We start from the raw sequence: 57,671 nt of genomic DNA, 5'->3' as shown, positions 1-57,671 counted from the left end.
GGCTTAAGGCAATCGCGGATTTCGACATCTCCGTCGCGGCTTATCCGGAAAAGCATCCGCAAAGCCCCGATTTCGCCACCGACATCGAGATGCTGAAACGCAAGGTCGACAATGGTGCGACGCGCGCCATCACCCAGTTCTTCTTCGACAATGATCTCTACGAGCGCTATGTCGAGCGCGTCCGCCGCGCCGGCATCTACATCCCCATCGTGCCGGGTATCCAGCCGGTTCACAGTTTCAGGCAGGTCGCGAACTTTTCCGCGAGGGCGGGCGCGCATGTGCCTGGCTGGCTGGCGGAGCGGTTCGAGGGCCTTGACCGGGACCCGCAGACGCATGCGCTGGTGGCCTCGGCGGTGGCGGCCGAACAGGTCATGGATCTGGTCGAGCGCGGTGTCGGCGATTTCCACTTCTACACCATGAACCGGGCCGATCTGGTCTTCGCCATTTGCCACATGATAGGCATTCGCTCGCATGATGCGGAGGCGGCGGGTTCGGCCGCGGCTTAGAGCATGATTCCGAAAAGTGGAATCCGGTTTTCGGAAAAGATCATGCTCGAACCATGAGAGCCTCGAAGAAGCGCCCAAGATACAAAAAGGCCGGGTAAAAACCCGGCCTTTTCAATGGTTTGGACTATGTGGTGCTGGTTCTTCCCCGTCTTGGCGGGTCAGGGAAGAAAGCCCATAATAAGGGCTCCGATGAAGGCGAACGCAGCACAGATCATCAATGCGTTGATAGGCCTCGTAAGTCCCATGACATAGCCTCCTCTTAAAGAGCTATGCCTGAGAGTCTAGGTTCATTTGTGCCACAGGCAAGCGGAAAATGTGCTGCATTGCGACGTAATTGCTAGATTTGCGACCCCACTTTTGCCGTTAGGCTTTGAAACTCCTAGGCAAAATCCAGCTTCAGACCTGTGAATAAATTATGGCGGCGGTGTGTCGTTACCATGTCATGGCAGCGCTACCGCTGCGAAAGTCGAATTCGACTTTCGCGATGCGGGGGCAATTAAGTGGTTAGAGCGTCCTTTGCGCGTCCAGTGGACGCGCGGCGCTCTAACGTCGACCAAGCAGCCGTCCGTCGATCGTGATGAGACCGAGCGCGATCAGCAACACGCCGCCGATTTCGAACAACTCTAGACGTTCGCCAAGGAACAGAAAACCGAGCAGCATGGCGCTGGCCGGCACGATGAGCGTGACCAGCGAGGCGTTGGTGGCGCCGGCCGAGGCGACGAGGTTGAAATAGAGGATGTAGGCGAAGGCGGTGGACAGAAGCGCCAGCGCCAGCACCGCCGCCCAGACCGGCGGCGAGGCCGAGAACAGGCCCGATGGACCGTAGGTGAAGAGCACGATCGGGATCATGATGATGGTCGACGCCGTCAACTGTCCGGTGGCGATGACCGGCGAGGGCACACCCTTGAAACGGCGGGCGACCATCAGCGCAATGCCGTAGGACAGCGAGGCGCCGATCAGCGCGAATTTGGCCCAGACCGGGCCGCCGAGCCCGGCGAGCAGGCCGGGGCCGATCATGACAGCCGTGCCGGCGATGCCGAGCGCAATGCCGGCCAGCTTGTTCCAGGAGAGTTTTTCGTCCGATGTCAGCGCGTTGGCGAGAATCAGCGTCCAGAACGGCGTCGTTGCGTTGAGCACCGAGGCGACGCCTGCGCCAAGCTCTGTCTGGCCGGCGAAGATCAGCGAGAAGGGCACGACGTTGTTGGTGAGCGCCAGCAGGAAGAAAAGGCCGGCATGCGGAAGAGCGAGGCGGAAGGACGGGCCACGCAGGCCGAGATAGATCTGCAGTGCAATCGCCGCGATGGCGACGCGAAACAGCACCAGCACCAGCGGGTGAAGTTCCGCCACCGCGATGCGGGCAAAGAAGAACGAGCCGCCCCAGATCGCACCGAGTAGCAGGAGCTGTCCCCAGTCCTTGAGCACCATCGGCCCGCGTGGTGCTGATGTCGCGGCTATTGCCATGTGAGTCGCCCTCCCAGACGGCCTGAATGCCAGTCAGTCAGGCAGAAGCCATATCGGGTTCGGCGACAAGGGCCACCCGAAACCTGATCGCTGGCAAACGTTGCTGGCAAAGACCTAGCGCCGCTGCGTCAGCGCCACGAGACACAGAATTGTTTTCATTAGCCGCTAGCATGGATTAATTGTGCGCAGCTCAGGTCAAGGATTCGTCCATGCAGCGATTCGAGAATGCCCGCGAGGCGGCACTGGCGCTTCGCCCGGACGATCCGGTCTATTGCTTCCGCCCGCAGGTGCTGATGGCGGATGCCAGGCAGTTCATGGGCATGTTCCCCGGCAAGACCGCTTATGCGGTCAAGACCAATGGCGAGCAGATCGTGCTGAAGACCCTGGTCGAGGCCGGCGTCAACGCTTTCGACGTCGCTTCGCCGGGCGAGTTCGCCGCCGTACGCGCGGTCTCTACCGATGCCGAGATGCTCTACATGCACCCGGTCAAGGCGCAGTCGGACATCAAGCTGGCGCTGGAGAAATACGCCATCCGCGTCATTTCGCTCGACCATGAGGACGAGATCACCAAGCTGACACGGGTGGTGCGGGCTCTCGACATCGATCCGGGCTCGATCAGCGTGTTCGTGCGCATCCAGACGAAAGGATCGGCCGCCTACGAACTGTCGAAGAAGTTCGGCGCAGGGCCGGCCTATGCCGTCGAACTGGCCGAGCGGCTGAACCGCACCGGCTACAAGGTTGGCCTGTGTTTCCATGTCGGCAGCCAGATCGAGGATCCCGACACCTATGAGCGGGCGCTGGCCTCCGCCGACTGGGTGCGCAACCGGCTGACCTTCGATATTGCCGGGCTCGATGTCGGCGGCGGTTTCCCCGCCGAATACGGCCACGACCCCAATCGCAAGCAGATCGAGATGCCGTCGCTCGGCCAGATCATGTCGCGGCTGTCGGGCGATCTGAAAGAATATCAGTTCGACCAGATGCCGCTGGTGGCCGAGCCCGGCCGGGTGATCGTGGCGCGCTGCCTGTCGCTGATCGTGCGGGTGCTGCTGCGCAAGGGCAAGCGGCTCTACATCAATGACGGCATCTGGGCGTCGCTGTCGGATTCATGGACCGGCAAGATCACGTTGCCGGCGCGTTTCATTCCCGATCCGGCGATCCGCTCGCGCAATGGCGAGGAGAAGAACATCGTGCCGTTCAAGGTCTGCGGTGCGACCTGCGATTCCGTCGACATCCTGTCGCGGCCGTTCTGGCTGCCGGAAACCGTCGACACCGGCGACTGGATCGAGATCGGCCATATCGGCGCCTACTCGCTGTCGCTGAGGACCCGCTTCAACGGCTTCTACCCCGACACCTTCGTCGAGGTGACGACACCCTTCGACGAGGGCGACGCGCCGCAGGGCTTTGCGAGCTTGGAGACGATGGCGGATTGAGGGGAATAGGTCAGTAAGGCAATAGGAGTGGCGGCAGTCACTGCTTCGGGCTAGTTTTTCCTACTGCCCTACTGCCCTACTGCCCTACTGCCCTACTGCCCTACTACCCTACAATTTCCCCAACAGCTCCGGTGTCGGCCAGCCGTCCACCGCCAAACCTAACCGCATCTGTTCCTTGCGGATAGCCTCGCGGGTGTTGGTGCCGAGGATGCCATCGACGGTGCCGACATCGTAGCCCCTGGCTTCCAGCTTGGTCTGCAGCGCCTTCATCTGTTCGTTGTTGAGACCGGTCTCGGGAGTGCGCGGGTCGAACTGTTTTGCGCCCGCCAACCGGGCGGCGAGGTTGGCCGCGGTCAGCGCATAAGTGAACGACTGGTTCCACTCGAGATAGACGTCGAAATTGTCATAGGCGAGGAAGGCGGGGCCCTTGCGGCCCATCGGCAACGCAAGGCCGGCCTTGAGACCGTTGTCGATCAGCGGCGTGCCGTCGGGGTTGGTGACACCCCATTGCGCCCATTGCGACAGCGGCAGCTTGTTGGTGCGGCCGGTCTGGTCCCACGGTATGTCTTCGGGCACGCGGACTTCCTGGATCCAGGGTTCGTCACGTTTCCAGCCACGCGACAGCACCTTGTTGGCAGTGGTCATGATCACATCCGGCACGCTGCCGCGCAGATCGACCTTGCCGTCGCCGTCGCCGTCGACGCCGCGCGCCAGGTAGTCGGACGGCAGGATCTGCGTCTGGCCGATCTCGCCAGCCCAGGCCCCCCTGACCTCGGCCGGCACCACGCCGCGATCGATCAGTTGCAGAAGCGGTATCAACTGAGGCCGGAACAGTTGCGGGCGGCGGCAATCATGGGAAAGCGTCACCAGGGCGCTCAGCGTGTGGAAATCGCCCTGCACGGCGCCGAAGTCGGTCTCCAGCGCCCAGAAGGCGGCGATGATCGGTGCCTGGACGCCGAACTGCTGGTCGGCGCGGGCGAAGACATCGGCGTATTTCTTCAGGTTTGCCGCACCTTGCTTCAGCCGGTAGGCCGAGATCATGCGGTTGGAGAATTCGATGAAGGTCTGCGTGAAGACGCCCTGGGCGCGGTCACGTGCCAGAACCTTGTCGTCTATGGTGGCATCCTCCAGCGCGTCGAGACCGACGGGGCCGACGCCAGCCGCCTTGGCTTCCACTGCCACGCTTTGCTTCCAGGCTTCGAAGTCGCCGCCGCATTCCTGCGCCATCGCCGGCAAGGCCGTGGCGCACAGGAACAGCGCCGCGAGGGCTTGAGAACGCAGTCGCATCAGCTTCCTTTCGACATTCAGAATTCCAGGGCGTCCTTGCGCGTCCATCGGGGCGCAGAGCTCTGGAGTGCCGGCGGTTGCAGACTTTACCGCTGGCTGTGTCGAAAAGCAGGCGGCAAGCCTGGTGTCAACGGGTGTTCTGCCGCAGCCTCTTGTTGAAGGCGGTTCGCTGCCGTTGACCCGGTGTCAACGGTTCTTCTGTCCTAGCCTCTTGTTGCAGCCGACTTCGGTGCCGTTGAACCCGGTGTCAGCGGGTGTTCTGCCGCAGCCATTTGTTCCAGGCGGCTTCGCTACCATTGAAGACGTTGATGTCGGACTTGCCGGTCATGCCCGGAACGATGCCGGTTCCGGTGTACTGCCAGAAGGTGAAAGGGTGGCTGCCATATTTCTCGCGCGGATGGCCGGCGACGGAGCGCAGCCAGTAGGGGTAGCCGCGGAAACTCGACAGTTCGTTGTCGTCGAAGAAGTCGACCGAGGTGTAGATGATCGGCTTCTTGCCGTAGTGCCGTTCGACGATTTCAAGGAAGGTTGTCATCTCCGCGCGCACCGTGGCGGCGTCGGGACGCAGCCTGCAGGTCGGCGATTGCGGGTTCCATTCCATGTCGAGAACCGGCGGCATTGCCGAGCGATCGACCGGGACGTTGCGGATGAACCAGCGCGCCTGCACCGCAGCCGGGGTGCAGAAATAGTAGAAATGGTAGGCGGCTCGCGGAATGCCGTTCGCCTTCGTGCGGGCCCAATGCTCGTTGAAATACTCGTCGAAACGGTCGCCGCCCTCGGTCGCCTTGATGAAGGCGAAGGAGATGCCGCTGGCCCTGGCCGCCGGCCAATCGACCGAGGTCTGGTATTTGGAGACATCGGTGCCGTGAACGGCATAGTTCCAGGGCGCTCCGCTTTCCCACTCATGCGGTTTGGAATCAGCGAAGCGCGGCGCGCGCACGGCAACCGTCGGGCTGCTTGACGCGGATGGCGACAGCGGCGAGAGATCGTCCACGGTCGAGCAGGCGCCAAGCAGCGTCAGCATGATGAGGCCCGCAAAACGACGCATCGCAAATCCCGAGCCGGATTCAGCCGGTCACTGATGGGTCCGTGCACTGATGGCCGCCGCCTGGTCGAGCCCCCTCCAAGCGATCGCCCCACAGCATCGCTCAGCATATCCTGTGATCGCCGATCATGGTTGATAATCAGTTGACGGCGCTCGACAAGCACCATGATTTGCGGAAGCAATGGCGGCAAATCGATGACATAAGGCTCAGGCGAGAGCCTGGGAGGAAACAGATGCGGTTTGTGGTCAAGATCGTCAAATGGCTGCTTGGCCTGATCGTGTTGGCGATCGCCGCGCTTTTTGCCTGGCTTTACATCGCGCCGCCGGAATTGATCCGGGTCGGCTCCGGCTATTCGGCCAAGATCGTCTGTTCGAACGTCTTCATCGCCGGTCGCGACGCCAATGAGGTGCTCGCCGTCGACGTGCAGGCGCCCGGGCACCCGCTACTGCGGTTGATGCGGGTCTCGGTTGACAAGAACAGGGGAACGGTCTCGGCGGGCCTGCTTGGCTTCCTCGGCAAGAGCGTCGCCGTTGCCCGCGACGGGCTCGGCTGTGCATCGGTTCCGGACGGCGATGTCGGCAAGGTACGGCGGACGGCGATCCATGCCGAGCCATCGGCGGTCGGCCCGGATGCGCTGTGGCCTGAGGGCGAACGGGTCGAGGCATCACAGGATCCGGTGATTGCCAAGTTGCTGGACGATGCGGCGCTGAACGGCACCGGCATGCGCGCGGTGGTGGTGGTCAAGAATGGCCGCGTCGTCGCCGAGCGCTATGGCGACGGCTTTTCCGCCAAGACGCCGCTGCTCGGCTGGTCGATGACCAAGACGGTGAACGCCGCCATCGTCGGTACGCTGGTCAAGGACGGCAAGATGGCCATCACCAACAAGGGGCTGTTCGCGCCGTGGAAGGCGGATGGCCGCGCCGCGATCAGCCTTGCCGACATGATGGCGATGTCGAGCGGGTTGGAGTTCAACGAGGATTATGGCGACGTCGCCGACGTCACGCGCATGCTCTACCTCAAACCCGACATGGCGGGCTTTGCCGAATCCAAGCCGCTAGCGGCCGAGGTGGGCAAGGTGTTTTCCTATTCGAGCGGCACGGCGGTGATGCTGTCACGCCTCTGGCAGGACGCGATCGGCGACAAGGCCAAGGCACTGACGTGGCCGCGCGCCGCCCTGTTCGAGCCGCTGGGCATGCACAGCGCGGTGCTTGAGACCGACGAGCAGGGCACCTTCGTCGGCTCGTCCTATCTTTACGCAACCGCGCATGACTGGGCGCGCTTCGGTCAGTTCCTGTTGCAAGGCGGGGTGTGGAACGGCAACCAGATCCTACCGGCCGGCTTCGTCGACTGGATGCGGGAGCCGGCACCGGCCTCAAAAGTCTACGGCAAGGGCCAGTTGTGGATCGAGGCCCCGGGCGATGAGGAAACCCCCGGCGCCGGCGTCGCCGCGGGCCTGCCCAAGGACACCTACTGGATGGAGGGACATGACGGGCAGACGGTCGCCATCATTCCCTCGGAGCAACTGGTGGTGGTGCGGCTGGGGCTAACGCCGGCCAAGCTCGGCTACCGGCCGCAGACGATGGTGGGAGCGCTGGTGACGGCGCTGAAATAGAACCTTTCAATTCGCATACAGGCTATCTCTCGCCCATTCGAAGGGTGCAGTCTCGGTGTCGGTACAGGAGGCAATGCATCATGATCGTGGGTTTTATCGGGCTTGGGACAATGGGGCGCAATGCTGCGCTCAATATCAGGCGCGCCGGTTTTGAGATGGTCGTTTACGATATCCGTCCGCAGTCGATGGATGCGCTGACGGCGGTTGGCGCACTACCCGCCACTAGCCCCGCCGACGTGCTGGAGCGCAGCGACGTCGTGGTAACGATGGTGTTTGGGCCTCGAGAGATCGAGCAGGTGGTGCGTGGCGAAAATGGGTTCCTGACCATTTCGTGTGCAGGCAAATACTGGGTGGACATGACCACCAGCAGCCCGAAGCTGATGCGTGCCTTGGCCGCCGAATTTCAGGCCAAGGGAGGCGGTCCGGTCGACGCACCGGTTACCGGATCGGTGGATGCCGCAATCCGCGGCGACATGACGATGTTCGTCGGCGGTACCGATGCCGATGTCGAGGCGGTGCGGCCGGTTATCGAAGCCATGGGCGAACTGCGGCGTGTCGGGCCGTATGGTAACGGCTACGTGGCAAAGCTGGTCAACAACCAGCTTTGGAAAATCCATGCCGCTGCCATCGGGGAGGCAATGGTGACCGCCAAGCTGGCAGGACTGGAACCGGAGGTCTGGTGGCGGGTCATGAAAGGCGGTGCGGCCGACAGTTTTGTGCTCCAGCATGATGTGCCGTCGATCTTCGCCGGCCACTACGATCCATCGTTTCCGATCGCGCTCTGCCTCAAAGACCTTGGCCTGATCGAGGAGTTGATGACCGAGACCGGCACGCGCAATGAACTCACCCGTGCGACCCATGACCGGTTCAAACTGGCCGGCGAGCGCTACGGTCTCAGCGCCGGGGAAATGACCGTCTGCAAAGTCATTGAGGATGACGCCAACGTCGCGTTACGTGTGGCGGGAGACTGGCTGGCGCCGTGGGATGTCGTGCACGCGGCGGACAGCAAAGCCGGTGTTCGATGACCGTTTACCTTTGCCTGCCGATCACTGCCAGCCAGGCATAACCGCGATAAAGCGTGCGGAAACGGAAGCTTGCGCCGGTTCGCCGAGATTCCGATTCCAGGACCTCGCGCAGCGATTCACGCGGCGCGACGTGGAACTTTTTGAGCCAGCCGCGCAGCAGCGCGCGGAACCAGCGCGGCAAGCCTTCCTGCTGGCCGAAATCGACAATATGCAGCGAACCATTCGGCGACAGCGCGGCAAGCGCTGCCGATACAGTTTTTTCCCAACCGGGGATCATCGACAGCGAATAGGACACGAAGACGCGATCGAAGCCGTTGCGTCCGAACAGCGCCTTGGCATCGAATGCCGTGGCGTCGCCCTGGGTGAGCGTGACACGATCGACTAGGCCTTCGCGGGCAATCGCAGTGCTGGCCGTCTCCAGCATTTCGGTGGAAATATCAAGGCCGTAGAAGCGGGCGTCTGGATAGCGGCGCGCAGCCAGGATGATGTTGCGGCCGGTGCCGCAGCCGAGTTCAAGCACGCTACCACCGACAGGCACGTCGAGCCCTGATATCAGCCGGTCGCGACCGAGCAGGTAGTATTTGCGGGTCAGGTCGTAGATGTGGCGCTGCCAGCGGTAGACGCCGTCCATCAGTTCGGCGTGGTTGGCCTTGAATTCGGGGCTGGCCGGCAGCTCGGTGGTGCTCATGCCGCGCGCTTCACATAGAGGTGGAAGCCGCCATAGATGGCCGAGCGGTCGCGGGCCGAAAACTCCCGTGAAGCCTCGTCCTGATAGTCCCACTGGTCGAGCAGCGAGCTGGAGACGCGGCCCGGCAACAGGCTGGGCTCGGCGGCGGTGCGGAAGATGACGCGGGCGCCGGCGGGCGCCGTACGGGTGATTTCCGCCCACAATGCGTTGAGCTGGTCATCGGTCATCCAGTCCTGCGCATCGAGCAGGACGAAACGGTCGACCGCGCCGGCGTCCTTGCCGGCGAGGAATTCGATCAGATTGGCGTGGTGGATGGCGACGCGGTCGACATTGCCGCGGATGGTCTCGTAATGCTGTTTTTCGAGATAGGCGGGCAGGGCGGCCTCGCCGGGATTCGGATAGCGCCGGGCGAAGGCCTGCCAGGCGAAATAGTTGTTTTCCAACGGAAAATCGCAAGCAAGCTTTTCCAGCCGGGCTTTCAGCACACTGGCCATGGTGCCGTCACCGGAGGTGATCAGCGAATCGTATTGCGCCGGCGGAATGCCGAGGCCGAACAGCGAAGCCTTGCGCGATGTCGCCCATTTCAGCAGCTTCTTGTCGAAGACCGGCGCCAGCTCCTCATAGAAGAAGCGGCGCTGCTCGCCGACGTTGCGAGCCTGCATGATGCCGGCAGGGTCGACGCCGAAGAACTTTGCCGTGCGATGGCCCATGGCGATGAACAGGCCAAGCAGGCCGGTCTGGTAGAAATTGCTGTCGAAGACGGCGATGCGCCGGCGACCCCGCCAGTTGCGCCGCTCCCAATAGTGGCGGCTGACCGGATCGAGATGCGGCGCGATGAAACGGTCGTAGGCTGCCGAATTGTGGCTGGTGTCGGCGGCGCCGAAGAAGCGGAACAGATCGCCCTGCGAAGGCAGGTGGCGCACGGCCTCCAGCTTCATGCGGTTCAGCGCGATGTGCGCGGCGTTGAGGTCGACGGCGTCGACCCGTGCCGGCGAACGGGTGAGGTAGGCCAGGATGTTGCAGCCGCCCGAGGCGATGGTGACGACGCGGTGGCCCTGGCCAAGCTGCATCGCCTCCATGTCGACGTCGGGGTCTTCCCAGATCTGTGGATAGACGAGGCCGGAAAACAGGAAGGCGAACAGCCGCTCGGAAATGCCGGCCTTCGACAGCGGGCGGTTCTGGTAGACGGCCTTTCCAACTTCCTTGCCGCGGCGAAAAACCAGATCTGCGGAGACGTCCGTCATGGCAAGATGATTCCCCATTTGCTTTGCCGCAAGCGGGTAGCGCAGGGTCATGACAGGCCGGTGACAGCCTGTTGACGCCTCCTTACAGCTTGCCAAATCCGCCCGGCGTCGGTGTCGTCAGGATGACGGCGTCTCCGGCCTGCAACACGGTCTGGTCGCAGGCTTTCAGCATGTCGATCGTGCCGTCCTTGCGGCGGACCTTGGTTGAACCGACCTCGCCATCGCCGCCGCCGTCCAGCCCTTGCGGCGGCCGGTTGCGGTGCGAGGACAGGATCGCGCATTCCATCTTTTCGAGGAAGCGGATGGTGCGTTTGGTGCCGTCGCCGGCGCTCCATTTGCCCTTGCCGCCGGAACCTTCCCGAATGTGGAAATCCTCGAGCATTACGGGAAAGCGCAGCTCCAGCACTTCGGGATCGGTGAGGCGCGAATTGGTCATGTGGGTGTGGACGCCTGAGGTGCCGGCAAAGCCGCGGCCGGAGTTCATCTGGCCGGCCGGCGAGCCGGAGCAGATCGTCTCGTAATATTGGTATGTCTTGTTGCCGAAGGTCAGGTTGTTCATCGTGCCTTGCGCGTTGGCCATGGCGCCCATGGCGCCGAACAGCGCGTTGGTGACATGCTGCGAGGTCTCGACATTGCCGGCAACGACCGCGGCGGGGTAGGCGGGTTTCAGCATCGAGCCGTCGGGAATGATGATGTTGATGGGCCGCAGACACCCGGCATTCATCGGGATCATGTCCTCGACCATGACGCGGAAGGCATAGAGCACGGCGGCGCGGGCGACGGGTTCGGGCGCGTTGAAATTGTTCTTCATGACCGGCGAGGTGCCGGTGAAGTCGACGGTTGCCTTGCGCTTTTGCCGGTCGACCGTGATCTTCACCTTGATGACCTGGCCGGTGTCGGTCGGGTATTCGTACTGCGAACTGTCGGGTAGCCGCTCCAGCACGCGGCGCACGCTTTCGGCGGCATTGTCCTGGACATGGCCCATATAGGCCTCGACGACATCGAGGCCGAAATGCGTGACCATCTTGCGCAGTTCCGCGACGCCCTTCTCGTTGGCGGCGATCTGCGCCTTGAGGTCGGCGATGTTCTGGTGCGGATTGCGGGCCGGGTAGCGGTGGTCAGTGAGCAGCGTTTCCAGCTCCTTCTCGCGGAAGCGGCCACGATCGACGATGCGGAAATTGTCGAACAGAACACCTTCCTCGTCGACCGTGGTGGCAAGCGGCGTCATCGAGCCGGGTGCCGTCCCACCGATATCGGCATGATGGCCGCGCGAGGCGGCCCAGAAGAGGATGTGCTGCTTGATATCGTCGAAAACCGGCGTCACCACTGTGATGTCGGGCAGATGCGTGCCGCCATTGTAGGGCGCGTTGAGAGCAAAGACGTCGGCGGGATGGATGTCGCCGGAATTCAGCCGGATGATGGTTTCGACCGAACGATCCATTGAGCCCAGATGCACCGGCATATGCGGCGCATTGGCGACCAGTGCGCCGGTGCGGTCGAAGACGGCACAGGAAAAATCCAGCCTTTCCTTGATGTTGACCGAATAGGCGGTGTTCTGCAGCGTCACGCCCATCTGTTCGGCGATCGACATGAACAAATTGTTGAAAACCTCCAGCATGACCGGGTCGGCCTCGGTGCCGAGCGCTGCCTGCCGGCGCTTTTTCTCGACGCGGCGCAGGAGCACATGGTTCCTGGCGGTGATTTCGGCCAGCCAGCCCGGCTCGATGGCAATTGTCTGGTTCGGCTCGATAATCAAGGCAGGCCCCGCAATCCTGTTTCCCTGCTTTAGCGCCTCGCGGCGGAAGATGCCTGAAGCGCGCCACTCTCCCTCAGTGAAGATTTCGCGGGTCTGCGAAGGACTTACGGCAAGGTCTTCGGTTTGCGATTCGGTTTCGTCGCGGCCTGCGCCGCCGGTGTCGGTGCCTTCGACGCCGACGGTCTCGACGATCATCGGCTTGTCGTCATAGACGAAACCGAACTGCGCCTTGTGGGCGATTTCGAAATCGCGCTTGGCCTGGAAAATCGAGTCTGCCTCGAAATTCACCGGAAGTGTCGTGTCGGTGCCATCATAGCGAATATGCAGCACCGGCTTCGCGGCAACCGTATTCTCGGCGATGCCTTGCGCTGAGAGTTCGGCGACAACAGCTTTTCTCAAGATGGCAATGAGGTTGCCGATCTCCGTTCTGGACTCTTCGGCAAGCGGCTTGAGCAGCGCCTGCTGGCGCGAGGCAAAGACCGAGGACAGGCCGATGCCATAGGCCGACAGCAGGCCGGAGAAGGGATGGATCAGCACCGCCTCCATACCGAGCGCGTCGGCGACCAGGCAGGCGTGCTGGCCGCCGGCGCCACCGAAGCAGTTCAAGAGATATTCGGTGACGTCATAGCCGCGCTGGACGGAGATCTTCTTGATGGCGTTGGCCATGTTCTCAACGGCAATGGTGACGAAGCCTTCGGCGACGGCTTCGGGTGAGCGGCCATCGCCGATTTCGGCGGCCAGTGCGGCAAATTTTACCCGCACCGTCTCGACATCGAGCGGCTGGTCCTGGCCGGGTCCGAAAATGGCCGGGAAGAAATCGGGCTGCAGCTTGCCCAGCATGACATTGGCGTCGGTGACGGCGAGCGGGCCGCCGCGCCGGTAGGCGGCAGGGCCGGGATTGGCGCCTGCGGAATCCGGCCCGGCACGGAAGCGGCCGGCCTCGTAATGCAGGATCGAGCCGCCGCCGGCGGCGACGGTGTGGATACGCATCATCGGCGCGCGGATGCGCACGCCGGCGACTTCGGTGTCGAAGGCGCGCTCATACTCGCCGTCATAATGGGCGACGTCGGTGGAGGTGCCGCCCATGTCGAAGCCGATGACCTTGCCGAAGCCGGCAAGCTTCGCCGTCTCGACCATACCGACAACACCGCCGGCCGGCCCTGACAGCAGCGCGTCCTTGCCCTGGAACATGTCGGCGGCGGTGAGGCCGCCCGACGACATCATGAACATGAGATGAGGTTGGTGCAGCCCCTCGGCGGCAGTGCTGACGCCGCTTCCAACAATCCCCAACTCTCCCGCCACCCTCTGCACATATCGCGACAGGATCGGCGACAGATAGGCGTCGACCACCGTGGTGTCACCGCGGCCGACCAGTTTGATCAGCGGCGAGACCTCATGGCTGACCGAGACCTGGCCGAAACCAAGTTTGCGGCAGACCTTTGCCACCGCCTTCTCGTGGTCGGGGTATTTCCAGGAATGCATGAAGACGATGGCCACGGCGTCGATGCCATCGGCCCTGGCCTGTTCGATCGCCGGCCGGCAGGCGGCGATGTCGAGCAATTGTTCGACGCAGCCGTCTGCGCGCACGCGCTCGTTGATTTCGATGACGCGCTCGTAGAGCTGCTCGGGAAGGATGATCTCCTTGGCGAAGATGTCCGGGCGCGCCTGGTAGGCGATCTTCAGCGCATCGCGAAAGCCCTTGGTGATGAGCAAAAGCACGCGGTCACCCTTGCGCTCCAGCAGCGCATTGGTGGCGACCGTGGTGCCCATCTTGATGTCGCCGATCAGGCCGGGTGGGATCGCGTCGCCAGCGGACAGGCCGAGCAGGTCGCGAATGCCCTGGATGGCGGCATCGGTATAGGCTTCGGGATTTTCGGAGAGAAGCTTGCGGGGATGCAGCCCGCCCTGCGGGTCGCGGCCGATGACATCGGTGAACGTGCCGCCGCGGTCGATCCAGAAATCCCACTTCGTGGTCATGCGGCATGCTCCCGGCATTTTGTCGATGCAATCTGTTAGTTCGCAATGGCTTGGCCGGCAACGGCCATGCGCATGATGTTACATGCGGACACGCAACGTTACGAAACTCATGGCTATCTAATGCATTTCCTCTTCGAGCGTTCACTGGAACGTGAGCGTCTGTTGAAGGAGAGATGATATGAAAAAGCTCATTCTTGCGTCCGTTTCCGCACTGGCCTTGCTTGGCGTTGCCGCCTGCAGTGACAGCGGCACGGATAACACCACCACCCAGAGCACCAACCCGCCGGCCGCCGAACAGCCGATGAAGCCGGCTACCCCGGAAGCCACGCCGCCGGCCGCGACGCCTCCGGCAACGGATAACTCGACCACAAAGAGCATCACACCCGAGAAGCCTGCCGAGCCGGCTCCGGCAACACCAGCTCCTGCGCCCGCGCAGTAGTCAGTAACGCAGCACTTCGTGTGATGAATGAGAAAGGCCGGCTCACGTCGGCCTTTCTCATGCTGTCCGCGCATTGGCCGCAGCAGGCCTGCGGCACTGTCCCGGCTTGATAGCAAGGGGCGGTGGCTCTAAGAAGCAGGCCATGTCGATTTGGGATCGCCTCGGCGAATTCATCACCCGCGTTTCATCTTCAGCCTCATCGGGTGTCGCCGATGTCGTCGAGGCCGTGCGCACGGTTTTCTCCGGCGATGCGGATTTGCGCCGGCGTGTCGCCTTCTCGGTGGCGATGATCGCGCTGTCGGCCAAGATGGCCAAGGCCGATGGCATCGTCACCCAGGATGAGGTGCGCGCCTTCCAGGAAATCTTCGACGTGCCGCCCAAGGAGACACGCAATGTGGCGCGGCTGTTCGATCTCGCCCAGCGCGACGTGGCCGGTTTCGAGACCTATGCCGAGCGGATGGCACAGATGTGCGGTTCCGGGCATTCCAACTGCGTGATGCTGGAAGACATACTCGACGGCCTGTTCCACATCGCCAAGGCCGACGGGTTGGTGCATGAGCACGAAGGGCTCTTCCTGCACCGCATCGCCGAGATTTTCCGCATCGACGAGGCCCATTACGAGAGCATCATGGCGCGGCACGTCAATCTCGGCGCCGGGGATCCCTATGTCGTGCTGGGCATCGAGCGCGGCAAGCCGTTCGAAGAGGTCAAGAAGCGCTATCGCAAGCTGGTTTCCGACAATCATCCGGATCGGCTGATCGCGCGCGGCCTGCCGCAGGAATTCATCAAGATCGCGACGACCAGGGTGGCGGCGATCAATGCCGCCTATGAGATGATCGAGCGGGGCCTGCGCCACGCATGAGCGGCTTCCTGCCCGACGAGCCACGTGCCGAGGTCAGGGTATCGCCGAATTTTGGTCCGCGGCGCGACACACTCAAGCCTGATATGATCGTGCTGCACTACACCGGCATGGCGACCGGCGCCGGAGCCGAAGCGTGGCTGTGCGATCCGGCGAGCGAGGTCTCGTCGCATTATCTCGTCCATGAGAACGGCCACATCGTGCAGATGGTCAGGGAAAGCGACCGCGCCTGGCACGCCGGCAAGAGTTCGTGGTTCGGACGCGCCGACATCAATTCCTGTTCGGTCGGCATCGAGATCGTCAATCCGGGACATTCGCTGGGCTATCCCGGATTCCCCAGGCGGCAGATCGATGCGGTGATCGGGCTGTGCAGGGGGATCGCCGGGCGGCATTCGATAGCCGCCGAGCGGGTGCTGGCGCACTCCGACGTGGCGCCGGGGCGCAAGGTCGATCCGGGCGAGAAGTTTCCGTGGCGGACGCTGTTCGATGCCGGTGTCGGCCATCTCGTGGCTGCCGCACCCGTAAGACAGGGGGCCACGCTGACGGCCGGTGACACCGGCGGCGATGTCGAGGCGTTGCAATCGATGCTGGCGCTCTACGGCTATGGCGTCGAGATATCGGGCATTTTCGACCGGCAGACGGAGATCGTCGTCGAGGCCTTTCAGCGGCATTTCCGGCCGCGCAGGGTGGATGGTGTTGCCGACGGCTCCACGCTGCGGACGCTGCAAAGGCTGCTTGCTTCCATAAGATCCTGACCTCCGGGAGGCCTCTCCCAAGCAATCCTTTCCAATCCTTAAATTACAGGCTGTCACTCAATGTGACTTGCCTGGCCTTGTTTGGCACCAATTCGAACGTCAAACGGCTGACGTGCAGATGTCGAACCCCCAGCCCCCGGGTTGTTCCGATATTGATTAGGCGTTGCTGCGTGAACATCTTCGCGCAGCCCAGACAGAACAGGATCACATGCAGAAATTGACCGTTTTAACGGCAGCTCTTGCTGCCGGCGTAATGACTTTTGCCTTCAATTCCGCGAACGCCGCGTCATTCAATCCGCGGGCCGATCAGGGGTTTGTCGCGGTATCCGCCAAAAGCGGCAAGGCAGGCCACGACGCCAAGGCGACGAAGCGGGCTTCCGCCAAAGCGGAAAAGGCAAGCTGGTCCAAAGCGAAGAAGTCCACCGCCAAAAGGCAGACGAAGCGCGGCCGCAAGACCGTCGACATGACGGCAACGGCGTCGATTGGCCTCAGGAACGCTGCGGCGTCGACGGCCGCAGTGGCCAGCAGCGGTCAGTATTCCGCAATCGTTGCCCGCTATGCGGCGATCGAAGGCGTGCCGGTGTCGCTCGCCACGGCGGTCATCAAGATCGAGAGCAACTACCGGCCCAACATCGTCGGCAGCGCCGGCGAGATCGGCCTGATGCAGATCAAGCCGGCAACGGCGCGGATGATGGGCTATAACGGTTCCGCTAAGGGCCTGTTCGATCCCGACACCAATATCAAATACGGCATGAAATACCTTGCCATGGCGCGGAGTCTCGGCGGCGGCACCACCTGCGGCACGATTCTGAAATACAATGCCGGACACGCTGCAACGCGGATGAACCCGGTGTCAGCCGCCTATTGCGGCAAGGTCAAGGTGCAGATGGCTGCGCTTGGATCGCCCGCATAAGTCTGCTTTTTCGTTTGCGTTTTTGGGCGTGAACCCCTTTATACGCCTTGCCAGCTGGCTGGGCGGCCGCACCCGCAAACGCCGAAAGGTCGCGGGTGAGGAAAGTCCGGGCTCCATGGAAACACGGTGCCGGTTAATGGCCGGCGGGGGCGACCCCAGGGAAAGTGCCACAGAAAGCAAACCGCCACGGTTTACCCGTGGCAAGGGTGAAAGGGTGGGGTAAGAGCCCACCGCGCGACTGGCAACAGGAGCGGCACGGTAAACCCCACCGGGAGCAAGACCGAATAGGGGCGGTGCGAGGGGAAACCCTCGAGGGCTGTTTCCGGCTCACCGTCCGGGTAGGTTGCGTGAGGCGCATGGCAACATGCGCCCAAGATGAATGGCCGCCACGTTCTCGCCTCGCAAGGGGCGAGGGCCATACAGAACCCGGCTTACAGGCCAGCTGGCAATTCTCTCCATATCGAAGAGAAGTATTTTGAGATCAGCAGGTTGCGCCCTCGGGCGCGCCTGTTGATTCAAGCTTGTTCAGCGATCCATCCATGCAAGCGCAACATTGAGGCCGATGACCTGGCTCGCTAGTCGATTTCAGCTGCTGATCTTGTCCAGCGACGTCTCGATCGCCTTCCAGAGCTCTTCCACCGGCTCGCAGCCGACCGAGAGGCGAACGAAACCAGCGGGAACCGCATCACCTCGCTTCAAGCGCCGCTCGGCGGAGGTGTGGACGCCGCCGAAGGATGTCGCGGCCTGCATCAGTTCGCAGTTGTTGATGAAATCCTCGGCCTTGTCCTCCGAGGCAAGCTCGAAAGAGATGAGAAAGCCGAAGCGCTCCATCTGGGCGCGGGCCAGGTTGTGCGACGGGTCGCCTTCCAGCCCGGGATAACGCAGGCCGCTGATTGCCCGGTGACCCTGCAGCCGCCGCGCGATGACTTCCGCCGACGAGCACATGCGATCGAAGCGCACATCCAGTGTTTCGAGGCCGCGATGCACTAGCCAGGCTTCGAACGGCCCGGGAATGCTGCCGGAAACCTCGCGCCAGCCGGTCACGGCGGCGATGATATCGGCATTGCGGCTGGCGACATGGCCGAACAGCACATCGGAATGGCCATTGGGTGCCTTGGTGTCGGCGGCAACGACGATATCGGCGCCATGGTCGAGCGGCCGCTGGCCGAAGGGCGTCATGGTCGTGTTGTCGACCACAAGGATCGCGCCGGCTTTGTGAACAGCATCGGCGACGGCCGCGATGTCGCAGATATCCAGCCCCGGATTGGCAGGGGTTTCGACAAACGCCACGCGATAGCCATCGAAGCCGCCATCGAGGAAGGTCGAAGTCGGCCTGACATCGTAGGTGATGCCGAGCGGCTTGAGGAAGCGATCGGCCAGCGCCCTTGTCGTGTGGTATCCGTCCGAAGGCAGCAGGATACGGTCGCCGGCTTTGAGCACGGCAAAAAACGCCGCCGAGATTGCCGCCATTCCGGAAGGGAAGGCGACGCAGGGCGCATCTTCCAGATGAGCCAGCATATGTTCAATCGCATCCCAGGTCGGGTTGCTGAAGCGGCCGTACTGGTTGAAGCCGGTGGCGTCGCCGGGCGCATGAAAAATGGCGGCCATGGTCAGGGGCAGCGGGATGGAATCGCCCATGGCAAGTCCGCCGCGACGCAAATGAGGAAGTGCTGCAGCGCGTGACTTTGCTGTTTCGGACATCGAATTTCCAACCCTGTTTGCGACCGACGAGATGTGCCAGACGCTATGCCCGGCAGCGGCTCGCGGCAAGGCGCGTCGGGTTGGGCCAGGCGGCTCTAAACGCTTCGTTAGGCTTAATGATCCATAAAGACGAGACGTGCCGTCACGGCTGCTCTCATTGGTTGCGGCGCGCGTGTTTGTGAAGCCTATTCCCGTTGACGCCCATAGTGCCCCATGATATCCCATTTCGACATCAAAGCCTTCGTTCCGCGTCAGGGTAAAGCGTACGCCAATCGGGCAGCCGCGGCGGCTGCGCGTTTGCCGGTTTTTGCCCGTGCGGACGAGGTTGATACGGGGCAGGGAACGCGCTGCGGCGGCGCGTGCGACAAGATGGAGAGGGGTGCGGCGGCGCAAGCGGCTGTAGCGTTTAATGGACCGGTTTCTGTCAAACACGGTGAGCAGGATCGATGCGAAGGGACGGGTATCCGTTCCCGCGCATTTCCGTGCCGTCGTGCAGAAGCGCGGCTATTCGGAGCTCTACGCGCTGCGCTGCCTGGACCTGTCGGCGATGGATGTCGGCGGGCTCGACCTGCTCGACCGCTACGAGCAGCGCATCGCGCTCGAAGATCCCTTCCTGCAGACGGCGGACGATATGTCGTTCTTCTGCCATGGCGACGGAACCTTCTTGAAACTCGACCAGGACGGCCGCATCACGATGAGCGATTTCATTCGCGAACACACCGGCATTTCGGCGGAAGTGGCCTTTGTCGGGCGCGGCAATTTCTTTCAGATCTGGGAGCCGGGACGGCTTGCCGCCTATGGGGCGCAAGCGCGGGCCCGGCTTTTGCAGCTTCGGCAGGGGACGAAGCCTGGGGAGCGACCGGAATGACGGCGAGCCACGGCGATGACCTTCACGCCGTTGGCGGATCGGCCCGCCACATTCCGGTCCTCCTTGGCGAAGTGCTCGAAGCACTGGCGCCGGCGCAGGGCGACATCATCATCGACGGCACGTTCGGCGCCGGCGGCTACACCAGGGCCATTCTGGCGACGGGCGCCTCCGTGGTGGCGATCGACCGAGATCCTGATGCCATTGCGGCCGGGCGCGATATGGAAGTGCAGTCGGGCGGCCGGTTGCGGCTGGTGCAGGCGCCGTTCTCGACGCTGGACGAACATGTCGAGCGCGCCGACGGCGTCGTGCTCGACATCGGTGTGTCCTCGATGCAGCTCGACCAGGCCGAGCGCGGGTTTTCGTTCCGTGCCGACGGGCCGCTCGACATGCGCATGGCGCAGGCTGGTTTGAGCGCCGCCGACGTCGTCAACAGCTTCAAGCCGGGCGACCTTGCCCGCATCTTCGGCTTCCTCGGCGAGGAGCGCCATGCCGGGCGCATCGCCCGCATGATCGAGACTCGCCGCGAAAAGCGCCCGTTCGAACGCACGCTGGAACTCGCCGACGCCATCGAGACGCATATCGGTCGCGCGCCGAAGGACAAGATCCATCCGGCCACGCGCGTCTTCCAGGCGCTGCGCATCTTCGTCAATGATGAGCTTGGCGAACTGGCCAAGGCCTTGTTTGCCGCCGAACGCGCGCTGAAGCCGGGCGGACGGCTCGCCGTGGTGACGTTCCATTCGCTGGAAGACCGCATCGTCAAGCGTTTCATCGCCGACCGAGCCGACGTCGCGACCGGCTCGCGTCACCTGCCCGAGGCTCATGCGCGCACCGCGACCTTCCGCAAGGCGGGTGGCGGCGTGACGGCCGGCGACGCCGAGGTGGCGGCCAATCCGCGCGCCCGTTCGGCCAGGCTGCGCGCGGCGATCCGCACCGAGGCGCCGGTCCGCAGTGGCGACTTTTCGATTTTCGGCCTTCCAAAGCTTCCCGGTATCGACCGGCCGGGGGAGAGGTAGCTAAGTGTTTCGTACCAGCGACATCGTCCTGATCGCCGTCATGGTTGCGGCGGCGGCCCTTACCTACAAGGCCAAGCGCGAGGCCGAGGAACAATTGGCGTCGGTGCAGAAGATCCATGCGCAGATACGCTATGAAGAGGACACGATCGACCTGCTCAAGGCGGACTGGAGCCTGCTCACCCAGCCGTCGCGGCTGCAGAAGCTGACCGAACTCTACAAATCACAGCTCGCATTGGAACCGGTCAGCGCTCGTCAGATCGTCGGCATCGGTGATCTGCCGGCCAAAGCCCTGGACATTCAGGACATCTTGAACGGACGCCAGGGTGGTATGGCCGACAATTCCGACCAAGCGCCTCCGGGCGGCAGGGATCCCGTGGTGACCGGAGGCATCGCCCAATGATCGGCAAACTGCTGAAGCGTCGCGCCAGGACGAGTGAAGACGGATCGATCGTGGTCGATGGCGCCCGCAAGGCGACCGGCGGCAAGGGCAGGACGCGCATCGTGATGACGATGGCGGTGTTCTTCGGCATCTTCTCGACCATTTCCGGGCGGCTGGTCTATCTCGGCTTCCAGACCCCCGACATGTCTGGCGGTCCGCAGAGCCGGGTGACGGCATCGCGGCCCGACATTGTCGACCGCAACGGCGAAGTGCTGGCGACGGACATCAAGACGGCGTCGCTGTTTGCCGAACCGCGCCGGATCGTCGACGCCGATGAGGCGATCGAGAAGCTGTCGACGGTGCTTCCGGACATCGACTATGAGCAGACCTACCACAAGCTGAAGAGCGGCGCCGGCTTTGTCTGGCTGCAGCGGCAGCTGACGCCCAAGCAACAGTCCGACATCATGCAGCTCGGCATTCCCGGCTTCGGCTTCCGCACCGAGAAGCGCCGTTTCTATCCGAGCGGCGAGACCTCGTCCTACATTGTCGGGCTTACCAACATCGACAACCAGGGCATCTCCGGAATGGAGAAGTATGTCGACGAGCAGGGCCTGAGCGACCTGCAGGCATCGGGCCTCGCGGTGGCCAAGGATCTCAAGCCGGTGAAGCTTTCGATCGATCTGCGCGTCCAGCATGTGGTGCGCGACGAGATCGCCGCCGGCCTGGAGCGCTATCGCGCCATGGGCGCTGGCGCCGTTGTGCTTAACGTAAAGACCGGCGAAGTGGTGGCGATGGCCTCGGTGCCGGATTTTGATCCGAACAATCCTTACAATGCACAGGACAAGGACCGGCTGAACCGCATGTCGGCGGGTCTCTATGAGATGGGCTCGACCTTCAAGAGCTTCACCTCAGCCATGGCGCTCGATTCCGGCAAGGCGACGATGGCGAGCCGCTTCGATGCTTCGCATCCAATCCGGGTCGGCCATCAGGCCATTCACGATTTCCACGGCAAGAACCGTGTGCTGTCGTTGCCGGAGGTGTTCCTCTATTCGTCCAACATCGGGTCGGCCAGGGAGGCCGAGATGGTCGGCATCGAGGGGCACCGCGAATTCCTGCATCGCCTTGGCATTCTGGACAAGATGCAGACTGAACTGCCGGAAGTCGCCCGCCCGACTGAACCGAAGGTCTGGAAACAGGTCAATTCGTTCACGATCGCCTTCGGCCACGGCGTGTCGACGACACCGCTGCAAGCGGCTGTAGGCTGCGCGGCGCTGATGAATGGTGGCTTCCTGATGAACCCTACCTTCCTGATACGTACGCAGGCGGAAGCGATGGCCACAGCCAAGAAAGTGGTCAGCGAAAAGACCGTCGAAGGCATGCGCTACCTCTATACGCTCAACGCCGAGAAGGGCTCGGCCAGAAATGCCAGAGTCCCCGGCTACCGGGTTGGCGGCAAGACCGGAACAGCCGAGAAGGTCATCAACGGCCGCTACTCGAAGGAGTTGAATTTCAACACCTTCGTCGCCGCCTTCCCGATGGACGATCCGCAGTACCTTGTGTTTACGATTGCCGATGCCCCGCACCCGGAAAAGCCTGGCATGACAGACGTCGCGGCCTCGAATGCGGGCGTTATGGCGGGAAACATCATCAGACGTGCGGCTGCCATGCTTGGCGTGAAGCCAGATTTCAGCCATGAAAATGGTGCAACGCTGGTTTCCTATCAGTGATTCTTAGGGCGCGCCGGCAACAGCGCGCTATTTTGTTGCGGTGAACGGGACTCGATGAAGCTCAGAGATCTAGCCGGTATCCTGCCCGTCGAGGGAATAGCTTCCGTCGATCTGGAGGTTACAGGGATTTCTTCGGATTCCCGCCAGGTAAAACCGGGCGTTGTCTTTTTTGCGCTCGCCGGAACCAAGGCCGATGGTGCCGTTTATGCCGCCGACGCCGCCGCGCGCGGAGCGGCCGCGATCGTGGCGGGCAAGGGCAGCACCATTGCCGGGCTGTCGGTTGCGGTATTGGCGGTCGATGATCCGCGCCTGGCGCTGGCGCTGAGTGCGGCCCGCTATTTCGGCAAGCAGCCGCAGACCATGGTCGCGGTGACCGGCACCAGCGGCAAGACGTCGGTCGCCGCCTTCACCAGACAGATCTGGGAGCAGGCCGGCTATGCCGCCGCTTCGATCGGCACCACCGGCGTGGTGGCGCCGGGCCGCAACGATTATGGCTCGCTGACGACGCCAGATCCGGTCGCTCTGCATCAATTGCTACGGGAATTGGCCGATGCCGGCGTCACCCACGCCTCGATGGAAGCTTCCAGTCATGGGCTCGATCAGCGCCGCCTCGACGGCGTGAAGCTGGCGGCCGGCGGTTTCACCAATCTCGGCCGCGACCATATGGACTATCACCCGACCATCGAGGACTATCACCGCGCCAAATTGCGCCTGTTCGACACACTGCTGCCGAAGGGCGCGCCGGCCGTGATCTTCGCCGACGATCCGTGGTCGGCGCCGACAATCCAGGCCGCACAGGCTGCCGGGCTCAAGGTGCTGACTGTCGGCCGCCATGGCGATTTCCTCAGGCTAAAGCGGGTTGAGCACGAGCGCCACCGCCAGCGCGCCGAGGTCGAGGCCGACGGCGTGCTCTACGAGATCGACCTGCCGCTGGCCGGTGATTTCCAGATTTCGAACGCGCTGGTTTCGGCGGGGCTTGCCATTTCCACGGGAACACCCGTCGCCAAGGCTTTGATGGCGTTGGAGAAACTGAAGGGCGCGCCGGGCCGGCTCGACCTCGTCGGCACCACCGTCAATGGCGCGCCGGTCTATGTCGATTATGCCCACAAGCCCGACGCGCTGGAAAACGTGCTGGCCTCGGTGCGGCCGTTCACCACCGGCCGCGTCATCGTCGTGTTCGGCTGCGGCGGCGACCGCGACCGGGGAAAAAGGCCGATCATGGGCGAGATTGCGACGCGGCTTGCCGATGTCGTCATCGTCACCGACGACAATCCGCGCTCCGAAGTGCCGGAAACGATCCGCGCCGCCATCCTCGCGGCTGCCCCCGGTGCCATCGAGATCGGCGACCGGCGCCAGGCGATCCACGAGGCGGTCGCCATGCTGCATGCCGGCGACACGCTGATCGTGGCCGGCAAAGGCCATGAGGAGGGCCAGACGATCGGCTCCGAGACCTTGCATTTCTCCGATCATGAGGAAGTTCGCGCAGCGCTCACGGAGCGTGCCGCATGAGCTTGCTGTGGACCTCCGAGGCGCTGGTTGCCGCCATGGACGGGCGGCCTCTCGGGCCGATGCCGGAAGGCATTTCAGGCATTTCGATCGACAGCCGCAGCCTGCAGCCGGGCGACGCCTTCTTCGCCATCAAGGGCGAGGCGATGGACGGCCATGACTTCGCAACCGCCGCCATCAAGGCCGGTGCCGGCGTGCTGGTGGTGGCCGAAGGCAAGCTGCCGTCGCTCGGCCGGCTGACGGCGCCGATCATCGTCGTCGAGGATGTGCTGGCCGCGCTGGAAAAACTCGGAGTGGCCTCCCGAGAACGCTCCCAAGCCAAAATCATCGCGGTGACCGGTTCGGCCGGCAAGACGACCACCAAGGAAGCGCTGCGCCATGTGCTGCAAGCCGTCGGAAAGGTGCATGCCTCGGCGCAGTCCTTCAACAATCACTGGGGCGTGCCGCTGACTTTGGCGCGCATGCCCAATGATTGCGACTATGCCGTGTTCGAGATTGGCATGAACCATCCCGACGAGATCCGTCCGCTGGTCAAGATGGTAAGGCCGCATGTCGCCATCGTCACTATGATCGCGGCCGCCCACCTTGGCTTCTTCCGCAATCTGGACGAGATCGCCAAGGCCAAAGCCGAGATTTTCGAAGGATTGGAGCCTGAGGGCGCTGTCGTCCTCAACCGCGACGACGCGCGCTTCAAGATTCTCGACAAGATGGCGCAGGCCGCCGGTGTCGAGCACGTCTACGGCTTCGGCGAGAATGCGCGCTCGACCTTCAAGCTCGTCAAATGCGAATTGCATGCGGATCATTCCGACATCACCGCCAGGATCAGCGGCCACGAGGTGACGGCGCGGATCGGCGCACCCGGCCGCCATATGGTGCAGAACGTGCTGGCGGTGCTGGGTGCGGCGCATCTGGTCGGCGCAGATCTCGACAAGGTGGCACTCGCGCTGGCCGATCTTTCGGCCGAACGCGGGCGCGGCAAGCGCCATGTCCTGCGCCACCCCGGTGGCCCGACTTCGAGCCACCCCGGCGGGCCGATCACGCTGATCGACGAGAGCTACAACGCCAATCCGGCATCGATGGCCGCTGCGATGGCATTGCTCAACGCGACGCCGGTGACGGGCGAGGGTCGTCGCATCGCGGTGCTCGGCGACATGCTCGAGCTCGGCGACCACTCGGCCAAGCTGCATGCTGCCCTTGCCGAGCTCATCGTCGGCACCGGGACACAGACCGTCTTTCTCGGCGGCCCGGAGATGCGGGCGCTGGCCGAGATACTGCCGGCCGAGATCAAGACGGAATACCGCGCCGGTGTCGAGGAGCTGAAGCCGGTGCTGCTTGCCGCGCTGAAGCCGGGCGATGTGGTGATGATCAAATCGTCGAAGGGCATCGGTTTTGCAAAACTGGTCGATGCGCTGCTGGGCAAATTCCCTGCTGAATCGACAACCAGAAAACAGACCTAGGTCGGGGGACGAAAAGCGCATGTTTACACTGCTCGTCGATTTTGCGGATAAGGTCTCGGTCTTCAATGTCTTCCGCTACATCACCTTCCGCACCGGCGGGGCGCTGATCACGTCGGCGCTGATCGTCTTCATTTTCGGGCCGACCATCATCAATTCGCTGCGGCTGCGGCAAGGCAAGGGTCAGCCGATCCGCGCTGATGGACCGCAGACACATTTCAAGAAGGCCGGCACGCCGACCATGGGCGGTCTGATGATCCTGTCGGGCATCATCGGCTCGTCGCTTTTGTGGGCGAACCTGTCGAGCATCTATGTCTGGGTGGTGCTGCTGGTGACGCTGGGCTTCGGCTCGATCGGCTTCTACGACGACTATCTCAAGGTGACCAAGCAGTCGCATCTCGGCTTTTCCGGCAAGGCGCGGCTGGCGCTTGAATTCGTCATCGCCGGCATCGCCGCCTGGGCGATCATGCACAATGGCCAGGCGCCGTTCTCGTCGTCGCTGACATTCCCCTTCGCCAAGGAGTTCATCGTCAATCTCGGCTGGTTCTTCATTCCGTTCTCCTGCTTCGTCATCGTCGGCGCCGGCAATGCGGTGAACCTGACCGACGGCCTGGACGGGCTGGCGATCGTGCCGATCATGATCGCGGCGGCCTCCTTCGGCGTCATCGCCTATCTCTCCGGCAACGCCGTCTTCGCCGAATATCTGCAGATCCATTTCGTGCCCGGCACCGGCGAACTGGCGGTCGTGCTTGGCTCGGTCATCGGCGCCGGCCTCGGCTTCCTCTGGTTCAACGCGCCGCCGGCGGCGATCTTCATGGGCGACACCGGCTCGCTGGCCATGGGCGGCCTGATCGGCACGGTCGCGGTCGCCACCAAGCACGAGATCGTGCTGGTCATCGTCGGCGGATTGTTTGTCGTGGAAATCCTGTCCGTCATCATCCAGGTCGGCTATTTCAAGATGACCGGCAAGCGGGTGTTCCTGATGGCGCCGATCCACCATCATTTCGAAAAGCTCGGCTGGACCGAAAGCCAGGTGGTGATCCGCTTCTGGATCATCGCCGTCATCCTGGCGCTGGTTGGCCTGTCGACCCTCAAGCTGAGATAGGAAGCCCTTTGATCCCCGCCGCATCCTTTTCAGGCAAGCACGTTTCGCTCTTCGGGCTCGGTGGCTCGGGGATCGCGACGGCGCGCGCGCTGATCGAGGGTGGGGCGGACCTGCTGGCCTGGGACGATAATCCCGACAGCGTCGCCAAGGCCTCGGCTACCGGAATCGCAACCGCCGATCTGCGCGGTGCCGACTGGGCGAAGTTCTCGGCTTTCGTGCTGTCGCCAGGCGTGCCGCTGACGCATCCCAAGCCGCATTGGACGGTGGAGCTGGCGCGCGGTTCAGGCGTCGAGATCATCGGCGACATCGAGCTTTTCTGCCGCGAGCGAATGCTTAGTGCGCCAACGGCGCCCTTCATCGCCATCACCGGCACCAACGGCAAGTCGACGACGACCGCGCTGACCGCGCATATCCTGAAGGCGTCCGGCCGCGACACCCAGATGGGCGGCAATATCGGCCGCGCGGTGATGACGCTCGATCCGCCCGAGCCCGACCGGCATTATGTCGTCGAATGCTCGTCCTACCAGATCGACCTCGCGCCCTCGATCAACCCGACGGCCGGCATCCTGCTCAATCTGACGCCCGACCATCTCGACCGTCACGGCACCATGCAGCACTACGCCGCGATCAAGGAACGGCTGGTGGCCGGCAGCGAGACGGCGATCATCGGCATCGACGATTCCTGGTGCGCGCAGATTGCCGAGCGGCTGGAGCGGGCGGGACGGCATGTCATCCGCATCTCCAAGCGGCTGCCGCTGACCGACGGCTATTTCGCCGACGGCACCAATCTGATGGAAGCCGTGCACGGCCGCTACAGCCGCGTCGCCTTCCTCGAAGGCATCGGCTCGCTGCGCGGCCAGCACAATGCGCAGAACGCGCTGGCAGCGGTCGCTGCTTGCCTGAAGGTCGGGCTGGAACTTGGCGAGATCCAGTCGGGGCTCGAAAGCTTTCCCGGCCTTGCGCACCGCATGGAGCAGGTCGGCCGCAAGGACCATGTGCTGTTCATCAACGATTCCAAGGCGACCAATGCCGATGCGGCGGCGCCGGCACTGTCGAGCTTTCAGCGCATCTACTGGATCGCCGGCGGCTTGCCCAAGGAAGGCGGCATCGAGCCGTTGCGCGGCTTCTTCCCGCGTATCGCCAAGGCCTATCTGATTGGCGAGGCCGCGCCGGCTTTTTCGGCGACACTGGGCGAGGCCGTGCCTTACGAGATTTCAGGCACGCTGGCCGCGGCGGTCGAGCACGCCGCGCATGATGCGGCTAAGGATGACAGCGGCGAGGCGGTGGTGCTGTTGTCGCCGGCCTGCGCCAGTTTCGACCAGTTCAAGAATTTCGAAGTCCGTGGCGAAGCCTTCAGGCAAGCTGCGAATGCTATCGAGGGTGTGAAACCCATCGGAGGGGCACGATAATGCAGAGCCGTCTCGACAAAAGTCCGGTTGCGACCTGGTGGTGGACGATCGATCGCTGGTTCCTGGCGGCGTTCCTGTCGCTGATGGGGCTTGGCATCGTCTTGTCCTTCGCGGCCAGCCCGGCGGTGGCCGAACGCATCGGTCTCGACAGTTTCCACTTCGCCACAAGGCAGATCATCTTCACCGTGCCGGCGCTTGGCGTGATGCTGGCCGTGTCGTTCCTCGATTCCCGGCAGATCCGGCGCATGGCGCTGATCATGCTGTGCCTGATGCTGGTGCTGATGGTGGCGGTGCTCTACATCGGCGTCGAGGTGAAGGGTGCGCGCCGCTGGGTGTCGCTTGCCGGCCTGTCGATCCAGCCCTCTGAATTCCTCAAGCCCGCCTTCGTCATCATGTGCGCCTGGCTGTTTGCCGAACACAAGCGCCAGCCCGACATTCCGGGCAATCTGTTCGCCATGCTGCTGCTGGTGCTGGTCGTGTCGCTGCTGGTGGCGCAACCGGACCTCGGCCAGACCATGCTGACGACCGGCACCTGGGGCATCATGTTCTTCATGGCGGGGCTGCCATGGCTGTGGATCGTCGCGCTGGGTGCGGCCGGCGTCGGCGGCGTTTTCGCCGCCTATACGGTGTTTCCGCACGTTGCCTTGCGCATCGACAAGTTCCTCACCGGCGAAGGCGACACGTTCCAGGTCGACATGGGACGCGAGGCGCTGATCAATGGCGGCTGGTTCGGCGTCGGGCCGGGTGAGGGTACGGTCAAGCGGGTCATCCCCGACAGCCATGCCGACTTCGTCTTCTCGGTCGCCGGCGAAGAGTTCGGGCTGATCATGTGCTTCTTCATCATGTCGATCTTCGCCTTCATCGTGCTGCGCGGCCTCAACACGGCGCTGAAGGAACATGACGATTTCACCCGCTATGCGGTCGGCGGTCTCGTCACCGTCTTCGGCCTGCAGGCTGTCATCAACATGTGCGTCAACCTGCAGTTGGTGCCGGCCAAGGGCATGACGCTGCCGTTCATCTCCTATGGAGGCTCCTCGCAGATCGCCATCGCCATCTCGATGGGCATGGTGCTGGCGCTGACACGCAAGCGGCCGGAAAAGCGCAAGCAGATGGGCTTTGGCCTGTCGCAACGCGCCGTGCCGGCGGAGTGATATGGCCAGAGGCGTCATCCTTCTCGCGGCGGGCGGAACCGGTGGGCACCTTTTCCCGGCCGAGGCGCTGGCGCATGAGCTGAACGAGCGCGGCTGGTCGGTACATCTGGCGACCGACGACCGTGCCGAGCGTTTCGCCAGCCATTTCCCTGCCGCCGCCATCCATCCGATCCAGTCGGCGACGATGGGCTCGAAAAATCCTTTTGCCCTGCTTGGCGCCTTCTGGAAAATCTGGCGCGGCGTGCGTCAGGCTTCCGCCATCATTGGCAGGATCAAGCCGGATGCCGTCGTCGGCTTCGGCGGCTATCCGACCTTGCCGCCGCTCTACGCGGCGACACGGCGCAAGGTGCCGACGCTGATCCATGAGCAGAACGCGGTGATGGGACGCGCCAACCGTGCTCTGGCCGGCCGCGTCGATGCCATCGCCGGCGGCTTCCTGCCGCAGGACACCAGTTCTGCCGGCGTCAAGACGGTGACGACGGGCAATCCGGTCAGGCCTGCCGTGCTGGAAGCGGCCAAGACGGCTTATGCGGCGTCGACCGGGGAACAGCCGTTCCGCCTGCTGGTGTTCGGCGGCAGCCAGGGCGCCCAGTTCTTTTCCGATGCCGTGCCGGGAGCCATGGCGCTGCTTTCCGATGCCCAGCGCAAGCGGCTGGTGATCACGCAGCAGGCGCGCGCGGATGACGTGGCGCGGGTCAAGGCGGCCTATGCCGCCCTTGGCGTCGCCGTCGAGGTCTCACCCTTCTTCACCGATATGGCGCAGCGCATAGCGACCGCTCACCTGGTGATCTCGCGCTCCGGTGCCTCGACTGTCTCGGAGATCGCCGTCATTGGCCGGCCGGCGCTGCTGGTGCCTTACCCCTATGCGCTCGATCACGACCAGGCGGCGAACGCGGCGGCCCTTGCCGCTGCTGGCGGCGGCGAAGTGCACCCACAATCCTCGCTTTCGCCCGAACGCATCGCAGCGCTCGTCGGCGGGCTGATGGATGCTCCCGAGCGGCTGGCGGCGATGGCGGCGGGCGCGAAATCGGCAGGCAGGCCGGACGCGGCACGGTTGCTCGCTGATCTCACAGAGGCTATTGCGTCGAAAAAAACCGTTTCGGATTTCAGGAAGGGGACGCACGCATGAAGATGCCGCAGACCATCGGCCTTGTGCATTTCATCGGTATTGGCGGCATCGGCATGAGCGGCATTGCCGAAGTGCTGCACAATCTCGGCTACAAGGTGCAAGGGTCCGACCAGGCCGAAAGCGCCAATGTGCAGCGGCTGCGCGACAAGGGCATCGAATGCTTCGTCGGCCACAAGGCCGAGAACCTCGGCGATGCCGAGGTGGTCGTCGTCTCGACGGCGATCAAGAAATCCAACCCGGAGCTCAAGGCCGCGCGCGAAAAGCTGTTGCCGATCGTGCGCCGGGCCGAGATGCTGGCCGAGCTGATGCGCTTTCGCCAGGCGGTGGCGATCGGCGGCACGCATGGCAAGACGACGACGACCTCGATGGTGGCGACCTTGCTCGACGCCGGCGGGCTCGATCCGACCGTCATCAATGGGGGCATCATCAATGCCTATGGCACCAACGCGCGCATGGGCGACGGCGAATGGATGGTGGTCGAGGCCGACGAGAGCGACGGCACCTTCCTCAAGCTGCCGGCCGAGATCGCCGTCGTCACCAACATCGATCCCGAGCATCTCGATCACTATGGCAGTTTCGACAAGGTGCGCGAGGCCTTCCGCCAGTTCGTCGAGAACGTGCCGTTCTACGGTTTTGGCGTGATGTGCACCGATCATCCTGAGGTGCAGGCGCTGGTCAGCCGCATCGAAGATCGCCGCGTCATCACCTATGGCGAGAACGCGCAGGCCGATGTGCGCTTCACCAACCACCGCATGGCCGGTGCCATTTCGGAATTCGACGTGGTGATCCGCGACCGCAAGACCGGCGGCCAAACGACGATTGCAGGCCTGCGCCTGCCGATGCCCGGCCGTCACAACGTCTCCAACGCGACGGCTGCGATCGCCGTCGCGCATGAGCTCGGCCTGTCGGCCGAGGCGATCAAGAAGGGCCTGTCGTCCTTCGCCGGCGTCAAGCGCCGCTTCACCCACACCGGTTCGTGGGACGGCGTCGAAATATTCGACGATTACGGCCACCATCCGGTCGAAATCTCGGCGGTGCTGAAGGCGGCACGCAGCGCCACCAAGGGCCGCGTCATCGCCATTGCCCAGCCGCATCGCTTCACCCGACTGCATGACCTATTCAACGAGTTTTCGACCTGCTTCAACGACGCCGACACGGTGATGGTGGCGCCGGTCTACGCGGCCGGCGAAGAGCCGATCGACGGCGTCAGTTCGGACGCGCTGGTGTCGCGCATCCGCGCCGGCGGCCATCGCGACGCTCGCTACATCGAGGGTCCGGCGGCGATTGCGCCCATCATCCGCGATCTGGCCAAGCCGGGCGATTTCGTCGTCTTCCTTGGCGCCGGCAACATCACCCAATGGGCCTATGCGTTGCCCAAGGAGCTTGGCGGGACCGTCTCATGATGCACGGCCAGGCCCTGATCGACAGACTTGGCGACCGGCTTGCCGGCCTGCGCGGCCGCCTCACGCCGAATGCCGAGATGGACAAGATTACCTGGTTCCGCGCCGGTGGGCTGGCCGAGGTGCTGTTCCAGCCGGCCGACGAGGAAGATCTTGCGGCGTTCCTGCGCGCGGTTCCCGAAGAGATACCGCTGACCGTGGTTGGCGTTGGCTCGAACCTTCTGGTTCGGGACGGCGGCATTCCAGGCTTCGTCATCAGGCTTTCGGCGAAAGGTTTCGGTCAGATCGAGAGAACAGCAACTGGCGGGATCAACGCCGGTGCTGCCGCCCCTGACAAGCGCCTCGCCGCATTTGCCCTGGAGGAAGGCATTGGCGGGTTCCATTTCTACCACGGCATTCCCGGCGCCGTAGGCGGCGCGCTTGTCATGAATGCCGGCGCCAACGGCGTGGAGACCCGCGAACGGGTTGTCGAGTTGCGAGGGCTTACTCGCAAGGGGGAAATCACGACATTCCTGGCTGAGGACATGGACTATTCTTATCGCCATTCGGCGGTGCCGGCTGGCGTGATCTTCACATCGGCGGTTTTCGAGGGGTATCCAGAAGAAAAGGCGGCGATCAAGGTGGCGATGGAGGCCGTGCAGAACCATCGCGAGACCGTGCAGCCGATCCGCGAGAAGACCGGCGGCTCGACCTTCAAGAATCCCGAAGGCACGTCGGCCTGGAAGGAGATCGACAAGGCGGGTTGCCGCGGCCTGATGATCGGCGGCGCGCAGATGTCGCCGATGCATTGCAACTTCATGATCAACACGGGAACCGCGACCGGCTACGATCTTGAATATCTCGGCGAGACGGTGCGCACGCGGGTGCTGGAGAATTCCGGAATCCGGTTGCAATGGGAAATCAAGCGCATCGGCAATTTCCGGCCGGGGCATGCCGTCCAGGAGTTTCTCGGACAGCTGCTTTAGCCCGCGTCGAACTTCATGTGATACATGAACTTCGACGGGATCAAAACGACCCGCGACCGTTGCTGTAAAGACTCAACGACACGCTTTTCGCATCCATTTTCTCAGAAAGTGAATCTCTCGGAATCGTAAGCACTTGCCAGTGAATCAACTCTCTGATTCTCTGCTCAAAAGCGTTTCCTGATTTGAGTCGTTCGACGCGTTACCCGCGTTTTCCGTCTGGGGGGCAACCTGCTGGGAGACTCGGACTCAATGTTGCGGAAAATCTTGGTTTTTGGTCCGCCGTGAGAGGGGATGCCGGGGAATGAAAAGCAAGCATGTGGCCGTCCTGCTGGGTGGTTTTTCGTCCGAGCGGCCCGTGTCCCTGTCTTCGGGAAAGGCTTGTGCCGATGAGCTCGAGAAGGAAGGCTACCAGGTCACGCGCGTCGATGTCGGGCGCGATGTCGGCTCCGTGCTTGCCGAGCTCAAGCCCGATGTTGTCTTCAACGCGCTGCATGGCCCTTTTGGCGAGGACGGCACTGTCCAGGGCATCCTCGAATATCTCGGCATTCCCTACACCCATTCCGGCGTGCTCGCCTCGGCTCTGGCCATGAACAAGGAGCAGGCCAAGCGGGTTGCCAAGGCGGTCGGCGTGCCGGTCGCCGAATCGAAGGTCGCCAGCCGCTTCGCCATCCAGAGCAAACATCCGATGAAGCCGCCCTATGTGGTCAAGCCGGTCAATGAGGGCTCGAGCTTCGGCGTCGTCATCGTGCATGAAGGCCAGTCGCATCCGCCGCAGGTGATCGGCTCGTCCGAGTGGAAATATGGCGATACCGTCATGGTCGAGCGTTACATCCATGGCCGCGAGCTGACCTGCGCGGTGATGGGCGATGTGGCGCTGGGGGTCTGCGAGATCATCCCGACCGGCCATTCCTTCTACGACTATGATTCAAAATATGTCGCTGGGGGATCAAAGCACGAATGCCCCGCAAAAGTTTCACCGAATATTTACCAAAAAATACAAACACTGGCGCTCAAGGCTCACCAAGCGATCGGTTGTCGGGGCGTTTCCCGGTCGGACTTCCGTTATGACGATCGGCATTCCGAAAACGGCGAGGTTGTGTGGCTCGAGGTCAACACCCAGCCGGGTATGACGCCGACGTCCTTGGTGCCTGAAATCGCCGCCCAGGCCGGGCACTCGTTTGGCGATTTGTTGAGTTGGATGGTGGAGGACGCTTCGTGTCTGCGTTGAAATGGGGACAGGGTAAGGAGAGGGGCGCGGCCGGGCCGGCGCTGTTCGGCCTGCCGTTGTCGTTGGACCATTTCGTGCTGCCGCGGATGCTGCGCCGCCCGGTGCGCATTCTGGCGCGCCTTGGCGTCGGGGAATTCCAGGCGCCGCGCTTTTCCGCGGCCATGATGTCGGCCGTTTTGATTGCCTCGAGCAGTGCCTATGGCGCCTATCTCGGCGGCCATGTCGACGGCATCGTGCAGAGCATCACTGCCCGCACCGGCTTTGCCGTCGACCAGGTCAAGGTGGTCGGCAATCGCCAGACCTCGGAGATCGATATTCTCGACAGGCTCGAGCTCGACGGTTGGACGTCGCTGATCGGCTTTGACGCCGAGGCGGCGCGCGAGCGCATCTCCGGCCTGCCGTGGATCGAGGTTGCGGCGGTTCGCAAGGTCTACCCGCACACGCTGGAAGTGCGCGTCGAAGAGCGCCAGGCCTTCGCGCTCTGGCAGCAGGGCGATGAGCTGTCCGTCATCGAGAAGGATGGCGCTGTGATCGCGCCGTTCTCGGGCGGCAAGCAGGTGTTGCTGCCGCTGCTGATCGGCACCGGCGCGCCGGCGAGCGCGCCCGACTTCATCGCCAAGATCGAAAAATATCCTGATCTCGCCACCCGGATCAAAGGCTATATCCGCGTCGGCGAACGGCGCTGGGACCTGAAGCTGGACAATGGCATCACTGTCAAGCTTCCCGAGGATGACGAGGATCAGGCGCTGGCCGAACTCGTCAAGATGGACCAGGACAAGGGGCTGTTGTCACGCGACATCGCCGCCGTCGACATGCGCCTGACCGACCGGCTGGTCGTGCAGTTGACGCCCGAGGCGGCAACGCAGCGCGAAGCCGCACTCAACGAAAAACCCAAGAGCCTGAAGCGCAAGCCGGAGACGAAGATATGAGCTGGCTTGGCGGTCATGGCGATGCCTCGTCGCGCCGATCCGGGACCCTGACGGTGCTGGATGTCGGTTCGAGCAAGGTCTGCTGCATGGTGGCCAAGCTGAAGCCGTGCGATGACGGCAAGCTGTTGCGTGGCCGCTCGCACCGGATCCAGGTTATCGGCATCGGCCATCAGAAGTCGCAAGGCGTGAAGTCGGGGGTTGTCGTCGATCTCGACCGCGCCGAGCATGCCATCCGTCTCGCCGTTGATGCGGCGGAGCGCATGGCCGGGCTGACGGTCGATTCGCTGATCGTCAACATGACGGCCGGTCGGCTGAAGAGCGAAGCCTTCTCCGCCACCATCAATCTTGGCGGCCATGAGGCCGACGAGACCGACATCAAGCGCGTTCTCGGCGCCGGCGCCAAGCAGGCGCTGAAGGTCGAGCGCGAGGTGATCCATTCGCTTCCAGTCGGCTTCTCGCTGGATGCGGAACGCGGCGTGCGCGATCCGCGCGGCATGGTCGGCGACGCACTCGGCGTCGACATGCATGTGTTGACCGGCGACGCTGCGCCGATGCGCAATTTGGAGCTTTCCATCAACCGTTCGCATCTGTCGGTCGAGCGCATGGTGGCGACGCCCTATGCCAGCGGGTTGGCGGCCCTGGTCGACGACGAACTGGAAATGGGCGCGGCCTGCATCGACATGGGCGGCGGCACGACGACGATCTCGGTGTTTTCGGAAGGCAAGTTCGTCCATGGCGACGCCATCGCCATCGGCGGCAATCATGTCACGCTGGACATGGCCAAGGGACTGTCGACCTCGCTCGATGCCGCCGAACGGCTGAAGGTGATGCATGGCTCGGCGCTGCCCGGCAGCGCTGACGATCGCGACCTGGTTTCGATCCAGCCGATCGGCGACGATGGCGATGTGCCTTTGCAGATCCCGCGCTCGGTGATGACGCGCATCGTGCGCGCTCGCATCGACGAGACGCTCGAACTGCTGCGCGACCGGCTCAACAAGTCCGGCTACGGCAATGCGGTGGGCAAGCGTGTCGTGCTCACCGGCGGCGCCAGCCAGCTTGCCGGCCTGCCGGAAGCGGCGCGCCGCATCCTGGGACGCAATGTGCGCATCGGCCGTCCGCTCGGCGTGGCCGGCCTGCCGGAAGCGGCGAAGGGGCCGGCTTTCTCGGCCGCGGTAGGGCTTCTGATCTATCCGCAGATGGCGAGCTTCGAGAGCCATCCGGCGAAAGGAATTTCCGGTCTCAGAATGACCGGAACGGGCGGAAAACTGCATCGCATGAGTCAGTGGTTGAGAGACAGTTTCTAAATTGACGGGGACAGCCCCATAGGCGGCCGCGGCGGCGAAGCGGCGTGAAAGGCAAAGGACGGAGACAATGACCATCAATCTGCAAAAGCCGGACATCACCGAGCTTAAGCCGCGCATCACCGTGTTCGGTGTCGGCGGCGGCGGCGGCAATGCCGTCAACAACATGATCACCGCCGGTTTGCGCGGTGTCGAGTTCGTGGTGGCCAACACCGACGCGCAGGCGCTGACCATGTCGAAGGCCTCACGGCTGATCCAGCTTGGCGCGCATGTCACCGAAGGCCTTGGCGCCGGATCGCAACCGGAAGTCGGCCGTGCGGCGGCGGAAGAGTGCATCGACGAAATTCTCGATCACCTGACCAACACCCATATGTGCTTCGTCACCGCCGGCATGGGCGGCGGCACCGGTACGGGTGCTGCTCCCGTCGTTGCCCGCGCTGCCCGCGAAAAGGGCATCCTCACCGTCGGCGTCGTCACCAAGCCGTTCCATTTCGAAGGCCAGCGCCGCATGAAGACGGCGGACTTCGGCATCGAGGAATTGCAGAAATGCGTCGATACGCTGATCGTCATCCCCAACCAGAACCTGTTCCGGCTGGCCAATGACAAGACCACCTTCGCCGACGCTTTCGCCATGGCCGACCAGGTGCTCTATTCCGGTGTTGCCTGCATCACCGACCTGATGGTCAAGGAAGGCCTGATCAATCTCGACTTCGCCGACGTCCGTTCCGTCATGCGCGAGATGGGCAAGGCGATGATGGGCACCGGCGAGGCTTCGGGCGAGGGCCGCGCGATGGCCGCCGCAGAAGCGGCAATCGCCAACCCGTTGCTCGACGAGACCTCGATGAAGGGCGCCAAGGGCCTGCTGATCTCGATCACCGGCGGCCGCGACCTGACGCTGTTCGAAGTCGACGAAGCGGCAACGCGTATCCGCGAGGAAGTCGACCAGGACGCCAACATCATCCTGGGCGCCACCTTCGACGAGGAACTCGAAGGCGTCATCCGCGTCTCGGTGGTTGCCACCGGCATCGACAAGTCGGCGGCTGAAATCGCCGCTGCGCCGATCTCGATCCGCACGGCGCCGCCGAAGCCGGTCAGCCGCCCAGCCGTTGCCGCGGTGGAAAGCCGCCCGGCGCCGGTCCAGCAGGCGGCATACGAGCCACGCGCGGCCGACCCGGTCGCCGAAGCCATCCAGCTGGCCGAAGCCAATGCCGCGGCCATGGCTCAGGCGCGCCCGGCTCCGGTCGCTCACGCTGAAGATTTCCGCCCGCAGAGCAAGATCTTCCAGGCGCCGCCAGCACAGCCGATGCCGCAGCCGGTGGTCCAGCAGATGATGCAGCCGGCTCCGCAGCCGCGCGAGATGCTGCGCGAAGCCCCGCAGCCGGTTGCCATGGCGCCGCAGCGGATGCCGCGCGTCGAGGACTTTCCGCCCGTCGTCAAGGCCGAGGTGGATGCCAAGAGCCGCCCGGTCGACCACGAGAACAACAGCGGACCGATGGGCCTGCTGAAGCGCCTGACCAACGGCCTGACCCGCCGCGAAGAAGAGCCTGCACGGCTGCAGCCGGCGCAGCCGCGCGAGCCCAAGCTGCGCCAGGCAGCGCCCGAAGTGCGCCGTCTCGCCAGCCAGGACGCGCAGCTCTACGCACCGCGCCGTGGTCAGCTTGACGACCAGGGCCGCCTGACACCGCAGGTCAGGTCGACTCAGGAAGACGATCAGCTGGAGATTCCGGCGTTCTTGCGCCGCCAGGCCAACTGATTGGTAAACGGACTGTAACATTTGTTAACAGGCAAGCGAGGAATCGCTTGCCTGTTAACGTTTTTAAATGATGTGATTTCAATCACTTACCAAATCGTGCCCATTCCAGTTTGCGGTTACACAGAGTAAGAAACCGTGATTTGGAGTCTCCCTGACGGGACATTATCTTCGCTGCCTACCATCGTCGGTTTGCCGGGATTTCGGGGGAAGTCGCCCTGCTTGCCGATTCACACAAGAGCCGCGCCCTCGGGCTGGAGAAGCGGACCTAGGCATTACGGGCTTATGGGGATTGTCTTGCACGACTATCAGACGACATTGAAGACGCGCGCGTCGCTTACTGGCACCGGCGTCCACAGCGGCAAGGAAGTTTCCATCAGCTTTTTGCCGGCGGATGCCGACACCGGTATCGTTTTCCAGCTTTTCAACGGTGCAGAGCAGGGCCGCGAGTTCCGCGCCCTGGTCTCGGAAGTCGGCGCTACCGACCTGTGCACTATGCTTGGTGATCCCGCGGGCGAACACATCGCCACGGTCGAGCACATCATGGCGGCGCTGTTCGGGCTCGGCATCGACAATGTCGCCATCGAGATCGATGGTTCCGAGGTTCCGATCTTCGACGGCAGCGCCATGGCGTTCGTCGGAGCCATCGATCAGGCGGGCATCGAGACGCTCTCGGTCAAGCGCCGCTATATCAGGGTCATCAAGCCGGTCCGCATCGAGAACGGCGCCTCCTGGGCGGAGTTCAGGCCCTATGACGGCACCCGTTTCGAGATCGAGATCGACTTCGAAAGCCCGGCAATCGGCCGTCAGCTGTTCGCATCCGACCTCAATGCCGATATCTTCCGCCGCGACATCGCGCGCGCGCGCACCTTCGGCTTCATGAAGGATGTCGAGCGGCTGTGGGCCGCCGGCTATGCGCTCGGCTCCTCGCTGGAGAACTCGCTGGTGATCGGTGACGACAACCGCGTCATCAACATGGGCGGCCTGCGCTATCCCAACGAATTCGTGCGCCACAAGACGCTGGACGCCATGGGCGACCTGGCGCTGGCCGGTGCCCGCTTCATCGGCTGCTTCCGTTCCTACCGCGGTGGTCACAGGATGAATGCCGCGGCTTTGCGCCGCCTACTGTCCGACCGCACCGCGTTCGAGATCGTCGAGACGACGCGCCGCGAGCGTGGCCGCACCGCCGAGATGAACGCCGTCAACGCACCGCTCTATGCGCCCTGGATGATCTGATTTCCTTCATTTTTTCGGGTTCCATAACGGGCGGCTAGTGTTGCATGAATGCACCACCTGCTGGTGAAATTGCACGGATGTTCAAGCTGTGTCCGGCCGCCATAAAAATGCGCGATTGGCCGGAGATAGCGTTGCCGGGCAAGGCGGTTATGGTTTATGGCTGCTGCCGTCGATTAGGGCATGTCGTTCAAAAGTGGGGACCAGTTTTGAAACAATGGCATGCAACGGGCATTGAAATAACGCCGAAAGGGCGGAATCCAATCATGTTTTTCAAGCGAGTTGGTCAATTGAAAGCGCCGCAGAGGGCTGTTTTCCTGGCGCTTTCGGTGGTTGTTCCATCGCTCTTTCTATCGGCCTGCATGTCGTCGGAGAAGGATATCGACCTGTCGACCTATGTCGACCAGACCGAACCGGCCGATGTTCTCTACAATCAGGGCCTGGCCAATCTCAATGCCGGCCGCCTGCAGGAGGCAAGCCGCAAGTTCGACGCCGTCGACCGCCAGCATCCCTATTCGGAGTGGGCCCGCAAATCGATGGTGATGGGCGCTTTCGCCGACTATCGCCAGGGCCACTACGACGAGGCGATCGGCTCGGCCAAGCGCTACCTCACGCTGTATCCGTCGACCGATGACGCCGCTTACGCGCAGTATATCATCGGTTTGAGCTACTACCGCCAGATCAAGGACGTGACGCAGGACCAGAAGGAAGCGCGCCAGACCCTTCAGACCATGCAGGATCTGGTGACGCGCTGGCCGACATCGGAATATGTCGACGACGCCAAGGAAAAGATCCGCTTCGCCAACGATCAGCTGGCCGGCAAGGAAATGCAGATCGGCCGCTATTATCTCGAGCGCCGTGAATACATCGCCGCCGTCAAGCGCTTCCGCACCGTGGTCGAGAACTATTCCAACACGCGCCATGTCGAGGAGGCGCTCGCTCGCCTGACCGAAAGCTATTACGCGATGGGCCTGACCTCGGAGGCGCAGACCGCCGCCGCCGTGCTCGGCACCAACTACCCCGACAGCTCGTGGTACAAGGATTCCTACAAGCTGCTGCAGAGCAACGGGCTTGCACCGCGCGAAAATGCCGGGTCGTGGATATCCAAGGCCGGAAAGATGATCACCGGCGCCTGACGTCTGAGTATCGACTGAAGCGTTCACAGCGCTTTTCGGATTGATCCGACGCTCAAACAAAAAGATAGTGCGGCGCTGCGACTGCAAATGGTCGCGTGCCGTTCTAGATTCGGGTTCTGATGCTTTCCAGACTGTCGATCCGCGATATCGTCCTGATCGAAAAGCTGGATATCGACTTCCAGCCGGGTCTTTCGGTGCTGACCGGCGAAACCGGCGCCGGCAAATCCATCCTGCTCGATGCCTTGTCGCTGGCGCTCGGTGCGCGCGGCGACGCGTCGCTGGTGCGCCATGGCGCGGCGCAAGGTCAGGTCATCGCCGTATTCGACGTGCCGCGCAACCATCCGGTGCGCGCGCTGCTTGCCGAAAACGCCATCGAGGATGACGGCGACATCATCCTGCGCCGCCTGCAGACGGCGGATGGCCGTACCCGCGTCTTCGTCAACGATCAGCCTTCGAGCGTCACCCTGATGCGCGATGTCGGCCGCGCGCTGGTCGAGATCCACGGCCAGCATGACGAACGTGCGCTGGTCGATCCCGGCGCGCACCGCGAGGTGCTCGATGCTTTCGGCGGCCATCTCGGCGCCGTCCGCTCGGCCGGCGAGGCATGGCGGCACTGGCGCGCCAGCGAGCAGGAGCTGTCGCGTCATCGCGCCAAGGTGGCGGCGGCCGCTCGCGAGGCCGATTATCTACGAGCGGCGGTGGCCGAACTGACCAAGCTCGATCCGCAGCCGGGCGAAGAGACCGATCTCGCCGAACTGCGCGCATCGATGATGCGGGCCGAGAAGATCGCCTCCGAAATCCATGATGCGCAGGATGTGCTGTCCGGCCCGTCCTCGCCCTTGCCACAACTGGCCAGCCTGCTGAGACGGCTGCAGCGCAAGGTGACCGAGGCGCCCGGCCTGCTCGACGAAGTGGTCAAGTCACTCGACGAGGCGATGCTGTCGCTCGACGCGGCGCAATCGGGCGTTGAAGCCGCACTACGCGCCACCGAATATGATCCACAGCGGCTGGAGAAGGCGGAGGAGCGGCTGTTTTCGCTGCGCGCGGCTTCGCGCAAGCACAGCGTCGCCGTCGACGACCTGGCGCAGTTGCGCGACACGATGTCGGCCGATCTCGCCGATCTCGATGCTGGCGAGGAGCGCTTGCACGGGCTGGAAAAGCAGGCCACTGCCGCGCGCGAGACCTATGACATTGCCGCCGCGCAGCTGTCCTCGCTTCGTCATGCGGCTGCGGTCGGCCTGACCAAGGCGGTCATGGCCGAATTGCCGGCGCTGAAGCTCGAACGCGCTGCCTTCATTGTGGAAATGAAGAGCGATGCCGAGAGCCGCATGGAAGAGGGCATCGATCAGATCGAATTCTGGGTGCGCACCAATCCCGGCACGCGGCCCGGGCCGATGATGAAGGTGGCGTCCGGCGGCGAGCTTTCGCGCTTCCTTTTGGCGCTGAAAGTGGCGCTGGCTGATCGTGGCTCGGCGCCAACGCTGGTGTTCGATGAAATCGATACTGGCGTGGGCGGCGCTGTCGCCGACGCCATCGGCCAGCGGCTGGCGCGGCTGTCGAAGCGCGTCCAGGTGCTCTCGGTTACGCACGCGCCACAGGTGGCGGCGCGCGCGGCGACGCATTTCCTGATCTCCAAATCCGGCACCACCGACCGTGTCGCCACCGGCATTGCCGAGATGGACCGGCCGGCGCGGCAGGAAGAGATCGCGCGCATGCTGGCCGGCGCCACCATTACCGACGAGGCGCGCGCCGCAGCCGAGCGGCTGCTGCGTGAAAACACCACGGCATAAGAACGAGGGGTGTCAGGGATCGAGTCAGGATATGGCTCCATCCCGCTGTTCAGGAATGCTTTTCCCAAAATCCTGATCTATTGTGGCGGGCCAAAGTTCGGGGGAGGAAAGCATGGCTGAAAAACCTGTCGATTCGCTCAGTGAGAGCGAGGCCGAAGCCGAGCTGAAGCGCCTGGCGGAAGAGATCGCCGAGCACGACCGGCGCTATCATACCGAAGATGCGCCTGTAATAAGCGATGCCGAGTATGATGCGCTGGCACGGCGCAACCTTGCTATCGAGGAGCGCTTTCCGGCGCTGGTGCGCGAGGATTCGCCATCGCTCAGGGTTGGTGCAGCACCCGCGGAGGGCTTTACCAAGGTGCGCCATGCCGTGCCGATGCTCAGCCTTGCCAAGGCCTATACCGACGACGATGTCACCGATTTCATCGAGCGCGGCCGGCGATTCTTCGATCGCGACAAGGATCTCGACATCGCCTTCACGGCCGAACCGAAGATCGACGGGCTGTCGGCTTCGCTGCGCTACGAAAACGGCGTGTTCGTGCAGGGCGCAACGCGGGGCGACGGCACTGTCGGCGAAGACATCACCGCCAACCTGCGGACAATCGCCGACATCCCCGCGAGGCTCAAGGGCTCGGGCTGGCCCGAAATCATCGAGATACGCGGCGAGGTCTATATGACCTATGCGGAATTCGAGGCGCTGAAGCAGCGGTCGGCGGCGGTCGGCGGTCAGGACTACGTCAATCCGCGCAACACGGCGGCCGGATCGCTGCGTCAGAAAGATCCATCCGTCACCGCCAGCCGCAACCTCAAATTCTTCGCCTATGCCTGGGGCTACACGACAGCGGATCCGGCTCCGACCCAATATGATTCGGTGCAGAAATTCGCCGAGTGGGGGTTCAAGATCAGTCCGCTGATGGTCAGGGCGAAATCGGTCGATGATCTGGTCGCCCAGTATCGCCTCATCGAGGAGCAGCGCTCGTCGCTGGGCTATGACATTGACGGCGTCGTCTACAAGGTCGACCAGCTGGAATTGCAGCGCAGATGGGGGTTCGTCACCGGCGAACCGCGCTGGGCCGTTGCGCACAAATTTCCGGCCGAACAGGCGATGACGACCGTGCAGAAGATCGACATCCAGGTTGGCCGCACCGGCACGCTGGCGCCGGTTGCGCGGCTGGCGCCGGTCACGGTCGGCGGCGTCGTGGTCGAGAATGTCACGCTGCACAATGAGGACTACATCAAAGGCCTGGACAGCACGGGTCAGCCGATCCGCGACGGCATCGACGTTCGCATCGGCGATACGGTCGTGATCCAGCGGGCAGGCGACGTCATTCCCCAGATCGTCAGCGTCGTCATCGACAAGCGGCCGCCCGATGCCGTGCCATACGAGTTCCCCCACACTTGTCCGATCTGCGGCTCGCCGGCGACGCGCGAGATCAATGAGAAGACCGGCAAGGAAGATTCGCGCCGCCGCTGCACCGGCGAACTGATCTGTCCGGCGCAGGCGGTGGAAGGATTGCGCCACTTCGTGTCACGCGGTGCCCTGGACATCGAAGGCCTTGGTGCCGAAAACATAGATACCTTCTTCAATGCGGGATTGATCAAGACCGCCGCCGATATCTTCACGCTCAGGGACCGCCGCCCGGCCGTCACCAGGGCGCTGGCGGAGCGGCGTGAGGAGCAGGCCAGGCAGCGCGAGGCTGCATCGGGCAAGACGCGCAAGAATGTGCGCAGCGTCGAGGACCGCAACTATGAGGGTCTCGACAAGCTGTTCACGGCCATCGATTCGCGCCGCGAGCCGGAACTCGACCGCTTCATCTTCGCGCTCGGCATCCGCCATATCGGCGAAACGACGGCGGCGGTGCTTGCCCGGACGTTCTCGACCATCGAGGAGCTGATCCGCGTCGGCAAGGAGACAGCGGCCGCAGCCGATCCACACAGCGTCTTCCCATCGGTCAACGGCATTGGCGACACGGTGATCGACGCGTTGCGCGATTTCTTCGGCAATGAGCGCAATGACGACGTGCTTGATGCGCTGCTCATGCAGGTCAAGCCGAAGCCGTATGTCGTCAACGTCTCAGCCGACAGCGAGGTCGCCGGCAAGACGGTCGTGTTCACAGGCTCGCTGGAGAAGATGACACGCTCCGAAGCCAAGGCGATGGCCGAGCGCCTCGGCGCCAAGGTCGCGGGCTCGGTCTCGGCCAAGACGGACCTGGTGGTCGCCGGACCGGGGGCCGGCTCCAAGCTCAAGCTTGCCAGCGAACTCGGTATCGAGGTGATCGACGAGGATGCCTGGCTGGTGCGGATCGGCAAGGCGTGATGGAAGGCGCATTCAAAGGGTTCGGCCCAAAAGCCATTCCGTTCCTGAAGGCGCTGGATTTCCACCAGAGCCGCGAATGGTTCCTGGAAAATCGTGACCTGTTCGAACAGGAGTTGCGCGATCCCTTTGGCGATCTGGTCGACACGCTGACCGAGCGCTTCGCAAAGGCGGACCTCGGCCTGCGCGGCGACCGCAAGAAGTCGCTGTTCCGGATCAACCGCGACGTGCGCTTCGCCAAGGACAAGCGGCCCTACAACCGGCATCTGTCGGCTATCCTGTCGCCCGACGGCACCAAGATGGAGCAGGGCGTGTTCTACGTGCATATCGGGCTCGAGCGCTGCTTTGCCGACATCGCCTGGTGGCAGCCGGAGCCGGCGCTGCTGCTGGCGATGCGCAAAGCCATCGCGGCAAAGCCGGACAGGTTTCGCGCCCTGGTGGCGGCGTTGAAGAAGAACCGTCTTGAACTCGAGACGGAAGGCCGCATGAAGCGTACGCCACGTGGCTTCGAGCATATCAGCGATGCTGACCTGGTCGCCGCCATCCGCCACCGGCATTTTGTCGTTCAGCATGTTATCGATCCGGCGGGAATCCATACGGCTGATCTGGTCGACGAACTCGTCGATTTCACCTTGCGCGCCAAGCCGCTGCTCGACTGGGGCAGGGCGATCGAGGGCAAGGTTCTCGCAGGCTAGCCCTTCGACAAGGCGCCATGGCGATCATTTTCGCTGATCATTTGGCTCAAGCGAATTCGTGTGACAGCGCAGGCTGCGCCACCTACATACCGCCATTCCCTTGTTGTTGTGCCTGTCGTTATCCCAAAACCGCTACGCATTTTTGGGCGACATGCATCAGGAGTGGTCGATGGCGACGGACGTAATTTCCGAGAGCGGCGCGAAAAGCGATTTCTGGCAAGGCGTGCGGCTCTCCATGCCTGTCGTCGTGGCGTCGGCGCCGTTTGCGGTGCTGTTCGGCGCGCTTGCCGTCGACAATGGCTTCTCGGTTCTGGAAGCCTTCCTGATGAGCGCGCTGGTCTATGGCGGCGCCAGCCAGATGGTCGGCATCCAGCTGTTCGGCCAGCACGTGGCGCCGTGGCTGATCGTGCTGTCGATCTTTGCCGTCAACTTCCGCCATGTGCTCTATTCCGCCGGCATCGGCCGGCGCATCGCGCATTGGCCCGTCATCAGCCAAGCGCTCGGCTATTTCATCCTCACCGACCCGCAGTTCGCTGTGGCCGAGGCGCGGGCGCAATCCGGCCAGACGGTCGGCTTCGCCTGGTATCTTGGGCTAGGTCTGCCGGTCTATGTGTTCTGGGTGATCGAAAGCGCGCTCGGCGCGGTGTTCGGCAAGCTGATCCCCGACACGCATGCGCTGGGCATCGATTTCCTGCTGCCGATCTATTTTCTCGGTCTTGTGCTGGGCTTCCGCAAGCGGCCGCTGTGGCTGCCGGTGGTCATAGCGAGTGCCGCCGCCTCCATCGTCGCCTACAAGACGGTGGGCTCGCCCTGGCATGTCTCGATCGGCGCGATTGCCGGCGTGCTGCTGGCGGTCATCCTGCCTCCCCACCACAGCGGCGTGAAGGCACGGCCATGAGCACGACATTCTGGATCATCATCGCCGGCGCAGTCGCCACCTATCTCACCCGCATCGGCGGGCATCTGGTGATCTCGCGCTTCGACACCATCCATCCGCGCGTCGAAGCCGGCCTCAATGCGGTGCCGGCGGCGGTGCTGACGACGCTGGTGGCGCCGGAATTGTTGAACGCCGGCCCGGCGGAGTGGGCGGCTTTGGTGGTCACCGCCGTCGTGTCACTGCGCGGTGGGTTGATGGCGATGTTCTTGGCGGGTGCGGCGGTACTGATCGTGGCGCGGCAGTTCGTCGGCTGATCCTGCGAGCGCGATCGTTTTCGAACGTTGGTGCCGCCCCTCATTGCCCTGCCCGGCATTTCTCCCCGTAAACGGGGAGAAAGAAGCTCACCTCAAATCTTCGCGTCATGCGGCAGCGGCGCTGTCGCCTTTTCCAACCAGGCCAGCGTCTCGCCGTCGAGCATCGGCCCGATCTCGGCCAGCACGCGCGCGTGGTATGTGTCGAGCCAGTGCAGCTCCTCGCGCGTCAACAGATCCGACCGCACCAGTCTGGTGTCGATCGGCGCCAGCGTTAGCGTCTCGAAGCCGTGCATGGCGATGTCGCCGCCCTCGACCTCTTCAGCCGGCGTCACCAGGATGAGGTTCTCGATGCGGATGCCGTAGGAACCTTCCTTGTAGTAGCCCGGCTCGTTGGACAGCATCATGCCTTCAAGCAGCTTTTCGGTGCCGGTGCGGGCAATGCGCTGCGGCCCTTCATGCACAGCCAGATACGAGCCGACGCCATGGCCGGTGCCGTGGGCGAAGTCGCAGCCGTGCTTCCACAGCGCCATGCGGGCGACGGCATCGATTTCCGAACCGCGCGTGCCGGCGGGGAAGCGCAAGGTAGAGATGCCGATCATGCCTTTCAGCACCAGCGTGAAGCGTTCGCGCATTTCCTCGGTCGGCTGGCCGATGGGCACGGTGCGGGTGATGTCGGTGGTGCCATCCTGGTACTGCGCGCCGGAATCAAGCAGGAACAGTTCGCCGACCTGCAGCTTGCGGCTGGTGGCGCGCGATACGCGGTAGTGCATGATGGCGCCGTTCGGGCCGGCGCCGGAAATGGTGTCGAAGGAGACGTCGCGCAGCGGCATCTGGGTTTCCTCGCCGGTCTGCCGCCGCGACTCCTCCAGCCTGGTGACGACTGATATCTCGTCGAGCGAGCCGGGTTTTTGCCGCTCCAGCCAGCACAGCAGCTTTGCCACAGCCGCGCCATCACGCCGATGCGCGGCGCGCGAACCGTTGATCTCGGCCTGGTTCTTGGTGGCGCGTGGGATGCGGGCAGGGTCGACTGCTGCAATCACGGTGCCGCCATTGGCTTCGACCAGCATGCGCAGCCTGTCGGCAGCCAGCACCGGGTCGAGCGCGATTTTCGCGCCACTCTTGGCAAGCGCCACGATTGCCGCTTCGAATTCGCCGGGCTCATGCGGCTCGGCGAGTTGGGTGAGGTAGGCCGCGACCTGACGCGAGAATTTGCGCTTATCCATGAAAAGCTGGTGCGACCCATCGGCGGCGAGGATGGCGAAGCCGAGCGCCAGCGGCGTGTGCGGCACGTCACCGCCACGGATGTTGAAGGCCCACGCAATGGAGGAGGGGTCGGTCAGCACGGCATGCGTGGCGCCGTCCTTACCGATCGCCGTCGCCAGCCGTGCCAGCTTGTCCTTGGCGAGTTCGCCGGCAAAGCCGATCGGGTGAAGTTCGACTGATGCCACCGGCGCCTCCGGCTGATCCTTCCAGATGATGTCGATCGGGTTCTTGTCGAGTGGCACCAGCACGGCGCCTGATTTGTCGGCCGAGGCCTGCAGCGCCTTGACCTCGCTGATCGTGTGCAGCCATGGATCAAAGCCGAGCCGTGCGCCCTTGCCAAGATTGTCCTTCAGCCAGATGGCCGGCGGATTGTCGACCAGGCTTTCGATCGAAAAGACGTCGAGATCGACCTCGCTACGCACCTGCAGCGTGTAGCGTCCGTCGACAAAGACGAAGGCGCGGTCGCGCAGGACGATAGCCACACCGGCCGAGCCGCTGAAGCCGGTCAGCCATTTCAGCCGCGCCGAACGGTCGGCGACATATTCACCCTGGTGCTCGTCGGCGCGTGGCACGATGAAGCCATCCAGCCCGTTGGCTTCAAGCCATTGGCGCAGCAGCGCCACACGCGGTTTGCCGACGGCCGGGTCGCCCGCGGAATCGAAGGTCTGGAACATGGTGGGCCTCCTGCAGTCAGCGACCGTAGCGTACGGTCGCGGAAATCGGAATCGATTTCCGGCTGGGCGCAACCTGCTACAGCATCGCTTGACTGACAACCGGCGGAACTTGGTCCAAGCCGGGTCGTTGCCGGCCTGTCTGCCTCAATGCTTGAGGTGGATCGTCACCCAACCCTCGCGGTGCAAGGTGCGCACGTGGCGAAAATTCTGGCCGACATAGGCTGCGATGACGGCGTCGCGCTGGCGCTCGAGGATGCCTGACAGCACGATCGAGCCGCCAAGTGCGATGTGACCAGCCATTTGCGGCGCCAGCCGCATCAGCGGCCGTGCCAATATGTTGGCGACGATGAGATCGAAAGGCGCGCGCTTGCCGAAGATCGGATGGTGGAAGCCCGGCGCGGTCACCGTCTCCACCAGCGCCCTGACGTGGTTGAGTCGGGCATTGGCGGCAGCCACTCTTACCGCCACCGGGTCGATGTCGGTCGCCAGCACTGGAATGTGCGCCAGCTTGGCGACGGCAATCGCCAGCACAGCGCTGCCGGTGCCGAGGTCGAGCGCATTGCGCGGACGCTCGCGCCGCACCACCTTTTCCAGCATTTCCAGGCAGCCGGCTGTGGTGCCGTGGTGACCGGTGCCGAAGGCGAGGCCGGCCTCGATTTCGATGGCGAGCTCGCCGCTGTGGCGCTTGCGGCGGTCATGCGCGCCGTGGACGAAGAAACGGCCGGCGCGCACCGGCTTCAGCTCTTCCAGCGAATGTGCCACCCAGTCGATGTCGGGCAGGGCCTCGCGCTCGATCGGCTTCGACAGGGAAAGCCCGGCAAGGATGTCCTTCAAGCGAGTTTCGACCATTTCGATGTCGCCATCGGCATAGAGCGACACTTCGTGGATGTCTTTGTCCTCGTCGACCTCCAGGACGGCGATCGGCAGGCCCTCTTCCTCGAAGGCCGCCTCGAGCGCCGCGAAAATGCTGATGGACTCGATCTTTCCGGTGATAAAGTAGAGGCGCGTCTGGGTCATGAAATGGTGATCAGCCTTTCGCCGCCAGCCGCTTCAGTTTGGCGACTGCCGTGTCCGAACTTTCGCCATAGGCGATGGTGCCGGCAAAGTCGCCCCTGGCGTTGAGCAGCAGCACCGAGGCGGTGTGGTCCATCGTGTAGTCGCCGTCGCCGGTGTCGACCTTCTTCCAGTAGATGCCGAACGACTTGGCCATCGCATGGACCTTGTCCGGATCGCCTGTAATGCCGGTGATGCGGTCGGAGAAATTGCTGACATAGGCGTTCATGACATCGGGCGTATCGCGCTCCGGATCGACCGAAACGAAATAGGCGTGCAGGTTCTTGCCGTCGTCGCCGAGTGTCTTCAGCCAGCCGGCCAGTTCGAACAGCGTGGTCGGGCAGACCTCGGGACAATGGGTGAAGCCGAAGAAGACGACGCTGGGCTGGCCCCTGAAGGCTGCCTCGGTGATCGGCGCGCCTTTCTGGTCGACCAGCGTAAAGGAGGCGCCGAAAGGCTCGCCGCCATAGTGACCGCGGTACCAGTCGAAGGTCAGCCAGCCGATTCCGGCCGCCATCAGGACGAGAATGCCGACCAGAATAGAACGCATCATCAGAAAAGTCCGTCCGCAGAAATCGTCGCGCCGGCTCAATGCCGTGCCTGTGCGACAGTCTTAGCGGTTCGGCCCCGCTCAGGCAAAGTGCCGCGTTGCCGCAACCGCAGTGGTGTTGACGTATCTGCTTGCAAAGCCGGGCTGTTCGCCCCACCTGTGACCGGCGACTCGAACCGCAGGAGGCTCCTTTGCGAGGATTGATTGGGCGAAAACTGATCGGCGGCGCGCTGGCCGCGTGCGTTGTCCTTGGCGCCGGCGCTGCTGGCGCCGAGGAAGTCGGCAAGGTCGGCGTCGACTGGCTCGGCAACGACATCATCGTCGAGGCGATCAAGGATCCGAAGGTGGAGGGCGTGACCTGCCACGTCTCCTATTTCGATCGCGGCATCATCGATCGCCTGCACAAGGGCAACTGGTTCGAGGATCCGTCCGATTCCTCGATCTCCTGCCGCCAGACCGGCCCCATCACCATCGGTGATATCGATATGGGCGAGGGCGGCGAGGAAGTGTTCAAGCAAGGCATCAGCCTGATCTGGAAGAAGCAGGTGGTGAACCGCATCTACGACAAGGCCAACGAGACGCTGATCTATCTCTCGCATTCGCGCCAGGTGCAGAACGGCTCGGCCAAGATGTCGGTTACCACCGTACCGCTCTACGGCCAGAACGTGGTGTGGAGCAAAGGCAAGCCGCAATGAGCGGAGCGAACTCCTTCGCGCAATTGGTCTGACGGACAATTGCTCGCGACTTGCGGGAGCAATTGCTCTGACGTAAAGCCGCCAGCATGGACCGTTCCGAAAACCTTGTCCCGAAAGACCCCGAGCCGCGCATCCATCCGACCGCGGAGCTGAAAGCGTGCAAGCTCGGCCGCTATGCCTCGATCGGTGAGCGGGTGGTGCTGCGCGAGGTAACGGTCGGCGACTTCTCCTATTTCGAACGCCACTCGGAAGCGATCTACACGACGATCGGCAAATTCTGTTCGATCGCCGCCAACAGCCGTATCAATGCGCTAGAACATCCCATCGAGCGGCTGACCCAGCACAAGCTCAGCTACCGGCCGAACGAGTATTTTCGCTGGCTGGGCGTCGACGCCGCATTCCGCGCGCGGCGGCAAGCGAAAGCCGTGACCATCGGCCATGATGTCTGGATCGGCCACGGCGCGGTGATCATGCCCGGGATCACCATCGGCAATGGCGCGGTGGTCGGCGCTAACGCAGTGGTGACGCAGGACGTGCCGCCCTATGCAATCGTCGCAGGTGTGCCGGCGAAGGCACTCCGGCCACGCTTCGCTCCGGATACTGCGGCGCGGATCGAAGCTCTCGCCTGGTGGGACTGGCCGGTCGAAAAGCTCGCCAGAGCGGTTCCCGATATGCGGGCGATGCCGATCGAAGCCTTCCTCGATCGCTGGGAAAACGACGCCGTTTGAGTTGCCAAAAACAGGTCGACGCTAGCCGGGCGGCGCTTTCGGGAGACCATGCTCCGCGCTCTGCGGACTGAAACCCCTTCCGCCATGCGGGGGTGGCGCGGCGGAAGGGGCTGGAGGTAAACCGCTGTGAAGCGGAAGGAACAGGCTCTCTTGCCTGCACGGTTACTGTGACATTGAACCCGTAAAGTGTATTTTCGTCCGCATTCTCTTTATGCGTGTATTCAATTGTGCCTGAGGTATTTGTCCGCGTCGGGAACCTGAAACGGTCGCCGGTTGTTTCTCATCGCGCCGCTGCGTTGAGGGATTTCGACAGATGGAAAAGCTTTTCACCAAGATCGCCAACTGGGTCGCCCATATAGCCGGCCTGCCGCCGACGTTTGCCGTCTGCTGCCTGATCGTCGTCGTCTGGGCGGTAAGCGGCCCGTTCTTCGGCTTTTCGGACACATGGCAGCTCGTCATCAACACGGGCACGACCGTCATCACCTTCCTGATGGTGTTCCTGATCCAGAACACCCAGAATCGCGACGGTGCGGCGATCCAGGCCAAGCTCGACGAACTGATCCGGGTCAGCGCCGGCCACAACCACTTCATCGGCATCGAGCACCTGACTGAATCAGAAGTCGAGGAGATCCGCGACAAATGCGAGCGTGCCGCCAAGCGGCACGACGAGCATATCGCCGCCATGGCGGCGAAGAAGGCCGTGGCGCAGAAGCGCACCCCGAAGAAGCACGCGGCCTGAAGGTCAGCCTTTCATGAACGCGGCGAAAGGCTCCTTGTAGTCGGGATGCCAGCGCGACAAAGCGGGGCGGTTCTCGATGATGTCGCCGATTGCCCAGGCCATGCGCTTTTCATCCAGCGGCCGCGCCGCCTCATTGTCCGGGCACAGGATGTAGAAATCGCCCCTGGTCAGGGCTTCCAACATGAAATCAACGACCTGTTCGCCGGTCCAGGCGCCGGCCGGCTTTTCCGTCGCGCCCTCGGTCAGCCCGGTGAAGGTGAAGCCAGGGATCAGCAGATGGGCCGAGACATGGCCGCCGGCCTCGTTGCGCAGCGCATGCGCCAGACCTTCGGTGAAGGTCTTCACCCCGGCCTTGGAGACATTGTAGGCAAGGTTGCCGGGCGGCGTGGTGATGCCTTGCTTGGAGCCGGTGTTGATGATCAGGCCAGGCCTGGCCGAGGCCAGCATGTGCGGCGCGAAGGCCTCGACGCCATGCACGACGCCCCAGAAATTGATGTCCAGCAGCCGTTTCCAGGCATCGCGGTTTTCCCAGGGCTTTCCGGGATTGTCGCCGACGCCGGCATTGTTCATCAGCAGCGACACGTCGCCGAAGGCGCCGAACGCCCGTTCGGCGAGACGGTCCACCTCATCCGCCTTCGAAACGTCGGCGGCGACGGCAAGCACGGCATCGTCGCCAGCAATCGCAGAGACGGCGCGCGCGGCGTCGTCAAGGCGCGCGCCGCCAATGTCGGCCAGCACGATCTTCATGCCCATCATCGCAAACCGCTTGGCGGCCGCAAGACCGATGCCGCTGGCGGCGCCGGTGATGACGGCGGCGTTGCCTCGGCCAAGCGCGGGCAGGGCGGTCTGGATTTCGGTGTCGGTGATCATGCGCGATGGGTTCCTTCTCTCGATGGCGCCGAACTTAGCGCTGGAACGGGCTTGCGCAAGCCTCTGCTCGCCTAGTCGGGTTGACCAGTCCGGTCGAGGCTGCGCATGTTGCCGAGACAAAAGAAGACTTTTGCCGAGGCAAATGGAGATTTCCTGATTGACGGACTGGGTTGCAATCCTGAAGGAACAGACCGCCACCGGTGACCAGATGGGCCGTGAGGTGCCGCAGATGCTGGCCAATCCCGACATCAGCGAGGTGCAGGTGAAGACGCTCTTTTCCGCCCTGGAGAAACAAGCCGAGTTCGTCGAGAAACTGCGCATGGCGCTGGAAAAGTTCGGCCATGATTTCTCGATCATCAAGGCCGCGGAACGGCTGGAGGAACGCTATGCCGACCTTGCCGCATCGGTGGCGGAAAAACTGAAAGCGATGCGCAAGTAGCTGCTACTTTTCGATTACCCGCGCGAAACGCGTATCCGGCACGAGCCATACGGTCGCGACCAGCACATAGATCGCGACGCCAATCCATTGGCTGATAAAGGTGAGCGGTATAGCCGCGAGGTAGAAGGCGAGCGAGATCTTGCCCTTGCGGTCGCCGCCCAGGGCCCTGGCAAAGGCGCTGTCGCTGCCGTGAAGCCGGTGCAGAGTGATGGTCAGGATGTTGAAGGCAACAGCACTTAGTGCGAGGTCGGCGCCGTAGACCGCGACCGGCACCGGCGCGAAATGGTTCTCGCCCATGAAGGCCGTCGTTACCGGCATCAGCGACAACCAGAACAGCAGATTGAGGTTTGCCCACAGCACGCCACCATCGACGCGTTGCACGGTGTGGAACATGTTGTGCAGATTGTTCCAGTAGATGCCGACATTGATGAAGGACAATACGTAGCAGAGGAAGACAGGCCACAGCGGTACCAGGGCCGAAAGATCCTCGCCATGCGGCACTTTCAGTTCAAGCACCATGATGGTGATGATAATGGCCACGACGCCGTCGGTGAATGCCTCGACCCTGCCTTTGCCCATGGATCCCACCTTTGCCCGCAACGGATTGTCGAAAGACAGTAAACTGTTAGCGGATGTTGAAGGGCCGATAAACGGTGCTCGGGAAATTCCTCAACCATATCCAGGGAAACTCCGGCATCAGTCCCGCTGATCAGGATGGTTGCGGCGGCCGCATGTTGACTTTTCCTGGCTTGGCCTCTCCCCTCGCAGGGCAGTCCCGGCCAAAGCAGACAAACGGCCGGGGTTCGAATGGAGGGACTGATGAGATTTCGTTTTCTGCTTGTGGTCGCGACCATCCTGGCCGCGGTCTTCGGGACGTCCGCCGCGGCCTTTGCCTACAGCGCCCACACCACGACCAATCTCAATGTTCGTAGCGGGCCGGGAGCCGGATACGCCAAGGTTGGAACGTTGCCCGCCGGCTTCAGGGTGAATGTCACCGGCTGCGAGCCGGGCTGGTGCCGGATCCATGGCGGCGGCGTGAGCGGCTGGGCCAGCGCCGGCTATCTCGAGCGCTCCCAGATCGTTCACCCGCCGATCATCATCGTGCGCCCGCCGCATCGGCCGCCGCATTGGCACCATAGGCCGCATCATCGTCCTCCGCACCATCGCCCGCCGCACAAGCCGCGTCCCGGCAAGTGCAAGATCGCGCCCGGCTTCCCCTGCAAATAGGGTTGATTGCGCCGGTCCGGGCGTTCCGGATCGCATGACGGGCAGGGCCGCAATCAGCTTGTGGCCCTGTCGCCATGTCCTTGGCCAGAAGGATCCGGACCTTCAGCCGTTCGGCGTTTCAGGTGAAAGATGGGCGCGTCCACGCGGCACGCCAAGTCCGGTGTCCGGTGGCTCGCCGGCGGCCGGCCTGTCCTCGATCATGTGCAGGGTGCGCCAATGACCGAAGCGGTAGTAGGCGGCGGCCAACACCAGCGACGTGACCGAACCAGCCGGGAAACTCCACCACAGCGCTTCCTCGCCGATCACGCCGCGCATGAAATAGGCAAAGCCGGTGCGCACGACCAGCACCGAGATCACCAGGATGATCAGCGGCGGCATCACGGCACCCGTGGCGCGCACCGTGGCAAACAGCACGATGGTGATGCCGAACAGGATGAACGACCACGACGCGACATTGTTGATGTGGACGGCGATGTCGATCGCTGCACTGTCGCTGCTCAGGAACAGGCTCAGCACCGAGCGGTCGAAAACCGACAGCACGGCAACCAGTGCGCCGGTCAGGACCAGGTTGAAGCCGACGCCTGAGGCGGCGATGCGGCCGATCCGGTCCCAGCGCCCGGCGCCGACATTCTGCGCCGCCATCGAGGAAACCGCGGCACCGATGGCGAGCGCCGGCATCTGGATGTAGGTCCACAGCTGGGCGGCGATGCCGTAGGCGGCGGCAACCTGCGAGCCGTAGGAGTTGACCATGCCCATCACCGTCAGCGCTGCCACCGAGATGACGATCATCTGCAGACCCATCGGCACGCCCTTGAAGACGACGATGCGCAGCAAGGTGGGGTCCGGCCGCAGCAGAGCGAGGTTGGCGCCGGCCAGACGCAGCGGATGCTTGCGCACATAGAGCACGATGAGGATGGCGATCACGCTCACCGTCTGGCCGATCAGCGTGGACGTGGCGGAGCCCGCGATACCGAGCTCGGGAAACGGACCGATGCCGCGGATGAGCAGCGGGTTGAGCACGATGTCGAGAACGACGGCCAGCGCCATGAAGAAGAAGGGCGTGCGTGAATCGCCGGCACCGCGCAGCACGGTCATGATGAAGGAGAGAAGGTTCATCATCGGCACGGCGACGAAGATGATGCGCAGATAGGAGCGCGCCAGCGGCAAGGCGTCGGCCGGTGTGCCGAGCGCGCCCAGGATGGCGTCGACCCAGATCCAGCCGCAGACCGCGAACACCACCGAGACGAGGAAGAAGAAGGTGGCGCTGGTGCCGACGATGCGGCGCGCTTCGGGCAGATCGCGGGCGCCGACCGACTGCGCCACCAGGATGGTCGCCGCCATGCCGATGCCGAACACCGTGCCGAGGATCAGGAACAGGACGAGGTTGGCGTTGGAGGTGGCGGTCAGCGCCGATTCGCCGAGGAAGCGGCCGACCCAGACGGCGTTGATCGAACCGTTGAGCGACTGCAGCACGTTGGAGCCGAGCACCGGCAAGGCGAACAGCAGAAGCGTGCGCGGGATCGGGCCGCTGGTCAGGTCGCCGGTGCGCCGGCGCGTGGGCATTTTCTCGTCCATGGCTGGCAACTCGGCGAAGGTTTAACTCAAGTCCGGTCCGCGATGATTGCCGATTCAACGGAACAGGTCATGCCTGGATCTAATCATGTTCTCAAAGCTTCCGGAATGGGATATTGATCCTCGATGCGTGGGGCCGCATTCCTACAGATCTGCCCTACAGATCTGGATAGACCGGGGGGTTCATGTCCGATATTCCGCTGTTTTCTGAACGCCTGAGCCGGCGCGCGTTCCTCGGTGCATCCGCCTTGGGCGCGGCGTCCGTGGCTCTTTCGGCGTGCACCACGATGGACGTGGCGCCACCGCCGCCGGTGGCGGCACCACCAAGCGATCCGGCTTTCGGCGACACCGCAAGCATGTATGCGGCGCGCACCGACGAGGGCTATCAGCTGCCGGCAATCCCGGTCACCAAGCTCGATCCGAAGTTCGTGCGCCAGATCGTGGACGACCCGACCGGAGAAAAACCCGGCACGATCGTCGTCGATGTCTCCGAGCACTTTCTCTATCTGGTGCGCGACGGCGGCAAGGCAATCCGCTACGGCGTCAGCCTTGGCAAGGCCGGTTTCGGATGGACCGGCAGCGCCGTGGTCCAGGCGAGGAAGAAGTGGCCGGTCTGGACGCCGCCGCCGGAAATGATCCAGCGCCGGCCGGAACTGGCGAAATACAAGGACGGCATGCCGCCCGGCCCGCAGAGCCCGCTCGGCGCCCGCGCGCTGTATCTGTTCCGCGACGGCAAGGACACGATGTACCGGCTGCACGGCACGCCGGAGTGGGATTCCATCGGCAAGAATGCATCGTCGGGCTGCGTGCGCTTCATGAACCAGGACATCATCGACCTCTACAGCCGGGTCAACGGCGTCGCGCCGGTCTTCGTGCGCCCCAACCTGTCGGCCGCCGGCAAGATCAGCGCGGTGTCGAACAGGACGGCCGAGCCGATCGATGCCGGCGTGCCAAGGGACGCGGAGATGTTGAAGTAAGAGCCTTTTCACGATCTGCTCAGGCGGACGCGCTCGGTGCACCCGCCTGAACAGGTGTTGTTACTTCTTGGTCAGACCCGGCAGCGTGACCTGATAGACCAGGAACATGGTGTCGACATCGGCGCCGTCCTCGGCCTTGTAGGGCGCGCCGACCTGGAAGCCGTCCTGGGCGAGGAAGTCGTTGTCGTTGGCGACGAACAGGAAGTAGTCGTCGGGCAGCTTCGGATCGAGAACGCTTACCACCGACATCGCCTCCCACTTCTCCGACAAATTGTTCTTGTCGTTCGGCGCGCCATTGTGCAGGCCGAAGCGGCCGAGTTCGGCACTGTCGTTGATGTCGATGAACGGCGTCAGCTTGGCCGGCGTCACCGACGGGTCGAGCACGCCCTTGGGCGCCAGCGGCTTGTCGGCGGCATCGAAGGCGCCGCCGGCGATGTCGGTTGCGGCCGAGACGTCGACGACGAAGATCTGGCGCACCAGCGAGGTGTCGCCCTTCAGCCCCTGGCCGTTGC

General features: G+C 63.4%; 51 protein-coding genes and 1 other RNA gene (2 of these 52 only partly in view). 38 read left to right on the top strand and 14 right to left on the bottom strand.

All coding sequences use genetic code 11. From position 1 onward, the window contains the following. Positions 1-506 carry the 3' portion of a methylenetetrahydrofolate reductase [NAD(P)H] gene (gene metF / locus C8D77_RS23220; protein ID WP_109668301.1) on the top strand. It extends 412 nt beyond the left edge of the window, so the window shows 506 of its 918 coding nt (coding positions 413-918); its start codon lies off the left edge, out of view; it ends in the stop codon at positions 504-506. 543 nt (positions 507-1,049) lie between these two features. Here metF and C8D77_RS23215 read toward each other — a convergent pair. Then, positions 1,050-1,967, bottom strand: coding sequence for a DMT family transporter (locus tag C8D77_RS23215; protein ID WP_109668299.1), 918 nt, complete (start codon positions 1,965-1,967; stop codon positions 1,050-1,052). Between the two features lie 209 nt (positions 1,968-2,176). Between C8D77_RS23215 and C8D77_RS23210 the strand changes: the two genes are divergently transcribed. Continuing rightward, positions 2,177-3,397, top strand: a complete 1,221-nt coding sequence (locus tag C8D77_RS23210) for an alanine racemase (RefSeq protein ID WP_109668297.1) — start codon at positions 2,177-2,179, stop codon at positions 3,395-3,397. Between the two features lie 108 nt (positions 3,398-3,505). Here C8D77_RS23210 and C8D77_RS23205 read toward each other — a convergent pair whose 3' ends face one another. Beyond that, the gene (locus tag C8D77_RS23205) at positions 3,506-4,684 is read right to left on the bottom strand and encodes a lytic murein transglycosylase (protein WP_109668296.1); all 1,179 of its coding nucleotides are present in this window, start codon (positions 4,682-4,684) and stop codon (positions 3,506-3,508) included. Between the two features lie 247 nt (positions 4,685-4,931). Next, positions 4,932-5,732, bottom strand: coding sequence for a glycoside hydrolase family 25 protein (locus C8D77_RS23200; RefSeq protein WP_109668294.1), 801 nt, complete (start codon positions 5,730-5,732; stop codon positions 4,932-4,934). 230 nt (positions 5,733-5,962) lie between these two features. On the opposite strand from C8D77_RS23200, the gene C8D77_RS23195 reads away from it, so the two are divergent. Together C8D77_RS23195 and C8D77_RS23190 are read left to right on the top strand one after the other, a co-directional pair. After that, positions 5,963-7,342 (top strand): serine hydrolase domain-containing protein, encoded by a 1,380-nt coding sequence (locus C8D77_RS23195; protein WP_109668483.1) that lies wholly within the window; start codon positions 5,963-5,965, stop codon positions 7,340-7,342. Between the two features lie 80 nt (positions 7,343-7,422). Beyond that, on the top strand, positions 7,423-8,367 hold the full coding sequence (locus C8D77_RS23190; protein ID WP_109668292.1) for an NAD(P)-dependent oxidoreductase: 945 nt from the start codon (positions 7,423-7,425) through the stop codon (positions 8,365-8,367). 4 nt (positions 8,368-8,371) lie between these two features. Here the strand turns inward: C8D77_RS23190 and C8D77_RS23185 are convergent, their stop codons facing one another. Genes C8D77_RS23185 through C8D77_RS23175 form a run of 3 tightly spaced genes read right to left on the bottom strand, consistent with a single transcriptional unit; the run spans position 8,372 to position 14,032 of the window. Then, positions 8,372-9,055: a class I SAM-dependent methyltransferase gene (locus tag C8D77_RS23185; RefSeq protein ID WP_109668290.1), complete on the bottom strand. Its 684-nt coding sequence runs from the start codon at positions 9,053-9,055 to the stop codon at positions 8,372-8,374. Continuing rightward, on the bottom strand, positions 9,052-10,350 hold the full coding sequence (locus C8D77_RS23180) for a BtaA family protein (RefSeq protein ID WP_109668289.1): 1,299 nt from the start codon (positions 10,348-10,350) through the stop codon (positions 9,052-9,054). Before C8D77_RS23180 ends, C8D77_RS23185 begins: the two co-directional genes overlap by 4 nt. A gap of 31 nt (positions 10,351-10,381) precedes the next feature. Continuing rightward, on the bottom strand, positions 10,382-14,032 hold the full coding sequence (locus C8D77_RS23175) for a hydantoinase B/oxoprolinase family protein (RefSeq protein ID WP_109668287.1): 3,651 nt from the start codon (positions 14,030-14,032) through the stop codon (positions 10,382-10,384). Positions 14,033-14,210: 178 nt separating this feature from the next. Between C8D77_RS23175 and C8D77_RS23170 the strand changes: the two genes are divergently transcribed. The 5 genes from C8D77_RS23170 to rnpB all read left to right on the top strand — a co-directional run bounded on the left by C8D77_RS23170 (position 14,211) and on the right by rnpB (position 17,448). Continuing rightward, positions 14,211-14,471, top strand: coding sequence for a hypothetical protein (locus C8D77_RS23170; RefSeq protein WP_109668284.1), 261 nt, complete (start codon positions 14,211-14,213; stop codon positions 14,469-14,471). Between the two features lie 142 nt (positions 14,472-14,613). Next, positions 14,614-15,333 (top strand): J domain-containing protein, encoded by a 720-nt coding sequence (locus C8D77_RS23165; RefSeq protein ID WP_109668281.1) that lies wholly within the window; start codon positions 14,614-14,616, stop codon positions 15,331-15,333. Next, entirely contained in the window at positions 15,330-16,085 is a 756-nt protein-coding gene (locus tag C8D77_RS23160) for an N-acetylmuramoyl-L-alanine amidase (protein WP_109668278.1), read from the top strand. Before C8D77_RS23165 ends, C8D77_RS23160 begins: the two co-directional genes overlap by 4 nt. Positions 16,086-16,293: 208 nt before the next feature. Next, positions 16,294-16,998, top strand: a complete 705-nt coding sequence (locus tag C8D77_RS23155) for a lytic transglycosylase domain-containing protein (protein ID WP_109668276.1) — start codon at positions 16,294-16,296, stop codon at positions 16,996-16,998. A 50-nt stretch (positions 16,999-17,048) separates the two neighbouring features. Further along, positions 17,049-17,448, top strand: an RNA gene (gene rnpB, locus C8D77_RS23150) — RNase P RNA component class A. Between the two features lie 135 nt (positions 17,449-17,583). On the opposite strand, the gene C8D77_RS23145 is transcribed toward rnpB, so the two are convergent. Beyond that, positions 17,584-18,699: a cystathionine gamma-lyase gene (locus C8D77_RS23145; RefSeq protein ID WP_109668274.1), complete on the bottom strand. Its 1,116-nt coding sequence runs from the start codon at positions 18,697-18,699 to the stop codon at positions 17,584-17,586. A 409-nt stretch (positions 18,700-19,108) separates the two neighbouring features. Between C8D77_RS23145 and mraZ the strand changes: the two genes are divergently transcribed. From mraZ to C8D77_RS23030, 23 genes are all read left to right on the top strand, one after another. After that, positions 19,109-19,567, top strand: a complete 459-nt coding sequence (gene mraZ / locus C8D77_RS23140; RefSeq protein WP_109668271.1) for a division/cell wall cluster transcriptional repressor MraZ — start codon at positions 19,109-19,111, stop codon at positions 19,565-19,567. Next, on the top strand, positions 19,564-20,580 hold the full coding sequence (gene rsmH / locus C8D77_RS23135) for a 16S rRNA (cytosine(1402)-N(4))-methyltransferase RsmH (RefSeq protein WP_109668268.1): 1,017 nt from the start codon (positions 19,564-19,566) through the stop codon (positions 20,578-20,580). The genes mraZ and rsmH overlap by 4 nt, the downstream gene beginning before the upstream one ends. 4 nt (positions 20,581-20,584) lie before the next feature. Next, complete coding sequence (ftsL, locus tag C8D77_RS23130; protein WP_109668266.1) at positions 20,585-20,980, top strand: cell division protein FtsL; 396 nt, start codon at positions 20,585-20,587, stop codon at positions 20,978-20,980. Next, positions 20,977-22,686, top strand: coding sequence for a peptidoglycan D,D-transpeptidase FtsI family protein (locus C8D77_RS23125; protein WP_109668264.1), 1,710 nt, complete (start codon positions 20,977-20,979; stop codon positions 22,684-22,686). Before ftsL ends, C8D77_RS23125 begins: the two co-directional genes overlap by 4 nt. Before the next feature lie 54 nt (positions 22,687-22,740). Further along, the gene (locus C8D77_RS23120; RefSeq protein WP_109668262.1) at positions 22,741-24,195 is read left to right on the top strand and encodes a UDP-N-acetylmuramoyl-L-alanyl-D-glutamate--2,6-diaminopimelate ligase; all 1,455 of its coding nucleotides are present in this window, start codon (positions 22,741-22,743) and stop codon (positions 24,193-24,195) included. Next, complete coding sequence (locus tag C8D77_RS23115) at positions 24,192-25,649, top strand: UDP-N-acetylmuramoylalanyl-D-glutamyl-2,6-diaminopimelate--D-alanyl-D-alanine ligase (protein WP_109668260.1); 1,458 nt, start codon at positions 24,192-24,194, stop codon at positions 25,647-25,649. The genes C8D77_RS23120 and C8D77_RS23115 overlap by 4 nt, the downstream gene beginning before the upstream one ends. A 19-nt stretch (positions 25,650-25,668) precedes the next feature. After that, a complete protein-coding gene (gene mraY / locus C8D77_RS23110; RefSeq protein WP_109668258.1) occupies positions 25,669-26,751 on the top strand; it encodes a phospho-N-acetylmuramoyl-pentapeptide-transferase in 1,083 nt (360 codons plus the stop codon). Positions 26,752-26,759: 8 nt separating this feature from the next. Continuing rightward, positions 26,760-28,160, top strand: a complete 1,401-nt coding sequence (murD, locus tag C8D77_RS23105) for a UDP-N-acetylmuramoyl-L-alanine--D-glutamate ligase (RefSeq protein ID WP_109668255.1) — start codon at positions 26,760-26,762, stop codon at positions 28,158-28,160. After that, positions 28,160-29,311: a putative lipid II flippase FtsW gene (gene ftsW / locus C8D77_RS23100; protein ID WP_027034940.1), complete on the top strand. Its 1,152-nt coding sequence runs from the start codon at positions 28,160-28,162 to the stop codon at positions 29,309-29,311. Before murD ends, ftsW begins: the two co-directional genes overlap by 1 nt. Position 29,312: 1 nt before the next feature. Next, complete coding sequence (gene murG / locus C8D77_RS23095; RefSeq protein ID WP_109668253.1) at positions 29,313-30,440, top strand: undecaprenyldiphospho-muramoylpentapeptide beta-N-acetylglucosaminyltransferase; 1,128 nt, start codon at positions 29,313-29,315, stop codon at positions 30,438-30,440. Further along, on the top strand, positions 30,437-31,843 hold the full coding sequence (murC, locus tag C8D77_RS23090; protein ID WP_109668251.1) for a UDP-N-acetylmuramate--L-alanine ligase: 1,407 nt from the start codon (positions 30,437-30,439) through the stop codon (positions 31,841-31,843). The genes murG and murC overlap by 4 nt, the downstream gene beginning before the upstream one ends. Beyond that, positions 31,840-32,805 (top strand): UDP-N-acetylmuramate dehydrogenase, encoded by a 966-nt coding sequence (murB, locus tag C8D77_RS23085; RefSeq protein ID WP_109668249.1) that lies wholly within the window; start codon positions 31,840-31,842, stop codon positions 32,803-32,805. Before murC ends, murB begins: the two co-directional genes overlap by 4 nt. A 301-nt stretch (positions 32,806-33,106) precedes the next feature. Beyond that, positions 33,107-34,033, top strand: a complete 927-nt coding sequence (locus C8D77_RS23080; protein WP_109668247.1) for a D-alanine--D-alanine ligase — start codon at positions 33,107-33,109, stop codon at positions 34,031-34,033. Continuing rightward, positions 34,021-34,962: a cell division protein FtsQ/DivIB gene (locus tag C8D77_RS23075; RefSeq protein WP_109668245.1), complete on the top strand. Its 942-nt coding sequence runs from the start codon at positions 34,021-34,023 to the stop codon at positions 34,960-34,962. The genes C8D77_RS23080 and C8D77_RS23075 overlap by 13 nt, the downstream gene beginning before the upstream one ends. Further along, positions 34,959-36,266: a cell division protein FtsA gene (ftsA, locus tag C8D77_RS23070; protein WP_109668243.1), complete on the top strand. Its 1,308-nt coding sequence runs from the start codon at positions 34,959-34,961 to the stop codon at positions 36,264-36,266. Before C8D77_RS23075 ends, ftsA begins: the two co-directional genes overlap by 4 nt. 67 nt (positions 36,267-36,333) lie before the next feature. Continuing rightward, positions 36,334-38,016 carry a cell division protein FtsZ gene (ftsZ, locus tag C8D77_RS23065; protein WP_109668241.1) on the top strand — a complete coding sequence of 561 codons (1,683 nt, stop codon included), beginning with the start codon at positions 36,334-36,336 and terminating at the stop codon, positions 38,014-38,016. Between the two features lie 282 nt (positions 38,017-38,298). Continuing rightward, positions 38,299-39,249 (top strand): UDP-3-O-acyl-N-acetylglucosamine deacetylase, encoded by a 951-nt coding sequence (gene lpxC, locus C8D77_RS23060; protein ID WP_109668238.1) that lies wholly within the window; start codon positions 38,299-38,301, stop codon positions 39,247-39,249. Between the two features lie 263 nt (positions 39,250-39,512). Then, complete coding sequence (locus C8D77_RS23055) at positions 39,513-40,382, top strand: outer membrane protein assembly factor BamD (protein WP_109668236.1); 870 nt, start codon at positions 39,513-39,515, stop codon at positions 40,380-40,382. A gap of 119 nt (positions 40,383-40,501) precedes the next feature. Next, positions 40,502-42,172 (top strand): DNA repair protein RecN, encoded by a 1,671-nt coding sequence (recN, locus tag C8D77_RS23050; protein ID WP_109668234.1) that lies wholly within the window; start codon positions 40,502-40,504, stop codon positions 42,170-42,172. 112 nt (positions 42,173-42,284) lie between these two features. Further along, entirely contained in the window at positions 42,285-44,489 is a 2,205-nt protein-coding gene (gene ligA / locus C8D77_RS23045; protein ID WP_109668232.1) for an NAD-dependent DNA ligase LigA, read from the top strand. Then, entirely contained in the window at positions 44,489-45,181 is a 693-nt protein-coding gene (locus C8D77_RS23040; RefSeq protein WP_109668230.1) for a DUF2461 domain-containing protein, read from the top strand. Before ligA ends, C8D77_RS23040 begins: the two co-directional genes overlap by 1 nt. 169 nt (positions 45,182-45,350) lie before the next feature. After that, positions 45,351-46,079 carry an AzlC family ABC transporter permease gene (locus C8D77_RS23035; RefSeq protein ID WP_109668480.1) on the top strand — a complete coding sequence of 243 codons (729 nt, stop codon included), beginning with the start codon at positions 45,351-45,353 and terminating at the stop codon, positions 46,077-46,079. Beyond that, entirely contained in the window at positions 46,076-46,372 is a 297-nt protein-coding gene (locus tag C8D77_RS23030) for an AzlD family protein (protein ID WP_109668228.1), read from the top strand. Before C8D77_RS23035 ends, C8D77_RS23030 begins: the two co-directional genes overlap by 4 nt. Before the next feature lie 92 nt (positions 46,373-46,464). Here C8D77_RS23030 and C8D77_RS23025 read toward each other — a convergent pair whose 3' ends face one another. From C8D77_RS23025 to C8D77_RS23015, 3 genes are all read right to left on the bottom strand, one after another. Further along, positions 46,465-48,309, bottom strand: coding sequence for an aminopeptidase P family protein (locus C8D77_RS23025; protein WP_109668226.1), 1,845 nt, complete (start codon positions 48,307-48,309; stop codon positions 46,465-46,467). A gap of 144 nt (positions 48,310-48,453) precedes the next feature. Beyond that, complete coding sequence (locus tag C8D77_RS23020) at positions 48,454-49,326, bottom strand: 50S ribosomal protein L11 methyltransferase (RefSeq protein ID WP_109668224.1); 873 nt, start codon at positions 49,324-49,326, stop codon at positions 48,454-48,456. 10 nt (positions 49,327-49,336) lie between these two features. Continuing rightward, a complete protein-coding gene (locus tag C8D77_RS23015; RefSeq protein WP_109668223.1) occupies positions 49,337-49,915 on the bottom strand; it encodes an SCO family protein in 579 nt (192 codons plus the stop codon). 188 nt (positions 49,916-50,103) lie between these two features. On the opposite strand from C8D77_RS23015, the gene C8D77_RS23010 reads away from it, so the two are divergent. The 3 genes from C8D77_RS23010 to C8D77_RS23000 all read left to right on the top strand — a co-directional run bounded on the left by C8D77_RS23010 (position 50,104) and on the right by C8D77_RS23000 (position 52,074). Further along, complete coding sequence (locus C8D77_RS23010) at positions 50,104-50,607, top strand: CreA family protein (RefSeq protein WP_109668221.1); 504 nt, start codon at positions 50,104-50,106, stop codon at positions 50,605-50,607. An 86-nt stretch (positions 50,608-50,693) separates the two neighbouring features. Further along, positions 50,694-51,335 (top strand): transferase hexapeptide repeat family protein, encoded by a 642-nt coding sequence (locus C8D77_RS23005; protein ID WP_109668219.1) that lies wholly within the window; start codon positions 50,694-50,696, stop codon positions 51,333-51,335. A 313-nt stretch (positions 51,336-51,648) separates the two neighbouring features. Then, positions 51,649-52,074 (top strand): low affinity iron permease family protein, encoded by a 426-nt coding sequence (locus tag C8D77_RS23000; protein WP_109668216.1) that lies wholly within the window; start codon positions 51,649-51,651, stop codon positions 52,072-52,074. Between the two features lie 3 nt (positions 52,075-52,077). Here C8D77_RS23000 and C8D77_RS22995 read toward each other — a convergent pair whose 3' ends face one another. Continuing rightward, the gene (locus C8D77_RS22995) at positions 52,078-52,944 is read right to left on the bottom strand and encodes an SDR family NAD(P)-dependent oxidoreductase (protein WP_109668214.1); all 867 of its coding nucleotides are present in this window, start codon (positions 52,942-52,944) and stop codon (positions 52,078-52,080) included. Positions 52,945-53,101: 157 nt separating this feature from the next. Between C8D77_RS22995 and C8D77_RS22990 the strand changes: the two genes are divergently transcribed. Further along, entirely contained in the window at positions 53,102-53,383 is a 282-nt protein-coding gene (locus tag C8D77_RS22990; protein WP_109668212.1) for a hypothetical protein, read from the top strand. A 3-nt stretch (positions 53,384-53,386) separates the two neighbouring features. On the opposite strand, the gene C8D77_RS22985 is transcribed toward C8D77_RS22990, so the two are convergent. Further along, positions 53,387-53,962, bottom strand: coding sequence for a TMEM175 family protein (locus C8D77_RS22985; protein WP_109668210.1), 576 nt, complete (start codon positions 53,960-53,962; stop codon positions 53,387-53,389). A 240-nt stretch (positions 53,963-54,202) separates the two neighbouring features. Here C8D77_RS22985 and C8D77_RS22980 point away from each other — a divergent pair, with 240 nt between their 5' ends. Then, positions 54,203-54,610, top strand: coding sequence for an SH3 domain-containing protein (locus tag C8D77_RS22980; protein ID WP_109668477.1), 408 nt, complete (start codon positions 54,203-54,205; stop codon positions 54,608-54,610). Positions 54,611-54,712: 102 nt separating this feature from the next. Here C8D77_RS22980 and C8D77_RS22975 read toward each other — a convergent pair whose 3' ends face one another. Beyond that, entirely contained in the window at positions 54,713-56,185 is a 1,473-nt protein-coding gene (locus tag C8D77_RS22975; protein ID WP_109668208.1) for an MATE family efflux transporter, read from the bottom strand. 182 nt (positions 56,186-56,367) lie between these two features. On the opposite strand from C8D77_RS22975, the gene C8D77_RS22970 reads away from it, so the two are divergent. Next, positions 56,368-57,159, top strand: a complete 792-nt coding sequence (locus C8D77_RS22970; protein ID WP_109668206.1) for a L,D-transpeptidase — start codon at positions 56,368-56,370, stop codon at positions 57,157-57,159. 60 nt (positions 57,160-57,219) lie between these two features. On the opposite strand, the gene C8D77_RS22965 is transcribed toward C8D77_RS22970, so the two are convergent. Beyond that, positions 57,220-57,671, bottom strand: the final stretch of a protein-coding gene (locus C8D77_RS22965; RefSeq protein ID WP_109668204.1) for an esterase-like activity of phytase family protein. Its footprint extends 1,027 nt past the window's final position; only the last 452 of its 1,479 coding nucleotides appear in the window; its start codon lies beyond the right edge, outside the window; its stop codon occupies positions 57,220-57,222.

It is taken from the genome of Mesorhizobium loti (assembly GCF_003148495.1).
GTDB classification, from domain to species: domain Bacteria; phylum Pseudomonadota; class Alphaproteobacteria; order Rhizobiales; family Rhizobiaceae; genus Mesorhizobium; species Mesorhizobium loti.
This window is presented reverse-complemented; position numbering and strand designations above follow the sequence as displayed.

Coding starts and splice junctions, on each gene's coding strand:
- C8D77_RS23215 (WP_109668299.1), bottom strand. CDS start 1,967: ATGGCAATAGCCGCGACATCAGCACCACGCGGGCCGATGGTGCTCAAG.
- C8D77_RS23210 (WP_109668297.1), top strand. CDS start 2,177: ATGCAGCGATTCGAGAATGCCCGCGAGGCGGCACTGGCGCTTCGCCCG.
- C8D77_RS23205 (WP_109668296.1), bottom strand. CDS start 4,684: ATGCGACTGCGTTCTCAAGCCCTCGCGGCGCTGTTCCTGTGCGCCACG.
- C8D77_RS23200 (WP_109668294.1), bottom strand. CDS start 5,732: ATGCGTCGTTTTGCGGGCCTCATCATGCTGACGCTGCTTGGCGCCTGC.
- C8D77_RS23195 (WP_109668483.1), top strand. CDS start 5,963: ATGCGGTTTGTGGTCAAGATCGTCAAATGGCTGCTTGGCCTGATCGTG.
- C8D77_RS23190 (WP_109668292.1), top strand. CDS start 7,423: ATGATCGTGGGTTTTATCGGGCTTGGGACAATGGGGCGCAATGCTGCG.
- C8D77_RS23185 (WP_109668290.1), bottom strand. CDS start 9,055: ATGAGCACCACCGAGCTGCCGGCCAGCCCCGAATTCAAGGCCAACCAC.
- C8D77_RS23180 (WP_109668289.1), bottom strand. CDS start 10,350: ATGACCCTGCGCTACCCGCTTGCGGCAAAGCAAATGGGGAATCATCTT.
- C8D77_RS23175 (WP_109668287.1), bottom strand. CDS start 14,032: ATGACCACGAAGTGGGATTTCTGGATCGACCGCGGCGGCACGTTCACC.
- C8D77_RS23170 (WP_109668284.1), top strand. CDS start 14,211: ATGAAAAAGCTCATTCTTGCGTCCGTTTCCGCACTGGCCTTGCTTGGC.
- C8D77_RS23165 (WP_109668281.1), top strand. CDS start 14,614: ATGTCGATTTGGGATCGCCTCGGCGAATTCATCACCCGCGTTTCATCT.
- C8D77_RS23160 (WP_109668278.1), top strand. CDS start 15,330: ATGAGCGGCTTCCTGCCCGACGAGCCACGTGCCGAGGTCAGGGTATCG.
- C8D77_RS23155 (WP_109668276.1), top strand. CDS start 16,294: ATGCAGAAATTGACCGTTTTAACGGCAGCTCTTGCTGCCGGCGTAATG.
- C8D77_RS23145 (WP_109668274.1), bottom strand. CDS start 18,699: ATGTCCGAAACAGCAAAGTCACGCGCTGCAGCACTTCCTCATTTGCGT.
- mraZ (WP_109668271.1), top strand. CDS start 19,109: ATGGACCGGTTTCTGTCAAACACGGTGAGCAGGATCGATGCGAAGGGA.
- rsmH (WP_109668268.1), top strand. CDS start 19,564: ATGACGGCGAGCCACGGCGATGACCTTCACGCCGTTGGCGGATCGGCC.
- C8D77_RS23125 (WP_109668264.1), top strand. CDS start 20,977: ATGATCGGCAAACTGCTGAAGCGTCGCGCCAGGACGAGTGAAGACGGA.
- C8D77_RS23120 (WP_109668262.1), top strand. CDS start 22,741: ATGAAGCTCAGAGATCTAGCCGGTATCCTGCCCGTCGAGGGAATAGCT.
- C8D77_RS23115 (WP_109668260.1), top strand. CDS start 24,192: ATGAGCTTGCTGTGGACCTCCGAGGCGCTGGTTGCCGCCATGGACGGG.
- mraY (WP_109668258.1), top strand. CDS start 25,669: ATGTTTACACTGCTCGTCGATTTTGCGGATAAGGTCTCGGTCTTCAAT.
- ftsW (WP_027034940.1), top strand. CDS start 28,160: ATGCAGAGCCGTCTCGACAAAAGTCCGGTTGCGACCTGGTGGTGGACG.
- murG (WP_109668253.1), top strand. CDS start 29,313: ATGGCCAGAGGCGTCATCCTTCTCGCGGCGGGCGGAACCGGTGGGCAC.
- murC (WP_109668251.1), top strand. CDS start 30,437: ATGAAGATGCCGCAGACCATCGGCCTTGTGCATTTCATCGGTATTGGC.
- murB (WP_109668249.1), top strand. CDS start 31,840: ATGATGCACGGCCAGGCCCTGATCGACAGACTTGGCGACCGGCTTGCC.
- C8D77_RS23080 (WP_109668247.1), top strand. CDS start 33,107: ATGAAAAGCAAGCATGTGGCCGTCCTGCTGGGTGGTTTTTCGTCCGAG.
- ftsA (WP_109668243.1), top strand. CDS start 34,959: ATGAGCTGGCTTGGCGGTCATGGCGATGCCTCGTCGCGCCGATCCGGG.
- ftsZ (WP_109668241.1), top strand. CDS start 36,334: ATGACCATCAATCTGCAAAAGCCGGACATCACCGAGCTTAAGCCGCGC.
- lpxC (WP_109668238.1), top strand. CDS start 38,299: ATGGGGATTGTCTTGCACGACTATCAGACGACATTGAAGACGCGCGCG.
- C8D77_RS23055 (WP_109668236.1), top strand. CDS start 39,513: ATGTTTTTCAAGCGAGTTGGTCAATTGAAAGCGCCGCAGAGGGCTGTT.
- recN (WP_109668234.1), top strand. CDS start 40,502: ATGCTTTCCAGACTGTCGATCCGCGATATCGTCCTGATCGAAAAGCTG.
- ligA (WP_109668232.1), top strand. CDS start 42,285: ATGGCTGAAAAACCTGTCGATTCGCTCAGTGAGAGCGAGGCCGAAGCC.
- C8D77_RS23040 (WP_109668230.1), top strand. CDS start 44,489: ATGGAAGGCGCATTCAAAGGGTTCGGCCCAAAAGCCATTCCGTTCCTG.
- C8D77_RS23035 (WP_109668480.1), top strand. CDS start 45,351: ATGGCGACGGACGTAATTTCCGAGAGCGGCGCGAAAAGCGATTTCTGG.
- C8D77_RS23030 (WP_109668228.1), top strand. CDS start 46,076: ATGAGCACGACATTCTGGATCATCATCGCCGGCGCAGTCGCCACCTAT.
- C8D77_RS23025 (WP_109668226.1), bottom strand. CDS start 48,309: ATGTTCCAGACCTTCGATTCCGCGGGCGACCCGGCCGTCGGCAAACCG.
- C8D77_RS23020 (WP_109668224.1), bottom strand. CDS start 49,326: ATGACCCAGACGCGCCTCTACTTTATCACCGGAAAGATCGAGTCCATC.
- C8D77_RS23015 (WP_109668223.1), bottom strand. CDS start 49,915: ATGATGCGTTCTATTCTGGTCGGCATTCTCGTCCTGATGGCGGCCGGA.
- C8D77_RS23005 (WP_109668219.1), top strand. CDS start 50,694: ATGGACCGTTCCGAAAACCTTGTCCCGAAAGACCCCGAGCCGCGCATC.
- C8D77_RS23000 (WP_109668216.1), top strand. CDS start 51,649: ATGGAAAAGCTTTTCACCAAGATCGCCAACTGGGTCGCCCATATAGCC.
- C8D77_RS22995 (WP_109668214.1), bottom strand. CDS start 52,944: ATGATCACCGACACCGAAATCCAGACCGCCCTGCCCGCGCTTGGCCGA.
- C8D77_RS22985 (WP_109668210.1), bottom strand. CDS start 53,962: ATGGGCAAAGGCAGGGTCGAGGCATTCACCGACGGCGTCGTGGCCATT.
- C8D77_RS22980 (WP_109668477.1), top strand. CDS start 54,203: ATGAGATTTCGTTTTCTGCTTGTGGTCGCGACCATCCTGGCCGCGGTC.
- C8D77_RS22975 (WP_109668208.1), bottom strand. CDS start 56,185: ATGGACGAGAAAATGCCCACGCGCCGGCGCACCGGCGACCTGACCAGC.
- C8D77_RS22970 (WP_109668206.1), top strand. CDS start 56,368: ATGTCCGATATTCCGCTGTTTTCTGAACGCCTGAGCCGGCGCGCGTTC.